This is a genomic window from Natronomonas pharaonis DSM 2160, from assembly GCF_000026045.1.
Classification (GTDB): Archaea; Halobacteriota; Halobacteria; order Halobacteriales; family Haloarculaceae; genus Natronomonas; species Natronomonas pharaonis.
This window is the reverse complement of the sequence record NC_007427.1, coordinates 56,637-114,043: the sequence shown is the minus strand read 5'-3', so window position 1 is coordinate 114,043 and position 57,407 is coordinate 56,637. Positions and strand designations below refer to the sequence as shown.

Annotated in this window: 53 protein-coding genes and 3 pseudogenes (1 of these 56 only partly in view); 23 read left to right on the top strand and 33 right to left on the bottom strand. The window is 57.1% G+C overall.

What is annotated here, in order from left to right; translation table 11 throughout:
• Window positions 1-65: 65 nt before the first annotated feature.
• Window positions 66-971: pseudogene (locus NP_RS13760) on the bottom strand (RecB family exonuclease); the annotation flags it as partial.
• 72 nt (window positions 972-1,043) lie between these two features.
• On the opposite strand from NP_RS13760, the gene NP_RS15045 reads away from it, so the two are divergent.
• Window positions 1,044-1,298, top strand: coding sequence for a hypothetical protein (locus NP_RS15045; RefSeq protein WP_011324498.1), 255 nt, complete (start codon window positions 1,044-1,046; stop codon window positions 1,296-1,298).
• 3 nt (window positions 1,299-1,301) lie between these two features.
• Entirely contained in the window at window positions 1,302-1,775 is a 474-nt protein-coding gene (locus NP_RS15040; protein WP_011324497.1) for a hypothetical protein, read from the top strand.
• Window positions 1,776-1,805: 30 nt separating this feature from the next.
• Here NP_RS15040 and NP_RS14675 read toward each other — a convergent pair whose 3' ends face one another.
• Window positions 1,806-2,045 (bottom strand): hypothetical protein, encoded by a 240-nt coding sequence (locus NP_RS14675; protein WP_232503992.1) that lies wholly within the window; start codon window positions 2,043-2,045, stop codon window positions 1,806-1,808.
• Here NP_RS14675 and NP_RS15185 point away from each other — a divergent pair.
• Window positions 2,012-2,272 (top strand): sensor histidine kinase, encoded by a 261-nt coding sequence (locus tag NP_RS15185; protein ID WP_148215499.1) that lies wholly within the window; start codon window positions 2,012-2,014, stop codon window positions 2,270-2,272. The two genes, NP_RS14675 and NP_RS15185, sit on opposite strands and share 34 nt — an antisense overlap.
• Before the next feature lie 56 nt (window positions 2,273-2,328).
• On the opposite strand, the gene NP_RS13745 is transcribed toward NP_RS15185, so the two are convergent.
• Together NP_RS13745 and NP_RS14275 are read right to left on the bottom strand one after the other, a co-directional pair.
• Window positions 2,329-3,228, bottom strand: coding sequence for an acyltransferase (locus tag NP_RS13745; protein ID WP_011324495.1), 900 nt, complete (start codon window positions 3,226-3,228; stop codon window positions 2,329-2,331).
• Between the two features lie 479 nt (window positions 3,229-3,707).
• A complete protein-coding gene (locus NP_RS14275) occupies window positions 3,708-4,121 on the bottom strand; it encodes a hypothetical protein (RefSeq protein WP_011324494.1) in 414 nt (137 codons plus the stop codon).
• A gap of 139 nt (window positions 4,122-4,260) precedes the next feature.
• Between NP_RS14275 and NP_RS13735 the strand changes: the two genes are divergently transcribed.
• Complete coding sequence (locus tag NP_RS13735) at window positions 4,261-4,812, top strand: hypothetical protein (RefSeq protein WP_011324493.1); 552 nt, start codon at window positions 4,261-4,263, stop codon at window positions 4,810-4,812.
• A gap of 627 nt (window positions 4,813-5,439) precedes the next feature.
• Here the strand turns inward: NP_RS13735 and NP_RS13730 are convergent.
• The 5 genes from NP_RS13730 to NP_RS13715 all read right to left on the bottom strand — a co-directional run bounded on the left by NP_RS13730 (window position 5,440) and on the right by NP_RS13715 (window position 8,536).
• Window positions 5,440-5,859, bottom strand: coding sequence for a TRAM domain-containing protein (locus NP_RS13730; RefSeq protein ID WP_011324491.1), 420 nt, complete (start codon window positions 5,857-5,859; stop codon window positions 5,440-5,442).
• A 208-nt stretch (window positions 5,860-6,067) separates the two neighbouring features.
• Window positions 6,068-6,229 (bottom strand): hypothetical protein, encoded by a 162-nt coding sequence (locus NP_RS14670; RefSeq protein ID WP_158303770.1) that lies wholly within the window; start codon window positions 6,227-6,229, stop codon window positions 6,068-6,070.
• Entirely contained in the window at window positions 6,226-7,488 is a 1,263-nt protein-coding gene (locus tag NP_RS13725) for an RNA-guided endonuclease InsQ/TnpB family protein (protein ID WP_011324490.1), read from the bottom strand. Before NP_RS13725 ends, NP_RS14670 begins: the two co-directional genes overlap by 4 nt.
• 32 nt (window positions 7,489-7,520) lie before the next feature.
• Window positions 7,521-7,853, bottom strand: coding sequence for a hypothetical protein (locus NP_RS15035; RefSeq protein WP_011324489.1), 333 nt, complete (start codon window positions 7,851-7,853; stop codon window positions 7,521-7,523).
• Between the two features lie 71 nt (window positions 7,854-7,924).
• The gene (locus tag NP_RS13715; RefSeq protein WP_011324488.1) at window positions 7,925-8,536 is read right to left on the bottom strand and encodes a helix-turn-helix domain-containing protein; all 612 of its coding nucleotides are present in this window, start codon (window positions 8,534-8,536) and stop codon (window positions 7,925-7,927) included.
• A gap of 109 nt (window positions 8,537-8,645) precedes the next feature.
• Here NP_RS13715 and NP_RS13710 point away from each other — a divergent pair, with 109 nt between their 5' ends.
• The 4 genes from NP_RS13710 to NP_RS13695 all read left to right on the top strand — a co-directional run bounded on the left by NP_RS13710 (window position 8,646) and on the right by NP_RS13695 (window position 14,224).
• Window positions 8,646-10,709: a hydantoinase/oxoprolinase family protein gene (locus NP_RS13710; RefSeq protein WP_011324487.1), complete on the top strand. Its 2,064-nt coding sequence runs from the start codon at window positions 8,646-8,648 to the stop codon at window positions 10,707-10,709.
• Complete coding sequence (locus NP_RS13705; RefSeq protein WP_011324486.1) at window positions 10,706-12,562, top strand: hydantoinase B/oxoprolinase family protein; 1,857 nt, start codon at window positions 10,706-10,708, stop codon at window positions 12,560-12,562. Before NP_RS13710 ends, NP_RS13705 begins: the two co-directional genes overlap by 4 nt.
• A 27-nt stretch (window positions 12,563-12,589) precedes the next feature.
• The gene (locus NP_RS13700) at window positions 12,590-13,216 is read left to right on the top strand and encodes an isochorismatase family protein (protein WP_011324485.1); all 627 of its coding nucleotides are present in this window, start codon (window positions 12,590-12,592) and stop codon (window positions 13,214-13,216) included.
• A 66-nt stretch (window positions 13,217-13,282) separates the two neighbouring features.
• On the top strand, window positions 13,283-14,224 hold the full coding sequence (locus NP_RS13695) for an isocitrate lyase/PEP mutase family protein (protein ID WP_011324484.1): 942 nt from the start codon (window positions 13,283-13,285) through the stop codon (window positions 14,222-14,224).
• Between the two features lie 129 nt (window positions 14,225-14,353).
• On the opposite strand, the gene NP_RS13690 is transcribed toward NP_RS13695, so the two are convergent.
• From NP_RS13690 to NP_RS13670, 5 genes are all read right to left on the bottom strand, one after another.
• A complete protein-coding gene (locus tag NP_RS13690) occupies window positions 14,354-16,204 on the bottom strand; it encodes a cryptochrome/deoxyribodipyrimidine photo-lyase family protein (protein ID WP_011324483.1) in 1,851 nt (616 codons plus the stop codon).
• A 541-nt stretch (window positions 16,205-16,745) separates the two neighbouring features.
• A complete protein-coding gene (locus NP_RS13685) occupies window positions 16,746-18,215 on the bottom strand; it encodes an orc1/cdc6 family replication initiation protein (RefSeq protein WP_011324482.1) in 1,470 nt (489 codons plus the stop codon).
• Between the two features lie 1,090 nt (window positions 18,216-19,305).
• On the bottom strand, window positions 19,306-20,952 hold the full coding sequence (locus tag NP_RS13680; protein ID WP_011324481.1) for a TCP-1/cpn60 chaperonin family protein: 1,647 nt from the start codon (window positions 20,950-20,952) through the stop codon (window positions 19,306-19,308).
• A 29-nt stretch (window positions 20,953-20,981) separates the two neighbouring features.
• Window positions 20,982-22,256, bottom strand: coding sequence for a formamidase (fmdA, locus tag NP_RS13675; protein ID WP_011324480.1), 1,275 nt, complete (start codon window positions 22,254-22,256; stop codon window positions 20,982-20,984).
• 257 nt (window positions 22,257-22,513) lie between these two features.
• Complete coding sequence (locus NP_RS13670; RefSeq protein ID WP_011324479.1) at window positions 22,514-24,742, bottom strand: hybrid sensor histidine kinase/response regulator; 2,229 nt, start codon at window positions 24,740-24,742, stop codon at window positions 22,514-22,516.
• 685 nt (window positions 24,743-25,427) lie between these two features.
• Here NP_RS13670 and NP_RS13665 point away from each other — a divergent pair.
• Window positions 25,428-25,925, top strand: a complete 498-nt coding sequence (locus NP_RS13665) for an Lrp/AsnC family transcriptional regulator (protein ID WP_011324478.1) — start codon at window positions 25,428-25,430, stop codon at window positions 25,923-25,925.
• A 95-nt stretch (window positions 25,926-26,020) separates the two neighbouring features.
• Here the strand turns inward: NP_RS13665 and NP_RS15030 are convergent, their stop codons facing one another.
• The 5 genes from NP_RS15030 to NP_RS13640 are packed head-to-tail and all read right to left on the bottom strand — an operon-like array spanning window position 26,021 to window position 30,747.
• Entirely contained in the window at window positions 26,021-26,767 is a 747-nt protein-coding gene (locus tag NP_RS15030) for an ABC transporter ATP-binding protein (protein WP_011324477.1), read from the bottom strand.
• Window positions 26,764-27,501 (bottom strand): ABC transporter ATP-binding protein, encoded by a 738-nt coding sequence (locus NP_RS15025; protein WP_011324476.1) that lies wholly within the window; start codon window positions 27,499-27,501, stop codon window positions 26,764-26,766. The genes NP_RS15030 and NP_RS15025 overlap by 4 nt, the downstream gene beginning before the upstream one ends.
• On the bottom strand, window positions 27,498-28,559 hold the full coding sequence (locus NP_RS13650; RefSeq protein ID WP_011324475.1) for a branched-chain amino acid ABC transporter permease: 1,062 nt from the start codon (window positions 28,557-28,559) through the stop codon (window positions 27,498-27,500). Before NP_RS13650 ends, NP_RS15025 begins: the two co-directional genes overlap by 4 nt.
• A complete protein-coding gene (locus NP_RS13645) occupies window positions 28,556-29,440 on the bottom strand; it encodes a branched-chain amino acid ABC transporter permease (protein ID WP_011324474.1) in 885 nt (294 codons plus the stop codon). The genes NP_RS13650 and NP_RS13645 overlap by 4 nt, the downstream gene beginning before the upstream one ends.
• A gap of 5 nt (window positions 29,441-29,445) precedes the next feature.
• Window positions 29,446-30,747 (bottom strand): amino acid ABC transporter substrate-binding protein, encoded by a 1,302-nt coding sequence (locus NP_RS13640; RefSeq protein ID WP_158303768.1) that lies wholly within the window; start codon window positions 30,745-30,747, stop codon window positions 29,446-29,448.
• A 286-nt stretch (window positions 30,748-31,033) separates the two neighbouring features.
• On the opposite strand from NP_RS13640, the gene NP_RS13635 reads away from it, so the two are divergent.
• From NP_RS13635 to NP_RS13625, 3 genes are all read left to right on the top strand, one after another.
• On the top strand, window positions 31,034-32,368 hold the full coding sequence (locus NP_RS13635; protein WP_049939918.1) for an aspartate aminotransferase family protein: 1,335 nt from the start codon (window positions 31,034-31,036) through the stop codon (window positions 32,366-32,368).
• A 299-nt stretch (window positions 32,369-32,667) separates the two neighbouring features.
• Entirely contained in the window at window positions 32,668-34,332 is a 1,665-nt protein-coding gene (locus tag NP_RS13630; RefSeq protein ID WP_011324471.1) for an aldehyde ferredoxin oxidoreductase family protein, read from the top strand.
• A 276-nt stretch (window positions 34,333-34,608) separates the two neighbouring features.
• Window positions 34,609-34,911, top strand: a complete 303-nt coding sequence (locus tag NP_RS13625) for a Glu/Leu/Phe/Val dehydrogenase dimerization domain-containing protein (protein ID WP_394296340.1) — start codon at window positions 34,609-34,611, stop codon at window positions 34,909-34,911.
• Window positions 34,912-35,282: 371 nt separating this feature from the next.
• On the opposite strand, the gene NP_RS13620 is transcribed toward NP_RS13625, so the two are convergent.
• Both NP_RS13620 and NP_RS13615 read right to left on the bottom strand, forming a co-directional pair.
• Window positions 35,283-36,497 (bottom strand): CaiB/BaiF CoA transferase family protein, encoded by a 1,215-nt coding sequence (locus NP_RS13620; RefSeq protein WP_011324469.1) that lies wholly within the window; start codon window positions 36,495-36,497, stop codon window positions 35,283-35,285.
• A gap of 3 nt (window positions 36,498-36,500) precedes the next feature.
• Complete coding sequence (locus NP_RS13615; RefSeq protein ID WP_011324468.1) at window positions 36,501-37,664, bottom strand: acyl-CoA dehydrogenase family protein; 1,164 nt, start codon at window positions 37,662-37,664, stop codon at window positions 36,501-36,503.
• A 220-nt stretch (window positions 37,665-37,884) separates the two neighbouring features.
• Here NP_RS13615 and NP_RS13610 point away from each other — a divergent pair, with 220 nt between their 5' ends.
• Entirely contained in the window at window positions 37,885-39,285 is a 1,401-nt protein-coding gene (locus NP_RS13610) for an RNA-guided endonuclease TnpB family protein (protein ID WP_011324467.1), read from the top strand.
• A 55-nt stretch (window positions 39,286-39,340) separates the two neighbouring features.
• On the opposite strand, the gene NP_RS13605 is transcribed toward NP_RS13610, so the two are convergent.
• The gene (locus NP_RS13605; protein WP_011324466.1) at window positions 39,341-40,111 is read right to left on the bottom strand and encodes an IclR family transcriptional regulator; all 771 of its coding nucleotides are present in this window, start codon (window positions 40,109-40,111) and stop codon (window positions 39,341-39,343) included.
• A gap of 914 nt (window positions 40,112-41,025) precedes the next feature.
• Between NP_RS13605 and NP_RS13600 the strand changes: the two genes are divergently transcribed.
• Window positions 41,026-41,904, top strand: coding sequence for a ParA family protein (locus NP_RS13600; protein ID WP_011324465.1), 879 nt, complete (start codon window positions 41,026-41,028; stop codon window positions 41,902-41,904).
• Window positions 41,904-42,353, top strand: a complete 450-nt coding sequence (locus NP_RS13595; protein ID WP_011324464.1) for a hypothetical protein — start codon at window positions 41,904-41,906, stop codon at window positions 42,351-42,353. The genes NP_RS13600 and NP_RS13595 overlap by 1 nt, the downstream gene beginning before the upstream one ends.
• 347 nt (window positions 42,354-42,700) lie before the next feature.
• Here NP_RS13595 and NP_RS13590 read toward each other — a convergent pair whose 3' ends face one another.
• The 3 genes from NP_RS13590 to nrdR all read right to left on the bottom strand — a co-directional run bounded on the left by NP_RS13590 (window position 42,701) and on the right by nrdR (window position 46,061).
• A complete protein-coding gene (locus tag NP_RS13590) occupies window positions 42,701-44,395 on the bottom strand; it encodes a ribonucleoside-diphosphate reductase subunit alpha (RefSeq protein ID WP_011324463.1) in 1,695 nt (564 codons plus the stop codon).
• Window positions 44,396-44,397: 2 nt separating this feature from the next.
• Entirely contained in the window at window positions 44,398-45,408 is a 1,011-nt protein-coding gene (locus NP_RS13585) for a ribonucleotide-diphosphate reductase subunit beta (RefSeq protein WP_011324462.1), read from the bottom strand.
• Window positions 45,409-45,572: 164 nt separating this feature from the next.
• On the bottom strand, window positions 45,573-46,061 hold the full coding sequence (gene nrdR, locus NP_RS13580; RefSeq protein WP_011324460.1) for a transcriptional regulator NrdR: 489 nt from the start codon (window positions 46,059-46,061) through the stop codon (window positions 45,573-45,575).
• Window positions 46,062-46,552: 491 nt separating this feature from the next.
• Here nrdR and NP_RS13575 point away from each other — a divergent pair, with 491 nt between their 5' ends.
• Genes NP_RS13575 through NP_RS13565 form a run of 3 tightly spaced genes read left to right on the top strand, consistent with a single transcriptional unit; the run spans window position 46,553 to window position 48,831 of the window.
• Window positions 46,553-47,134 carry a DUF7342 family protein gene (locus NP_RS13575; protein WP_011324459.1) on the top strand — a complete coding sequence of 194 codons (582 nt, stop codon included), beginning with the start codon at window positions 46,553-46,555 and terminating at the stop codon, window positions 47,132-47,134.
• 3 nt (window positions 47,135-47,137) lie between these two features.
• Complete coding sequence (locus tag NP_RS13570; RefSeq protein ID WP_011324458.1) at window positions 47,138-47,596, top strand: hypothetical protein; 459 nt, start codon at window positions 47,138-47,140, stop codon at window positions 47,594-47,596.
• Entirely contained in the window at window positions 47,593-48,831 is a 1,239-nt protein-coding gene (locus NP_RS13565; protein ID WP_011324457.1) for a tyrosine-type recombinase/integrase, read from the top strand. Before NP_RS13570 ends, NP_RS13565 begins: the two co-directional genes overlap by 4 nt.
• A gap of 847 nt (window positions 48,832-49,678) precedes the next feature.
• On the opposite strand, the gene NP_RS13560 is transcribed toward NP_RS13565, so the two are convergent.
• The 5 genes from NP_RS13560 to NP_RS14665 all read right to left on the bottom strand — a co-directional run bounded on the left by NP_RS13560 (window position 49,679) and on the right by NP_RS14665 (window position 52,635).
• On the bottom strand, window positions 49,679-50,293 hold the full coding sequence (locus tag NP_RS13560) for a hypothetical protein (protein ID WP_011324456.1): 615 nt from the start codon (window positions 50,291-50,293) through the stop codon (window positions 49,679-49,681).
• Window positions 50,283-50,609, bottom strand: coding sequence for a hypothetical protein (locus NP_RS13555; protein WP_011324455.1), 327 nt, complete (start codon window positions 50,607-50,609; stop codon window positions 50,283-50,285). Before NP_RS13555 ends, NP_RS13560 begins: the two co-directional genes overlap by 11 nt.
• A gap of 126 nt (window positions 50,610-50,735) precedes the next feature.
• Window positions 50,736-52,169, bottom strand: coding sequence for an RNA-guided endonuclease InsQ/TnpB family protein (locus tag NP_RS13550; RefSeq protein WP_232503996.1), 1,434 nt, complete (start codon window positions 52,167-52,169; stop codon window positions 50,736-50,738).
• Window positions 52,166-52,468 carry a hypothetical protein gene (locus tag NP_RS15020; RefSeq protein ID WP_011324453.1) on the bottom strand — a complete coding sequence of 101 codons (303 nt, stop codon included), beginning with the start codon at window positions 52,466-52,468 and terminating at the stop codon, window positions 52,166-52,168. The genes NP_RS13550 and NP_RS15020 overlap by 4 nt, the downstream gene beginning before the upstream one ends.
• A complete protein-coding gene (locus NP_RS14665) occupies window positions 52,465-52,635 on the bottom strand; it encodes a hypothetical protein (protein WP_011324452.1) in 171 nt (56 codons plus the stop codon). The genes NP_RS15020 and NP_RS14665 overlap by 4 nt, the downstream gene beginning before the upstream one ends.
• Window positions 52,636-52,823: 188 nt before the next feature.
• Here NP_RS14665 and NP_RS13545 point away from each other — a divergent pair.
• The 3 genes and pseudogenes from NP_RS13545 to NP_RS13535 form a co-directional block, all read left to right on the top strand.
• Window positions 52,824-53,177 (top strand): annotated as a pseudogene (locus NP_RS13545) (aldo/keto reductase); the annotation flags it as partial.
• An 82-nt stretch (window positions 53,178-53,259) separates the two neighbouring features.
• Window positions 53,260-54,510 carry an RNA-guided endonuclease InsQ/TnpB family protein gene (locus NP_RS13540; RefSeq protein WP_011324450.1) on the top strand — a complete coding sequence of 417 codons (1,251 nt, stop codon included), beginning with the start codon at window positions 53,260-53,262 and terminating at the stop codon, window positions 54,508-54,510.
• Window positions 54,506-54,997: pseudogene (locus NP_RS13535) on the top strand (aldo/keto reductase); the annotation flags it as partial. The gene NP_RS13540 and the pseudogene NP_RS13535, both read left to right, overlap by 5 nt.
• Before the next feature lie 68 nt (window positions 54,998-55,065).
• On the opposite strand, the gene NP_RS13530 reads toward NP_RS13535, so the two are convergent.
• Both NP_RS13530 and NP_RS14660 read right to left on the bottom strand, forming a co-directional pair.
• Complete coding sequence (locus NP_RS13530) at window positions 55,066-55,368, bottom strand: hypothetical protein (RefSeq protein ID WP_011324449.1); 303 nt, start codon at window positions 55,366-55,368, stop codon at window positions 55,066-55,068.
• 81 nt (window positions 55,369-55,449) lie between these two features.
• Window positions 55,450-55,620, bottom strand: coding sequence for a hypothetical protein (locus NP_RS14660; protein WP_011324448.1), 171 nt, complete (start codon window positions 55,618-55,620; stop codon window positions 55,450-55,452).
• Window positions 55,621-56,060: 440 nt separating this feature from the next.
• Here NP_RS14660 and NP_RS13525 point away from each other — a divergent pair, with 440 nt between their 5' ends.
• Both NP_RS13525 and NP_RS13520 read left to right on the top strand, forming a co-directional pair.
• On the top strand, window positions 56,061-56,357 hold the full coding sequence (locus tag NP_RS13525; protein WP_049939912.1) for a ribbon-helix-helix domain-containing protein: 297 nt from the start codon (window positions 56,061-56,063) through the stop codon (window positions 56,355-56,357).
• Window positions 56,344-56,634 carry a type II toxin-antitoxin system RelE family toxin gene (locus NP_RS13520; RefSeq protein ID WP_011324446.1) on the top strand — a complete coding sequence of 97 codons (291 nt, stop codon included), beginning with the start codon at window positions 56,344-56,346 and terminating at the stop codon, window positions 56,632-56,634. Before NP_RS13525 ends, NP_RS13520 begins: the two co-directional genes overlap by 14 nt.
• 119 nt (window positions 56,635-56,753) lie before the next feature.
• On the opposite strand, the gene NP_RS14050 is transcribed toward NP_RS13520, so the two are convergent.
• A protein-coding gene (locus NP_RS14050; RefSeq protein WP_011324445.1) for an urea ABC transporter substrate-binding protein crosses the window boundary here: on the bottom strand, window positions 56,754-57,407 show its end. Its footprint extends 1,836 nt past the window's final position; 654 of the gene's 2,490 nt are visible here — the last part of the coding sequence; the start codon falls outside the window, past its right edge — the gene reads right to left on this strand; the stop codon is at window positions 56,754-56,756.

Genomic DNA, 57,407 nt, shown 5'->3' with positions numbered 1-57,407 from the left:
TAAGCGAAACAGGGCAGAGGAGACGGGAATACCGGCCGTCAATTCAACCGCGCGGTTCCGACTGGTCACTCCTCGAATCCTGAACCGACAGTGAACGAATCCGGCGCGCAGGCCAGTTGGTTGTGTTGACACCACTGACAGTGCTCACCAGCAGTGTACCGACCGAACGAGAACTCGGCAATACGGGTCATTGACGCCGTCACGTCATCCCTGACCGCCGCTAGATCACCGTCGCTGAACGTCCGCGCTTCGACCTTCGGCCCGATTTCGCCGACGTACGCATACCCAGCACGCGTCACTGGCTCGTCGTACAGGTCACGACACGCTAACAAGTAGATCGGGAGTTGCTTATTGTCCTCCAAATCGCGGTGACGTTCGGTTGCCTTGTAGTCGATGACAAGGAGCTCATCGTCCGGCGTCCGGTAGACGGCGTCGATGTAGCCGACGAGTTCGTGCCCGTCAATGTCGAGTTCGAACTCCCGTTCCGCGTCGATAATCTCGTAACTGGGGAGGTCTAACTCGAAGTACCGGTCAATGCACTGTCTTGCCGCCGGGAGCGCGTCCTCAGCGCGGCGTTGGCTGGCAAGTCGCTCGCAGATTCCGTACCACTCCTCACGGCGTTCCACGCCTTGATTCACGGCTTGCTCGGCGGTGTCGTGGAACAACAATCCGATTGTACGTTGCGACACGCCATCCCCGGTGTTGCTTGTGGTCTCCTGGTAATCCGGGAAGGCGTTGACAACGTACTCCAAGTAGTGATTCCGCGGGCATTCTTCGTAGGCTGCCAGCGACGTGTAGCTGTGAGAGAGCGAGGGCGACGGTATCGACGGGCCAGTCAGCGACGTAACTTGGAGGACCTCCCGCTCGGCTCTCGGTGAGAGATCTCCGTCGAGGGTGGCCGTTGCAAGGTTTAGCACGCGGTCGCGAGCAATTTTAACGGCGAGCTCTTCCCCATCGTGCCTGACGGTACCGCACCCCGGTACCCACAACGAACAGTCGTACAGCTTCACGAATTCGCTGACGATATTCGATCCATCACAGGTATGTCAGGCCCCACCGACAACGTTGACGAGAAAATCGAACTGTATCTCGACCACTACGAGGCCATCGCTGACGTAACGGCCACGTTCGAAAACCAATGGGAGACGTTCTCTCATAACTGGCCCTCTCGTCTTTCTGACCGCCTCGTAACCGCCGACAAAGGATCGATCCGCTCAGAAAGCGACTACCACGTATTATTCGAGTGTTCTAACGACGCTGTCGGGGACTGGTGGTTCCGCTCAACGAGTTCCGATTAGGGAATGATCTTCAAACACGGCTGGTGGCGACACACCGATGACCTCTCAGACGTGCTCCACGAGCGACCCGACAATCGGAACGATGCCAGAATCGGTTTCCACCACCGCCTCGAAAACGACCGTGAGCAAGCACTCCGAGACAACACGCTTACACTGTATTTCCGAAATATGGGGGCCAACGATCAATCCTTCATCGATGCTGTTTCTGACCACTTCGATGCGCAAGCCGATGCTATCGAAGCCACACTGCCGGATACTGCCAGTCTCACCGGCAACAAACGCAATATGATCTCAGCAGAGTACGATATCGCTCCCGACGAGTATAATGACTTTTTCGCGGCCTATATCGCGGCCCTCGAAAAAGGATTCACTGACCTCGTCGTTGAGAACCCCAAACTAATCGCTATCCTCGACGACATCTACACTGACGCCGTCGCAGAGATCTACGACACCCAGATCACAATGAGCACTCAATAAAACTGAGTTCGAAGCTTGTGGCGTGCAGGCTTACAACACCGGTCCTGGTGACTCCGGATACTGAATGATTTTCACGTCTTCGTCGCGGCTAGCTGGTGTTTCGCGGGCTAACTCGTCGACGAACAGCAGCCCCTTGACATCGACTGACTCCAGGAGGTCTTCTGCGGATTCAACGTACTCGTCAGTCGCCGACTGTTTGACAAACGCCATGTACTCCAGTAGTTCTCGGAGCCCGGTTGCGACATAGTCGGGGTTCTGCGTGTACTTCACTTCACCAAGGAACACTTGCTCAAGTTCCGTCCCACCAGCCTCTGTCTCTCGGTATCGCTCTAGGACAATATCAGGACGGCCACCCCACGGGCTTTGGGCTGGCAATCGTCAAGCAGATCGCTGATGCCCACGGCTGGGAAATCGATGTTGTTGCGGGAGAAACCGGTGGCGCTCGCTTCGAGTTTCGGCTCCCCTCCGTCGACAGAACAACGTCGACTGACCCATAGAGTGCTATTTTGTGTTCAAAGTCCGCACAGTCGATACACGGAGCCGATCGGCGAGGCTAGCTCTCACTGGGCGGTGAGAGATTCCGGTTGAATTCGTCAAACTCATCTACCGAGTCAGGCACGTCGCTCGGGAGCTGTCGGCGCTCGCGGTTGTCGACCAGCGGGCCGGGGTCGTCAGCGATGGCCTCCCAGCCAGGCTTTATTTTGACGCTCTTGGCTGGTGAGCCGGCGGCGATGTGGTGGGGCGGCACATCCCCAAGCGTCGTTGCGCCCGACCCGACCATCGCATTCTCGCCGATACGGCAGCCCGCACTGATCATCGACCCGTATCCCAGCCGCACGTCATCGTCAAGAATCGTCTCGTAGTTCGTCACGTCGGACTGGTCGACAGTATCGTGAGCGTGCGTGTGAATGTGGCTCCGGTCTGCAACCGACACGCGGTCGCCGATCTGCAGACGCCCCCGGTCGTCAAGCAGGACATCATTGTGCACGACGACGTTGTCGCCCATCTCGATGTTGTGCCCGCATTGGATTTTGATGCCGGAAAACAGACGAAGGCCATCACCGGCCTCCGCGAAGAGGTGGTCTGCAAGCGTCTGTCGGAAGGGAAGCGCAAAGGCAAGGTTGTTCGACAGCGGCGACAGGTCGAACCCCTCCCACAGATATCGGAGGCATTTCGACTCTTGAAGTGCCGACAACTCCTGTTCGGCCCAGTGTTCGGTCTCGATGAGCACGTTTCGGGGGTCGTAGCTCCGGACCCGAAGGCGAGTCATCGGCGGTAGCGACTCGCCGGCGCGGTACTGCTCGTATACGTCACTATCCCCGAATAGGTCGGCGAGAATTTCTGCGACTGCATCCGCGGTGTCGTCTTCGGAGAGTCGCATGTCGACATAGTCGATGGTTTCGTCTATGGCCGCCTGCGTCTCCACCGGAACCTCAACATGTCGTTTGGTCATGGCTGTGCCCCCGTCGTGTTGACTACCGTCGTCGAACTCGCAAAAATGGCGGAATTATGTTTGACACCCGATTCCATATATCGGAATAGAACCCACATGTAATAACTATTTGGACTGTTAAGTACCATTATCGATATTTCTGTGCCGTATTCTATTTACAGTCGTCCAGAATTTTTGGATAGGTGAAGTGACTTGGCAGGGAAAGGGCGGCAGTGGGGAAGGAAAGGTAACAGCGGGGCCGTGCAGGGGGTGGGGATGGCCGGCACCGCTAGTGCCCTGTGCCGCCACCGGTGCTTCGGTCAGGGTGGCAAAAAATACAGCGGAGGCTTCAAATCGTTTTTTATCAGTTATTGTAAGTGCATTCTCTTATCTAGGTATCAAGCAAGATTAGAATAACTAACTCAGAAATAGACTTGGGTCTGTGCTGATTTTAGTGCATGGGGTGTGAGTCTTGCATGGCGGGTCGGTCAGTTTTGGTATCAGCAATCAATTGTTATCCCGTCACGAGGGTCGCCTTCTGGTTCGTCCCCTTCGGTTCGATACACTATGTCATCGGAAACAAGATAATAGGCAGTCACGAGATAATCGATATGCTCATCGGGTGCATCGTCGGCCTGTCGGGTGACGCCGAATTCTGTCCTCAGTTCTACAAACTCCCCATCTCCTCGGGATTCGCTATCGACAACGGCAGGCTGGAGGGTGTCGTCTATCGTCTCGTCAGCTCTGGTAACCACTTCATCCTGAATATACTGTTCTTCACACGTTTTTATACGTTCCTCTACAGCATTCTCGCCACCATTTTCATTGTCAGGAACGTCGGTACCACCAAGACAGCCAGCGAAGAGGATTGAGAGGGCAGAACCAGTCGTAGTGGAGAACTTTCGACGCTGCACGCCACATCCTTCTGAATGATTTGATAAAAACCTTTCAGTTGAACAAGCATCTCTTTATCGCACTCACTCCCGTGCCCAGTGGCAGCCTCGATTGAACCGCACCATAACATATACAATGTATCCGGACGGGGAAGATAGTATGGAGTCCCCGAACAGCGATTCCCTCCAAGGTGCCGTTGAAGAATACGGTCCGCGAACAGATCATCGAGATATTGCAGCTGGATACGCGGCCGCAGTAGGCGCTATCTCAGCTTCGGTGCTGTATATCGCGTCGGTGTGGGTTATCGACTCAAGCCTGTTTACGCTTGAGTGGAATCCGTATTTTACTGCACTCGAATTCTACTGGGTTGTCTACTCGTCACTAGCCGGGCTAGTCGTCACTATTCCGGCTGCGTTTCTTGTGGGAGTAGCCGGGGAGAGGCTGTCCCCGAGCAAAACCAAGTCCAGCGGTATGCTGAAAGGCGCTGTCGGGACGGTAGCCACGTATGCCGTGGCGTTTGTTCTCCTCAGCGCCCTTCTTTTCGTGACCGGAGCTGGTTCAACCGGAACTGGGACGGCATTGTTTACCGCAGTTGAGTTGGCAGGCCTGATTGTCGGTGTTGGCTTCGCGCTCACCTGGTGGCTCACAATCCCAATCGGCTGTGCTGTTGGCTGTGTATACACTACTCGGCAGTCTGCGACAAGCAGCTAATCACTTCGGAGGCAACTGCAAAGCAAGATGAGTGAAGACACTACGACAGACAACGACGGCAAGCGGCTGGGGACTCGCTTCCGGCCCGACACCATCGGGCACGTGTTTGGGACGATGGCTGCTGTCGGTGGAGGGGTGTTTCTGCTCTCGTTCTTTTCGGTATTCGGATATGCAATGTTGGCTAATCCCCCAGACGGAGCCCCGCTACCGCTTCCCATTACCATCGCCGGAATTGGGCCTTGGATGTGTGTAACGGCCGGGCTGTGGGGATACGTCGTTTGGGGGAGTTGGACGCTGCGAAACCACCGACAAGAACCCCGACGCTCTGAGCGTGAAGTCATAAGCAACAGCGATAACCGCAATCTACAGAGATAGCAAGCAGAGTGCCTCGGGGTCGTACGGAAGACTTCGTCTTCCGTGATGACGAGACGCCTTCGGCGTCTCGAACCACTTGCCCCCGAGGTACTTCACACCAAAAACGGCGACAACGGATATTCTTCGCTGCCGGGCTTGGATTGTTTACCCTGCTGACCCCCGTGGCCATCGTCGCCGGATTCCCCGGTCGATGAACGACGGTGGGTTTATTTTCGGTGTCATCCGCAAAAGCCACCGGAGACCCGCGGCCTGCTACTCGTGGCCGACGACATCCGCGAAGGCGACGTTCTCCCGAACCTGCTGGATTTCGACAGTCGGCTCATCGCCGGGGGCCGCGTCGGGGACGATGATAACGTAGCCGCGCTCGACCTTCGCGATGCCGTCGCCCTGGTCGCCGACCGTTTCGACGGTAACCTCTCTGATCTCGCCTTCATCCACAGGCGGCCCCGTCGGCTCGTCGGCGTCAGCAGTCGGTGCGGGTGCCGGCCGCGACGGCTGTTGGGACGACGTGTCCGTCTCTGTTGACTCAAGAATCGCAATGCGATACGTCTCGCCAGGTTCCACTGCGCCATGTTCGATTTCCTGCAGCGGAACTTCGATAGTGTACGTTCCGTCTTGCTTTTCGATTGACGCACTGTACAGCGTGCGGAGGGGGTCGGGTATTTCTGTCATGGGCTTGTAACTGCCACTCCCCGGACGTATGTAAGTTTGCGCAAACAGGAAGTGGATCCTCGGACTGGGGCTTCTGGGGAAGCGCCGACTACGGGCGTTAGCTAGCGTGCTGAATTAACCAACAATTCTGGTTGACACCGGTTTGTTGGTTAACACCCGTCCCGACACCGCGTAGGAGATGAACGGGCAGTCCGGAGCGGGCAAGACACTACTGTTCGTCTGAGGAAACCGGACCTTTGTATTTGGATTTAATCCGATCGCCATCCCGCCACTGCCAGTAGTAGTAGCGGTTGTCGTTGATTTCCTTGATTTTGACTTCTTCCACACGGCTGAAGCCGTGGGATTCCCGCGTTGGGATATTAGGGTTCACGGGACAACCTGTTCTTGTGGGGCGACTCGCCCCGTGGATTTGTCGAACAGGCGTACCGAAGGCTGAGCCAAACAGCCGTTACTCCTATCCTGTGTCGGATTCGGAGTCACCGTCGCTCGCATATTCTCTGCCGCGTTCAGGTCGCTGTTGGCGACCAACTCGCAGTTTGCACACACATACAACCCACGCTCGACTCGATTCGAGTCAGCTTCCGTCCCACACTCACAGCAGGTTTTCGACGTTTTCAGCCCTGCTTCGTCGACACGCTCTACGTCGATGCCCCGCTCTTGGGCTTTGTACTCGAGGTGGCTGAGAAGCGTCTCGAACGCCCAGTCGTGTAGTCGCTTGTTGCCGTGTCGTCCCCAGTCTTCATCCTCACGGATGTTCTTCGGATGGCCAACTGCTATCGTCCCAACATTTCGTCCAGCACACTGCTCAACGATGTCTTTCGATACCGCGTGCAGGAAATGCGCTTGCCGCCGGGATTTCTTCTGTCGCGCCCACTCTGCGTGGTCGCTCGGACCGTTCTCGCCTGCCGTCTCGTATTCTTGCTGTCGGAAGTAGTGGGCGTCTTCTTTCAGCGCGTTCCCCGGATACAGCAGTGTCTCATCACCAACAGAGATTGCCGCCGTGTTACAGATACCAAGGTCAACACCTGCTGTTTTTTCACCGGGCGTCTCAGGCGTCTCAACCCGCATTTTACAGACGAAGTGTAGTTCCCACTGCTCGTCGGTCCAGACAGCACGCACCGTCTGGACGCTTTCAACAGCGTTGAGTGTCTGCTCGTCCGTCTGGAGCGTGTATTCACAGAGGATGTAGTCAGCGGCGTAGCGCGACTCTTTCATGTTCGTGCCTTTGGAGAGACGGACACGATTATACTGGGTGTCGAGTTTGAAGCCCTGGTTTTTCCACGTCACCGTTGAGCGCGGGTGGTCGTCGCCGTGTTTGCGGTAGCCGGGTGGATTCGCGTCTGGGTCGTCCTGTTCGTACCACGAGACGAACGCCTCCCCGAGTTCCTGAAGAACTCGTTGACTAGATTGGCTGTGTAGGTCTGCGTAGCGTTCGTGGGATTTGAGGTACGAACAGAGTTCGTCGGCGTCTGGAATGTGTCCGATAGCGTCCCAGACACGCGAAATCGTCCATCGCCCGACGTTCCACAGTTTCGACGCGGCAAAGCCATGCGAATCGAGGTCGTCACAGACTTGCGAGTGGTTACTGATGCTCGCTTTGAGTGTCCGAGTGACACCCTGATTCGACATATGTAAGCGTAGTTTTTTATCTTATATAAAGGTCAGCACTTTGACGTGGAATATCCAGCCGTGGCTACGAGTGTGGAACGGTTCCCAGTTGTCGGCTTCATCCCACGGCTAAAGCCGATGGGCTTTCGCCTCGCTACCGCTGTAATCGTCGCCTTCGCTGGGACATCGTCGGGGAAGTCTTCGGGGCGGCTTTCAGCACTGGCTTCGTCGGAGCCCTCCTTAAGACGCGCTTTGCGGTCTTTGTGTTCGGCTAGCTCTTCGGCATAGTGGGCTACGTCCCGAAGCTGTCCCGGTGATGACTCGTTGAGTGTATCGACCAGTTCGGTCGGGAGGGCCGCCGGGGGTGTCGGTGGCTCGTAGGACATCGGCGTTGCCTCGTATTAACCAACAGAAACCGAAAATCCATAGATTTGTTGGTTAAGCACCCCAGCCGGCGCTAACCCACTTCGGAAGAAAGCAGCGTTTGCTCTGCTTTCCGAAGGTGCTCGTGAAGTGTCGCGCGGCTAATGTCGAGTTCGGCAGCCAGCTCTTCGCTTGTTATCTCTCTGGGCCACTCGTAGTAGCCGCGGGTGAGGGCTTCGCTAACTACCTCCTGCTGCCGTGCTGTCAGCGGTGAGTCGGTCGTCTTGAACTCCTCGAGCCGGCCGAGCGTTACCGTCCCGAACTCACGGAGGTCAGCGATGATGTCTTTCAGATCCGACCGCTGGAAAACGAGAATGTTGTACTCGCGTTGGCGGCCGTTGACGATATTCGACCGCTGGAGCGTTCCGTGGTTCTGGTAGATCGCTGAGTAGGCTCCACAGGACGGCTTAGTCACGAGAAGGTTCTCCTCGTTGAGCCGTTTGACGTGCTTGACGTGGTCGGCCGCTTCGAGTTCAGTCTGAAAAGCGTCGGCATGCGAACCTGCCTGGAGAACGAACGTAACAACCCCGTTCTGTAACTCCTCGATTTCGATAGGGACCGGGCGCTCGACATCCGCGGTTAGCTCACGGAGGATACACTCCCGGTGTTGCGTAAAGTGGACTGTAGCGGTGAACATCCCGTCCATTCATGGTAATTGACACCGAGCGACAAGAACGTTTCTATAAAAATGGCCAACGGCTGTTGGGGGAATTCTTACTCCCCAGCGCATCGTCACCGGTGGTACACGGTATATCATGACACACAACCTCGGCGTAGACGTCGGCGGAACCTTCACCGACGTTATCGTATTCGACGAATCGACTCACGAGTTGACAATTGATAAGGTGCTGTCAACCCCGTCAAACCCGTCTGAAGGCGTTATTCACGGTGTCGAAGAGGCGACCGAGAAGGCAGGAACAACGGTCGCCGAGCTCGACTTGCTGTTCCACGGCACGACGGTGGTGACGAATATGCTCCTCGAAGAGACGGGGTCGCGTGTCGGACTTATCACGTCGGCGGGCCACGAGGATATCCTTCATCTCGCCAGAGCATGGACGCCGGGGCCGCTGTACGGCTGGATGGATATGGAAAAGCCGGACCCGCTCGCAGACCTCGTCGACACGCGAGGAATCGGCGGCAGTATCAGTTCGCCGGATGGCGAGGAGGCGAAGCCGCTCGACGAGACAGAAGTCCGGTCGGCAGTTCGCGAGCTTGAGGCCGCCGGCGTCGAGTCGCTGACAGTCGCGCTGCTGAACTCATATTTGAATCCGGCTCACGAGGAACGCGTTCGAGAGATTGTCAACGAGGAAGCGCCGGAGCTTCCGGTGTCAATTTCGTCCGAAATCGTTCCTGAATACGGCGAATACGAGCGTACGCTGACGACTGTCATCAACGACTATGCCCGCCCGAAGGTCATTGAGTATCTCGATGACCTCGACGCGTCGCTGGCGGAGGCAGGGTCGGAAGCAACGATGAACGTCGTTCGCTCCGATGGAGGGCTGATGAGCTCACAGGCCGCAAAGGAACGGCCAGTTGAACTTGCCCTCTCCGGGCCGAGCGGCGGTGTCGTCGGTGCGGCGACGATCGCCTCGAAAAAAGGCGTTCCGGACGTTCTCACACTGGACATGGGCGGGACGTCGACGGACGTCTCGCTGGTCGAGAGCGGTACGCCGGAGACGACCCGGCAGACGAAGGTCGGATACCGCGAGTTCAAATCCCGGTCTGTCGACGTGAACACCGTCGGCGCCGGCGGTGGTTCGATTGCCAGAGTGCAGCTGAACGGGTCGCTGCAGGTCGGCCCCGAAAGCGCCGGGGCAGATCCCGGGCCGGCATGTTACGGGCAGGGCGGCGATGAGCCGACGGTTACGGATGCGAACGTCGTATTGGGTCGTATCCCCCCGTCGGTACAGCTGGGCGGACGGATGGACCTCGACAGGGATGCTGCCCGCGATGCCGTCGCGACGATTGCCGAGGAGCGCGGAACGTCGGTCGAAGAAGCCGCACAGGCGATTCTCGACATCGTCAACGAGAACATGTACGGCGCGCTCCGTGTCGTCTCCGTCGAGCGCGGGTACGATCCCCGCGAGTTCGGGCTTGTCGCCTTCGGCGGAGCCGGTCCGATGCACGCCAACGCGCTTGCCGACGTGATGGATGCCTATCCGTTGGTCATTCCCCCCGGCCCCGGCGTGATGTCGGCGTTTGGCTTTCTCACCTCGGATGTCCAAAACGAGTTCTCCGAAACGTACCTCAAAACCGACACCGAGACATCGGGGGCAGACGTCTACGAGGAGTTCCAGACGCTCCGTGACGACGCCGTGTCCTGGCTCGCCGACGAAGGGGTCGCTGAAGACGACCACCGGTTCGACTACTTCGCAGAGTGTCGCTACTATCGACAGGACATCCAGATGTCGATTCCCGTCGATGTCGAACGGCTCCAGGATGAAGCCGGGCTGGCAGCAATCAAAGACGACTTCGAGACACGACACGACCGGCAGTTCGGCTTCACGCTGGACGCACCGCTCGAAATCGCGAACCTCCGTGTCATCGGCAAGGGAACAGTACAGGGCGTTACTATCGACGAACAGGAGCCGACCGCCACAGACCCCAGTACGGCGGCCATCGCGACCAACGATGTCTATTTCGACGGCGCGAGCTACGAGACGGTCGTCTACGACCGGGGGAAACTCGCCCCCGGCCACGAAATCGACGGCCCGGCAGTTATCATCGACGACGACTCGACAGTCGTCGTCCAGCCGAACCACGTTGCGAGCATTGACCGCTACAGCAACATCGAGATTACCAGAGGTGATGCCAAATGAGCGCCGAAACCCCCGACTTCGTCGGTGAGCACGATATCGACCAGACAACGCTTGACATCATCGAGAGCACGCTCTCGAACACCCGCGACGAGATGGACCGTGTCGTCGAAACGACGGCCATCAGCCCCGTCATCCGCGAGCAGTCCGACCAGTTCCCACTCATCGCCGATGCGCAAGGTCGCATGATTATGGGACAGTTCGGCTCCGCAATCGATACGATACTCGACAACGCCCCGTTCGACCGTGACGAACTCGAAGACGGCGATGTCATCGCGACGAACGACCCCTACATGTGTGCCGGGGCGGTTTCTCACACGCCGGACATGCTGCTGCTGCGGCCGATCTTCTACGAAGGGGACCTCGTCGGGTTTTCCAGCCAGTGGGGCAACCTCATGGACGTCGGGGGAAAGACGCCCGGTAGCATGCCTGTTCAAGCCCAAACGATTTTCGAAGAGGGGATGCGACTACCGCCGGTCAAGCTCTACAAGGCTGGCGAGATCGACAGCGAGCTCCTCCAGACGTTTGCCCACAACACCCGGCTTCCGGAGCACGCCGAAGCAGACATCAAAGCACTGGCGGCCGGAACGAAAGCCGCCGAAACGCGTGTTCACGAACTCTGTGACCGGTTCGGCAAGGAGACGTACATGGAGGGCTGTGATGCGATTCTCGACCGAACCCGTGAGGGGATGATTAACCTCATCCACGAGTTCATCCCTGAAGGCGAGCGGTACACCTTCGAAGACTACGTCGACGACGACGGGATGGGCAACGGGCCGATAAAGCTCCGGCTCGAAATCTACCGCGAGGGGGATACGGTCTATCTCGACTGGACCGGCACCGACGAGCAGGTTCCGGGGACGGTGAACTTCCTGTTGAACGAGAAGATGTTCAAGATGTTCACCGGGGTGTTCCTGATTATGGCCTTTGACCCGCTGTTGACGTTCAACGACGGCTACTACGACCTCTTTGATGTGACGCTTCCGGAGGGGTCGGTCGTCCAGCCGGAGTTCCCAGCCGCACTCGGGAATAGACTGCCGTTGATGGCTCGGCAGTTTGACGTCCTGCAGGCGACGTTCTCGAAGCTCATCGACGGTTTCTCGGTGGCGGGGAGCTACGGGACCTCACCGAATCTCGTCTACGCCGGTACCGATTCCGAGGGCAACGAGTTCCAGATGCTCGAAATCCTGTACGGCGGGATTCCGGCCCGTCCCGGCGGCGACGGGCTTGATGGGCACTCGTGGTGGCCCCTGTTCCGTACCGTGCCCGCGGAGTACCAGGAAGCCTACTATCCCCTGACCATCGATGAGTATAGCACTCGATCCGATACCGGCGGCGCGGGCGAGTTCCGTGGTGGCCACGGCATCACGAAGGTCTACACGTTCGAAGAGCCGGGCGCTATCACCTTCCAAGACGACCGAGCGCACACGTACCCGTGGGGCGTCGACGGCGGCAAGCACGCCCAAACGAGCAAAAAGCGGCTCATTCGGACCGACGGAACTGAAGAAGCGCTCCCGTCGAAAGTCGAGAACGTCCCCGTCGAGGCTGGCGATAAACTCGTGTTCAGCACCGCTGGCGGCGGCGGCCTCGGGGACCCGCTCGAGCGCGATCCAGAGACGGTAGCCGTAGAAGTCCAACGCGGCCTCGTCTCCCCGGATGCCGCCGAGTCGGAGTACGGCGTCGTCGTTACCGATGACGGAACCGTCGATGAAGCAGCGACCGAAGCGCGTCGTGCTGAACGTCGCGAATCGCGCGACGACCCCGGCGCCTTCGATTACGGACCGCTTCCGGACGACGAGGTGCTCGAAGAGCAGATCGCCACCGAGCGACGCGAGTTCAACGACCGGCACCAATAAAAGAGAGCCTACGGGACCAACTACATCATGGATTGGCCAGACGAGTTCGAGATGTCCGACGACCAGTCGGGGTTCGGCTCCAGCGTCGGCCTCGGCGAGCGGCCGGCACTGGTCGTTATCGACCTGATTAACGCGTTTACTGACCCAGAAACGGAACTCGGGTCAGACGTGGGGGGCGTGCTCGAACAGACCGAGCGGTTGCTGGCTGCGTTCCGAGAAAACGACCTGCCACGGTACTTCACGACAGTCGCCTTCGAGGAGTCCTATGGCGATGCTGGACGGTTCATCGAGAAGGTACCTGCCCTCCGGGAACTTCAGCTCGGCACGGAGGCAGTCGAGGTCGACGACAGCGTTGCGCCAGCCGGCGACGAACGAGTCATCCTCAAAAAGTACGCCAGCGCGTTCTTCGGCACTGACCTCGAAACTGAGCTGACGACCAACCGCGTCGATACGCTCGTGCTCGCCGGCGTCACCACCAGCGGCTGTGTCCGCGCGACAGCCGTCGACAGTCTCCAGCACGGCTACCGAACCATCGTGCCGGCCGACGCTGTCGGCGACCGTGCCGAAGGACCGCACAGAGCGAACCTCTTTGACATCGACCAGAAGTACGGTGATGTCGTCGAAACCGACGATGTGCTTGCTGAATTAGAATGATACTCTCAATACGCCAGTCGCGTTGTACCGATACTGCCTTCGCACAGGACCGCCGAGGGGCGAGCAATGACTGAGTACGGACGACAGCTCCGCAAGCAGCTCGACGGGGACGACCAGTTGGTCTGTCCGGGTGTTCACGACCCGCTCACAGCGGCCGTCGCGGATACGGTCGGTTTCGATGCGATCTACATGACTGGATACGGGACATCGCTGTCGGCGACCGGCTACCCGGATGCTGGATTCATTACGATGCCGGAGATGATATCCAACGCCGCAAACATCCAAGAGCGGATTTCCGTCCCGCTGGTCGCAGATGCGGACAACGGGTACGGGAACGCGACGAACGTCGTACGGACCGTTCGCGAGTATATCAAAGCCGGTGTCGGGGCGATACACATCGAAGACCAGACCTTCCCAAAGCGGTGCGGGCACACGGAAGGGAGACAGGTTATCCCACGTGAGGAAGCCGTTGGGAAGATACAAGCCGCTGCCGAAGTCCGCACGGAGCGCGCCGAAGAGTTCGTACTTATCGCTCGCACTGACGCCCGGGGGACCGGTGACGGCTCGCTCGAAGAAGCCATCATCAGAGCGAATGCGTTCCTCGATGCTGGGGCAGACGTTGCTTTTGTCGAAGGACCGACCGACGAGTCAGAGCTGCAGCGTATCGGTGCTGAAGTTGAGGGGCCGCTCCTCTACAACTTCGTTGGGGACCTCGGTACCTCACCGTACGTCGACCTCGGGACGCTCGAGGAGCTCGGGTTCGAGATGGTCATCTTCCCGATTGCAGCGACGCTTGCGACGATAGCGAGTGTCCATCAGAACCTGCAGGCGTTTGCTGAGGACCCGGTCGATGCGATGCGACAAATCGACACCCAGTTCAACGAGCAGGATATCGGGAGCCTCCACGAGTTCTCTGGGTTCCCGGAAGTCATTGAGTGGGAGCAACGCTATCTCCCCGACGAGGACCGCGAAAAGTACGAGGGGTCGCTCGGGGACTCCATACAGTGAGCAGCGGGCTTCCGATTACTGTTCCGTCTTAACCAACACTCGGCCGGGTTTCGCCGTTTGTTGGTTAATACACAGCTAGCCCGGCTCCAGAGGCGCTGGGAAGGTCCAGTAATCTATCAGCTCTCGCGGCTAAGACTCGTCCGTCCCGTCCCCACCCATCTCGTCTTCGGCTGCATCTGCTGCCTCATCCAGACTGGCAGCGTCGGAAAGTGAAAGCTGCATGTCGGCAGCGCTGTCTTCGGCGCTGTCTCCGTACTCGGCCGCGATGGATTTCGCAGCGTCGTATCCACCAGAAAACGATGCTCGTTTTGCGATTTCCGGGCGCGCAAGCTGGCGAGCAGCGGCTGGGTGGTGCCGTTCGTACCGTGACCAGAACGCCTCACGGCGAGCGTCAAAATCGACGACTGGACGCGGATAGTCGTCGCCGATGGTGACACCACAGTCGGTCTGTACTGCCAGCGGTGTTCGCTCGGGCCGGTCAAGAAACGTGTTTGGGAGCGGGGCCAGTTCGGGGAGCCACCTGCAGATCCAGTCGCCGTCGGGGTCGTGATCGCGGACCTGCTTGCGTGGGTTGTATACTCGCTGGACGGGTTTGCCGATCGTTCCCGCTTGGCTTTGCCACTGCGTGTAGTTGATTCCGACGTCGCTGTCGATAAGGTGATGGTGGTACCAGTCAGCGCCGATCCACCACGGCTGCTGGAGGATATGCACGAAAAAGGACGCACACATCGCTCGCATCCGAAAGTTGAGCCAGCCGGTCTGTCGCAGACACCGCATCGCCGCATCAACCATGGGGAAGCCCGTCTCACCGCCTTTCCATGCCTGAACCAACTCCGGGTCGTGGTGGTCGCGGTTGAAGTCCTCGAAAACTGGGTTGACTGCTGTGTCGGTCCATCCCGGCCAATCGACCAGCTTCTGGTTGTAGTGGAGATTCCAGACCAATCGGTCGGTGAACATCTGCCGGCCCCGACACTCCGGAGCCTGCTCGCTTACCGACTGATACACCTGCCGGACGGAAAGCAGGCCGAAATTGAGATACGGCGACAGGCCGCTGGACGCTTCTCTGGCATCCTGTGGCGCAGAGATGTTCCCCGGATAGGAGTGTATCCGTTCGACGAACGAACGCAGCCGTTCGGCTGCCCGGCGGTGCGTACCGGTCGGAACCAAGGTTTTCGAGGGCGAAATGTCGAATGCAGCATCGATTGCGGCCGGCGTGATACCCGTTTCGAGTACGAATTGCGTTGTGTCGGCGGTACTCCACGCCGGAGTATGCGGGGCCTCGTTGAGCCACGTTTCGACGTGTGTCTGCCAGTTGGTCCGAGACCATTCCTGTCCACGGACAAGGCCGTCACCTGAGATGAACTCGATGCTATTCCCACAGACATCCCGAACACGGTCGTCCCGGCGCTTGCCATACCGACTGGTTGGAGTCGCCATCGTCAGGATCGTCCATCCTTTGTTCGCAAACCGCTGAAGCACTGTTGGCGGAGAACCGTATCCGATAGTTAGGCCGGGGGAGGATGCGCCGGAAAGTGAGTCTTCGGCCGTGCGGTCGTCCTCTCGAGTCTCGTTCAGTGACAGCGGCGTTGTCGCAGCCAGCCGCTCTCGGGGGGCCTCGGCTGTTCGTGTGACCGTCGGTGCCGGCGCTGCGGCATAGAGCCGGTCAAGGCTCGCGACCGCCTCATGAAAGAACCGAATCCGAGCGTCGCACGCAAGCCCACCGTCACCGTAGAATGCTGGATCGAAAACCAACAGCGGGCAGACGACATCACCTCCGGAAACCGCCCGCGTGAGCGCCAGCTGGTCGGCAGTCCGGAGGTGCTTTCGATGCCAGACGACGTAGCCGGTTGCGTTGTCTGTTCCGTGGACCTCGCTTGGTGTTGGTACCACCGCCGCTTGCGGGGACGTAGCGCTGACAGCGGAATCAAGACTGTCGGTATCCGCTGGGTTGTCAGCGTCGGCGGCCCGTCTGTCGCGCATCTGCCTGTCGAACGGTTGGGGCCGGCGCTGCTTGAGTGCTGGCTCCGGGCGTTGCCATTAGCTGACCTAGTTAGCTGAGTCAGCCAACTAAGTTGGCTGACTAAGTTAAGTGAGTCACGGTTGAAACACATCGATAGAGGGGTGTATCGAGAAACGCTGCTTGAGTGCGGATGGCGATGTGGCACGGTCTCCAGCCGCTAATACACATCGATAGAGGGGTGCAATCGAAACAGTGTCAGTCGATTATCGCCACGGCTGTGGCACGATATTACATATCCAGTACACATCGATAGAGGGGTGCGTGAACGGACGAAGAGCTCGACAGGCTGCGATACGATACCACATGATTGATACACATCGATAGAGGGGTGTCTCCGCCGGCGCCCCAACAGATGGACAGAAGGCCGGACCACCGCGTGGACGGAGTCAGCTGTCGCGGGCAACTGCCTTGGGAGCAAGCCACGTAGCATCCGCCTCGGTTCTGGTATGAACCCACCAAGACCAGAAAAATCAGAACCCAAAAAGACAGAACTGTAACGGGCTACGTCTGCTTTCGGATTTGAGCCTGCACAACCGACTGCACTTCCTCGGAGGTAACCATCTCGATTCGGGAATCCTCACGGAGCGTCTCGAGAATCGTCTCCGGACGCTCGCCAAATTGGAACTCAAGGAACATTCCGGAGCTGGGGCCGTGGCTCCGCCGTTCGAAGTCGACAAGCGAGTACGTCGTTAGCTCCTTCATTTTGTTGACGTACGTTTCTTGGTGGTACTGGTCGGCATTGATCGAGTCTGTGAGGAACTGATAGACGCGGTAGCCGGTGGTACTGCGGGCCGTCCCACCATCGGTTTGGGCGGCTACCGCTGCCGTTGCGTACAGACAGAGCTTCTTTTGTGTGCTGATACCGCGGACAACTTCGAGGACGCGGTTCTTTTCGACTTTTTCCTGTGCCTGTCGGACGTGCTCTTCGCGGACCCGGGTGCTGCCCTCACGCTCGGCGAGTTCGCCAGCGACGCGCATCAGGTCAATGGCTTTTCGAGCATCGCCGTGGGTCTGGGCGGCGAATGCAGCGGCGAGTGGAATAACGTCATCGTCGACGACGCCATCGTGAAAGGCATCCTGTCGATGGCGGAGGATCGTCTGAAGCTGGTTTGCATCGTAGTCGTCGAAGTGGACGTCTTCGGGCGTGAACGAACTCAACGCGCGGCTGCCAACCGACTCCATCATCTTGGTGTCATTAGAGATCGCCACGACCGAGAGGTACGCCCGCAGGTCGTTGGTGGCCTCGGCCCGCGACAGCTGATACAGCAGTCGCGAAAACGCCGGCTCCTGTTTATCGCGTCGACCGACGAGCATGTCGAGTTCGTCCAGAACGAACACGACGGAATCGAAGTTCTCGTTGACAATGCGGAACAGCTCGTCCCATTTTTCTTTGGTTGCGACGCCGTGTTTCGGGACTTGGACAGCAACGCCGGCCTGTTCGGCGGCCTGCGTTGCCAACTCGTAGACGGCAACGCCGAGGGTGTCGAGGTCTTGGCAGTTGACTTCAATAGTCCCGAAGTCGATGTCACGCGTCTCACAGATACGGTTGATGTTGTTGCAGACGGCCTTCGTGATGAGTGATTTCCCAGTTCCGGACGGGCCATACAGGAAGAGGTTTGGCGGACGATTATCGCCGAGTGTCACCCGCAACATCTTCGTCACTTCTTGCAGTTGGTCATCGCGGCCGACGATCCGGTCCTCGTCGACGACGTAGTTCGGGTCAAGGAGCGACCGGTCGCGAATTAATCCATCCTGTTCGTCGAATTCGAGCAACATATCTTCAATCGATTGTGAGGAGGACTCGTCAGAACGGGAACCAGCGTCGGGCGAGCCGTCGGCAGCCTCCGTCGAGTGGTCGACATCCGCGGGCACGTTCGAGGAAGTCGCACTCGAAGAAAGGTCCGCTTGGGTGGTCTCGTCCTCCGGAGTTCTCGACTCGGGCCGAGAAGCGTCGGAGTCGTCAGTGCCCATACGACGACTCACACAGGCGGCTTACAAAAAGCTTCGCACCCCTCTATCGAAGTGTAATCGCCGTTTGTAAAGCGTATAAGGCCATAGATGCGCTGGTTCAACTGGAAATAGCCGCCAAAAGAACAACGCGTCCGACGAAGTGTTTTGGGAGAAGCAACACGAAGCGTGGATTGATGCGGCTCCTCGAATACCGCCGACGCGAAGTACACCGTCGCCTGGAGCGGGCGGAGCTTGCTTAGCCAACAAGGACGCACTCGTGTCCTACGTTGGCTGCTTGGGCGACCGAGCCAGCCGGCCCATCGAAACACGAAGGAACGCCATCGTCGGTGCTATCGTATGCTGTCGAGAGACCACTACAAGACAGACACCCCTCTATCGATGTGTTCGAAGAGTTGGTAGGGTGGGGGTTGAATCGACCGTCTTGCTGCACTCGATATCAAGAAGACCTTTGTTAGCGTCTAAAACCGCTGTTTTCTAGATGCTTGTTCTAGACGGGCCATATTTTAACTAGGTTGTAGTGTTGTTTCTTCTTCTTTCTTCTTCTAGTTTCTAGAAGAACACTCACACACCCCTCTATCGATGTGTTCGATGTGTATGGCTCTGAGATATTCGTCTCCCCCCATGGAATACCAGTTTCTCCGTGAATACGCTCTTGTGTCGTCCTGTATCGTGCGTTTCGTGGCTATCGTAATCTCTCCGCTGGCACAGCTCTACTTCCTCTCGACAGATAGAACACATCGATAGAGGGGTGTCTGTCCCCGACGTCCACAGAGAGGAACCATGCCAACAGCAGCGAGCTAAGTGAAACTAGTCGCCTTGAGACTCGACGTCGAGTTGGTTTTTGTTCTGTGGACTGCCCCGAAGTCAATCCCCGGGACCCTTGAATCCATTAATTCCGGTCCCGCGGAGCAGCCAGACCCCTCTATCGATGTGTAAATCCGCTCACCGACCATTCCGCCATTAACCAACAAAACGGCATAGTGTTGGTTAAAACACGCGCTGCCAGTACTGCGTCGAAGGCTCGCTTCCACGGTGGAGCGGTAGCCCCCGGCGGGGACACGTAGTCTCAGCCCGGCGAGGACGCGTAGTCTCAGTGACTAATCGCCCACGGATACCCTCCAGCATCGACTCCTGGCTGACTGGTACAACTGTGTTCGGCGCGTCCCCCGTGATTACAAGAACCACTTTGCCCGTCAGCACCAGCAGTGTCTGCACTGAGAACCTCATCAACTCGGAGCAGCATTGATGCAGCCTCAAGGGCGATTGTGAGGCTTCGGTCGATGACCGAGCGTGGTTCCACGACGCCAGCCGCAACCATCTCACGTGGTGTCCCCGACGGACCAACACCGACTGCTTTGTCGCCGCCAGCGTGTCGCCTCTTTAGCTCTGCCAGCGTTGCCATCGGGTCTCGCCCTGCGTTCTTTGCGAGCGCTTGCGGAAGTGTTTCGAGTGCATCGGCGTAGGCCTCGATCACTAGCTGTTCTCGGTCGCTAATACTTTTGGCTTTGCTCCGCAGCGCTCGCGAAAGCGATACCATGCTAGCACCACCTCCCGGTACCACGCGTCCTTCGTTCACTGCGAGGGTAACTGCATCACTGCAGGTCTCGATGATGCGTTCGCTCTCCGCTGCCACGTGTGGGGTCCCGCCACGAAGCAGTAGAAACCGGTGGACTGCTGCTGGACTGTCAGTCACCCATACTGTTTCTGTCGTTCCGACTGTTCGGTGTCGGACCGTTCCAGCGTGACCGGCCATCGTCGGCGCGAATTGGCCGACTGACTGCACAGCCTTAGCCCCCGTCATCGCAGTAATGGCATCAAACTGGTCCTGACGCGTTCGCTCGACCGGTAGTACCCCTCGCTGAATGAGTGCGTTTCGAATCTGCTCGTCGATCGACTTTTGACAAAAGAGGACATCAACCCCAGAATCACACATTGTCCCAACGATTTCTGAGCGGATTGCGGCTTCGTGCTCGCGAAACCTACTGGCCTGCTCACTGTCGGCCAGCGTTACCACCTCGACAGCTGCGGGCTTGTCGATCGATATCGCTGTGTTGACCATCGCTACACGGGCGTTTCTCACTGTTTGGTCTCTACCCCACCCCCCTGCCGTTGCTGGCGATTGCTCCATATCGATACACATCCCATCAATGAGTGTTGAGTCTCTGAGCTCCCCGCCAGCGTAGCCCCCGATACCCAGCCGTGACCGGTCGAACTCTATAGCCTCCAGCGCTCCGACCGTCAACTCGGCGAACCGCCTCGTGTTCGCATCGTCCCATCGGCCAGTGACCGCCGTCCGTGCGACGTTTTTGAGCATTTCTCGGTCATCTTCGTCGACATACACGCCGTACGACTGGAGTTGCTCACGAGCGCTGTATGTCGCCGTATTGAATCCATCAATTATCGTCGTCGGATGTACACCGGCTGCAAGCAGCGACTCCGCGGCCGAGAGCAATGCGCCGGTGAGAAGCACCGTTCTCGTGGTGCCGTCGGTAGTAGCTACCTGCTGACTGCTCGCCGCCCGCGCTACTGTCGTTGCGACGGGGTCCTCAATTTCCATCCGATCTAGGATACGCGCCCCATCGTTGGTCACCAGTACGGTCCCATTCCGGCCGACCAGCATTTTGTCCATGCCGTTCGGACCGAATGTCGTCCGAACTGCGTCTGCGAGAACTGTTCCGGTATTGATGAGCTGTTGCTGTTCGCCGCTAGTCCGTTCTGTGTGTCTCGTGGCTGCCATATTGAATAGGTGCGAGGATTGCTGATTCGCTAGCCAAGCGGGTCGTCAGTCACGACGAGATCGCCTCGGTCGGCGCTGTTTTGCTCGATGCCGTCGGGTGAGATGTCGAAGTCGAAGGCCCCTTTGGGAAGCGCGAGCGTCGAACACGCGTTCGGTATGTCGACAACGCCGCTCTGTCGTCCTTCGACCGGAACTGTCCCGAGGATGTGTAATGCTTGCTGGCCGGTGTAGCCGAACTGTTTGAGGTAATCGATCGCTTGCAGACACGCTCGGCGGTACGCCGTATGGGAGTCAATATATCGCTGTTCGCCGTCTTCTGTCACCGAGTAACCACAGAACGTGATGTAATCCTCAAAGTGCGGCCCTCGATGCCCTGGCTCGAAGATCGGATGCTCGACGCCGAACTTCTCCATCCCACCTTTGACGAGGTCAAACTTCACGTCAACGTACGCTGCCATCTCAATCGCGCCACAGAATGAGATTTCGCCGTCGCCCTGTGAAGCATGGAAATCCCCGATACCGAACTTGCCACCCTCGACGTACACCGGGAAGTACACTGTTGACCCGATGGAGAGGTCCTTGATATCGTGATTTCCGCCGTGTTCTCGCGGCGGGACAGTCCGTGCCGCTTCTTGGGCGGCCTCCTCGGCTTGCTCCGGATCCATCTCCCCCATTAGTGCCCCCTCAGATGTCGGCGGATTCGCGACGCCCGGCTCCGGTTCCCCTGTCGGATGGTTTGGAATTGACTCTGGATCTTCTTTGTGTTTCTCGATCAGTTTTTGCTCTCGTTCATTCCACGTCTCAAGCAGCTCTTTGCTCGGTGCACACCCCGCCAACCCGGGATGGATCTTCCCCTCATATTCGACGCCGGGGATGTGCCGCGAAGAGACCGTATGTCCCTCAATATCCCAGATTGACTTAGCTGCATGGGGGAAGTGATCGGTGAGGAATCCACCCCCGTTCTTTTGTGAGAAGGTACCGGTGAATCCGAACTCCGATCGACCGTTCAACGGCCCCATATCAAGAAACTCCACTTTCAGCATGTCCCCGGGCTCTGCGCCATTCACGTATACTGGGCCAGCAAGGTAGTGAACTTGGCTCAAGTCTACGTCCCGCACTTCATTCGGATCGTCGTTGTCTGTGATTTGTCCGCCTGTCCAGTCAAGCGTCTCCAGCCGCATTGATTCGCCTGGCTCGGCTTCGATGACCGCTGGAATATCTGGATGCCACCGATTAAATGGGTTCGCTCCTGGCTGTTCGTCAGGTGCCTTATCGACGTCCACCTCAAATTTCACTTCAGGCATGATCCATTCGTGCGAAGAGGTAACATTCATATAGGCATTTTCCTGAGTGGATGTTATTTCTAAATACTGTTCTAGTGTATTCAGCATGAGTCAATATATATTGTCAGATGTTGTGGAAATGTATGGGTAAGCAAATGAATGATTGGATAGGGACGCATCGGGAGCATTCGATCTGGCTGAGAATCGGGTCGCGGCTGTGGTGTTCATCAAAAGTAGACAACGCCACCCACAGCTGTAACAGCACGAAAACCACAGATTCAGCCGTTGCCTTCTGTTGTGTTATCAATGCTCATGTTGGCGAGTTCAATCCGAGCACCGCCGCCGTCGCTTTCGGTTACGTTGAGGGACCATTCGTGGGCTTCGGCGATTTCGCGGACAATGGCAAGCCCAAAACCGGTACCACTGTCGGCGGTTGAATATCCGTGTTCGAATACATCCTCGCGCTTGTCGTCAGGAATACCAGGCCCATCGTCGGCGATGTAGAATCCATTGCGGTCATCCAGCTCGCCGACGGTTACCGTCACGTCTCGACCGCCGTGCTCGACGGCGTTCCGGAAGAGATTCTCGATGAGCTGTTTGAGCCGCGAGCGGTCGGCCAGCACCACCGTCGGGGTGTCAGCTTCCAGCTCTGCGTCGGCCGTATCGACCGAACACCAGCAGGCGGAGACCAGCGCCGAGAGATCAACTGGCCCAGGTTCAGTTATTGTGTCGCCCTGCCGTGCGAGCGTTAACAAGTCGTCGACGAGAGCATGCATCCGATCGAACGCGTCGCCGGCGTCGCTGAGGTGGTCGTTGCCACAATCACAGGCCATCTGGGCGAGCTCGACCCGTCCTTCGGCGACGTTCATCGGGTTTCGAAGGTCGTGGCTGACGACACTAGCAAACTCGTCCAGCTGTTCGTTTTTCCGTTCGAGACGCTGCTGTCGTTCCTTCCGCTCGGTGATGTCGATGAGATACCCGAGACGGTGGGAGACATCATCGCCCGCCCAGACAAGTGTCGTGTGGTCGAGTACCCATCTTACCTCGCCCTCAGCGGTAATAATACGATATGGGTCATGCTTGACTTGGTCGTCGCCGTTGGCCATGGCTGTCTTGGTTTTCGAAACGACGCGTTCGACGTCTTCGTAGTGGACGAGCGGGCGGAACGGTTGCGATTCTAGGTCCGCGACACTATACCCGAACACGTCTTCGACGTTCTTCGAGACGTACGATATTGTTGAACTGCCGTCATTTTCCCACCTGAACACGACAGTTGGACCTTGCGTGAAAATATCACGCTTCTCACGTAGCGCTTGCTCCGTTCGTTTTTTGTCGTCGATATCGAGATGGATACCCACCGCCCGGACCGGCGTACCGTCGGCATCGCGTTCGACGACCTGGCCGATGTCGCGTATCCACTTCCAGTCGCCACCAGCGGTTTGCATCCGCAGTTCCGTATCGTAATACTCCGTCCCGCCCTCGATATGGTCTCTGAGGGCGGCCTGAACTGTTTCGACGTCATCCGGATGGACGCGGCGCCGCCACTCGTCAAGCGCCGAGCTAATCTCTGCCGGCTCATGGCCGAGCATTGTCGCCCAGTTATCGTTGTACTCGACGTCGTCGGTATTCATGTCCCAGTCCCACACGCCGAGGTTCGCACCCTCAGTCGCCAGTTCAAACCGCTCTTTGAGCGTTCGGAGCTCTTCTTCACGTTCCTTGCGCTCGACGAGGTTGCGGGCGACCCCAACGACGCCGCCGTCTTTTTCGACCGCGTCGGCTAGCGGTGTGACAGTGCACTCGTGAGGGACCTGTTCGCCGCCGGCGGTTTGGATAGTTGCTTCGATGGTGCAGCTTTCCTCTGGCGGCAGTTCTAGGCGGGGCTCCGGTACTGACTGCCCATCGTTGGCGTTGCCGGCCAAAAAGTCGTGTATTCGCATATCGGCGATTTCGTCGTTATCGTAGCCGGTTAACGACGAGAGCTGGTCGTTCCAGTACCGAAGCGTTCCGTCGGCGTTGGCGATATAAAAGATGTCGTTAATGCTGTCGAGTGCCTGCCGAGTGAGGACTCGCTCTCGCTCAAGCGTTTTCTCGGCTCGGTGTTTCGTGACGGCGTTCGTAATGCGATTCATCAGCACATCTCGCCGCTTGGTTGAGCTGCGCTTTTTGACGTAATCGGTGACGCCCGCCGATATCGCTTCACTCGCGATTGACTCGTTGCCGTAGTCCGTCAACAATAAAAACGGCAGCTTCGGCCACTCCTCGCGAACGGCTGCAAGCAACTCTAACCCGTCCATCCCTGGTATTTGATAGTCGCTGACGACACAATCGTAATCAGTGTCTTCGTCATGCAGTCGGCGGAGTCCCTCCGTCCCCGTCGCAGCGAGTTCAACACTGAAATCACCTTCCTGTTCTAGAAACGCTGCCATCGTCTCACTGGAAGCAACAGCATCGTCGACGAGGAGGACGTGAATCGGTGCTGCAGCTGAGGCGGCGGCTGTGTCTGCCATCGACCGGCGGGTTAGATTGTCGGCGCGAACCCGTGAGTTCGGTGGCATCATTGCTATCGCTTGGTACGAGGCGTGATTGGCGGCGGCTCTGGCCGCTCACCATTCTGTCGTCTGAGCAACGTTTGCGGTCTCTCACGCATAACTGGTATCATGACATGCATGTACATGACACAGTGGCTAATAACTACGGGCAGAAATAATATACTTGAAAATTACAATTCCTTTTATTTATATATACTGAATATTTAGTTCTAAGTGGGCACATTTCCCGTAATTGCAGGAATACTTGCTCATAGCCGGCGACGACTGCGATGACCCGAACCGATTTGGTCCTTCGGCCGATGGATATGTGGCAACGGGCCGAAAGAAAGCCAACGGCAGCGAGACCGATCCGAATCCTCCATGTTGATGATTAGCCGGACTTCGCAGAGACAGCTACCGCATTCCTTGAACAGGAACATAGACTGCTTCGACATTGAAACCGCGACGAGCGCTAGTGTGGGGCTCACAGAGCGTTGAAAATGTCCCGCGAGTTTCTCCCACGAAATAGAATTAACAACTTTTTGTCACAGAAATGCCCTGTCACAGAACGTCGCTGTCTCCATCCATTCAAGCTAACGCAAAAAAGCGGTTGTTGTTCGTACAATAGCTAGAATACAAATAGCTAGATAACTATACACCATCAATGACCGGAGAACTTGACGAGCGGGATTTTAGAATCCTCTGTGCAATCGCAGAACACGAAACATTCAGCTCTGAGGACCTCCACGAAGAGACCGGGATCCCGAAATCAACAGTCCACTATCGAATCCAGAATATGAAGGATGAGGGGGTTATAAAAAACGAACTCTTCGAGTTCGACCGAGAAAAGATCGGGATCGAAATCACGCTTATTTCAGAGGTATGGGCCGAATTCGGCGAGGGATACCACGATACCGTTGGGGAGAAGCTCTCAGAAATTGAAGGTGTGAACCAGGTTTACTTCACCATGGGTGATACTGACTTCGTCGCGATTGCCCGACTTACATCCAGAGATATGGTTGAGCAGCTCGTAGAGGATTACGAGTCGATCGATGAAATACAGCGAACGAGCTCCAAGTTTGCAATTTCAACAATAAAAGAAGACATCAGTATCAGCGCGCTCGGTGACTATTCTGTCGAAACACTCCTTGACAGCGACTGAAACGAACAGCCGCTCGTGGGTACTGCATCGGCAGCCGAACCACGCTACGCACTCCGGAGGCCTCGTAGAAACACAAGAGGCTGCTGTCCCCGGCCTCACTCGATACCGAGATACAGTTCCATCAGGTCCTCTTCTGCTCCGAGCTCGGACGGAGTTCCCTCGAACTGCAGTTCGCCTTCAGCAAGGATATAAATGTAATCGGCCAGCCGCAGCGCAGCGACGACGTTCTGTTCGATTAGTATCACTCTCGCGCCTCGGTCGACCAGCGTTTCAATGAGGTCGAAGGCGTCATCGACCAGCGCGGGTGCTAGTCCGGCACTTGGTTCGTCCATCAGGTAGGTGTCCGCACCGGTCATCATCGCTCTTCCGAGACTTACCATCATCTGCTGTCCACCTGACAGGTTCTTCGCTTTTGTATCCAGCTTCGCTTCGAGCGCCGGGAACGCGTCCAGCACGTCCTCCTTTCTTTCCTTCGTTTTCTGCTTATCGCTGACGCTGAAGGCTCCAAGCTTCAGGTTTTCTTCTACGGTCATCGTTCCGAACACGCCGCCGCCCTGTGGTAACGTGGCGACACCGTGTCCGACGATTTTGTCGGGGCCCAATTCGGTCAGGTCAGTGTCACCGTATTGGACGGAGCCCGACCACAGCGGGACGACGCCGTTCAGCGATTTCAGGAGTGTCGATTTGCCACTTCCGTTCGGGCCGAATATGCAGGTAACGCCCGGGTGGCTCTGAATCGAGACGCCGTGCAGCACTTCGTGGCCGTCGTATCCGGTGACGATGTCTTCCGCAACCAGCGTCGCGGTCTCGTCGCCGGTGTCGAGTTCTGCTTTCGAGCTCATGCTAGCACCTCTTCGAGATCCACTTCACGACCGAGATACGCTTCGCGGACTCTATCGTTACCGGTCACGTCATCGAACGACCCCTCAGCGATTATTTTCCCTTGGTCGAGGACAGTAACGGTGTCGGCGATGGTGCGCATAACGTCCATATCGTGTTCCACCATTACAAACGTCGTCCCTTGGTCGTTGAGCTCCTGGATGTGCTCGAGGATTCGCTTCTCCAAAGCGGGGTTGACGCCCGCAGACGGCTCGTCGAGCAGGATACAGTCCGGGTCAAGCATGAGCACACGGCCAAGCTCCAGTAGCTTCTGTTGACCACCACTCATTCCTTCGGCGTCATTATCCGCGATATGGTCGATCTCCAGAAACTCGAGGATTTCTTGGGCCCGCTCCCGTTTGTTGTCAACGGAGTCCGGTGCGTCAACGGCGAGCAGGTTTTCGGTCACGGTCATGTTACGGAAAGGCGACACGATCTGGAACGTTCGGGCCATCCCTTCGCGTGCGATTCGATGGGGTTCCCAGCCGGTGATGTCAACCCCGTTAAATCGGACCGCTCCCTCATCAGGCGTATAAAAACCCGTCAGGTTGTTGAAGAACGTGGTTTTACCGCTTCCGTTCGGGCCGATGACGCCACGTATTTCTCCTCGGTCGACGGAGATCGAGATGGAGTCGTTTGCAACTAGTGCTCCGAACCGCTTTGTCAGGTTTTCTGTTTCGATTATGGGTTCGCTCATTGGAACTTGAATTTCTCCATGAGGGATTTTGCGTTCGATCGGATGTCGCTAACGTCGGTGTCTCCCGTTAGAAGCCCAACGATACCGTTGGGGGCAAACAGGATGACGATCATAATGAGGAGCCCCATGAGCGAAATGTAGAGCGTGTCGCTCCCGAAGAAGAGGGCACTGAGGCGGTCGAGAAGGAAGATGAGCGTTCCTCCAACGACCGGTCCCAGCACCGTTCCGATTCCGCCAACGAGTGCCATGATCACCATCTGTGCGGTAATCATCGAGTCAAGGACTTCCTGCGGGTGAACGAAGGTGATGTAGAACGCGTATGCGCCCCCAAGCAGCGCTGCTGTAGCACACGAGAGAACGTACACCTGCCGCTTGATGCGGGTGGAGTCTATCCCAAGCGACTCGGCAGCGTCTTCGTTGTCCCGGACAGCCTTGACTTTATATCCGAATTCGTGCCGCTCGAACAGGACATAGGTCAAGAGCATAATCCCAACGCAGAGTCCGAACATTACGTAGTAGATGTAGATTATCCGGGGGATGTCCGGGAGCGGGATTCCGAAGGCATCCATAGTGGACGGCAGCGTCAATCCGCTGGTGCCACCGGTAATATCAAGCAGCAGCGCCAGCTGACGCATGGCCTCTGCGAACGCCCATGTTGCGATTGCGAAGTACGCTCCCTTCAGCCTGAGGGTGGGAACGCCGATGAAGTAAGCGAACACCGCACCCACTACCCCGGCCAAGACCAAAGCGGGAAGGAAAGGAAGCGCATACACAGACATCGCAATGCCTGTGGCGAAGGCTCCAATCCCGAAATATGCGCCGTGGCCGAAGTCCAGATATCCGGCGTAGCCGCCGATCATGTTCCACGACTGGGCGAGCCCAATCCACATCAGTACGCCGACTAGGATTCGCAGCTCGAAGTTTCCAACGCCGATCCACGGCACTACGAACAGGAAGGCGACAATCGGAATCCAGACGATCCGTCGGTCGTATGTCTCTCCATCCGCTTTGTATATGACTGACTCAATCTTTGCACGAAGCGAGTCGCTTGAACTCATGATACTGGCTCACCTCGGCCAAGGATCCCCTGCGGGGATACGAGCAAGACTACGTAGACGATGCCGAACAGTACGAAGAACACCCACGCACCGCTGACGTAGGTTGAGAACATGGTTTGTGCAAGGCCAAGTAGCAGCCCGCTGACGATTATTCCCGGGAGGTATCCCATACCGGCGAGAACGACCATAAAGAAGGCAAACGCCGTGTACTGCATGCCCATCCCTGGGTCGGCAGAAAACACGATACCGATGAACAGACCTGCTGTGGCTGTCAGCCCAGCGTACATTCCATACGCGACTGACTGGTAGCGAGCGATGTTGATACCCATCAATCGGGCGTCCGTTCGATCTTCCGCGATAGCGCGTATCGCTAGCCCTCCATCTGTGTTGTACAGATAGTAGAGGAACGCCGAAACGGCGACGACGCCGAATATACCCGTAATGAGGCGTGCGGTGGGAATCGTACCGATGCTGCTCAGCGTAATTCCACCAGTCGCTATCTCGGTCGGAACCTCTCGGGTATTGGGCCCAAACGTTGTGAGGACCCCGCCTCGGGCAAAGAAAGCGATCCCGAACGTAAACACGAGCGCCATCAGTACTGGCATCGGAACATCACTGGTTGTCACGTGATGCAGGAACGGCTGGACGAAGAACCCGACTATATAAAATAGGACGAAGATAACCGGGGCTAAGAACAGCGCGTCTACGCCGACAGTTACCGCTAGTATCGAGCCGGCGAATGCCCCGACCATTACGTATTCTCCGACAGCGAAGTCGATCACCTCAAGGACTCCAAATACAAGGGCGAACCCAATGCCGACAGAGATGTAGATTCCCCCGAGTAGGAGTCCGTTTATAATCGTCTGAATCAGCAGATCCATAGAGTCTATCTCGCCCCCCACTCAGGGACCGGGTACTCAGGCTCAGACTCCATTTGGGTGTCCGGAGCGACGATATCGAACCCGTCAGTCGACCGCTGTATCGTCAGTATGTCCGCTGCGGTGTTGCTGTGGTAGAGGTCGCCCTCCGTCTCGAAGTCCACTTCTCCGTAGAACGTCTGGACTTCGATGTTCTCTAAGATATCAATCAGCTCGTCTTTTTCGTCATCCAGCAGCGGCGGGGCGGCCCCCAACTCCTGGAGCGCTTCTTGATAGACGATGCCCGCCGCCGTCGACCCGGCTTGGGTGTAGTCCGGGGTCACGTCGAAGGCCGCCTCGGATGCATCGGCGTAATCCTGCGGCCCGTCGAAGAGAATATCGCCGGGCAGGTCCAGCCGCGGCAGCCAGACCGTCGCCCCAAGCGTGTGTGCCGCATCATCTCCAAGCCCCTCGGCGAAGCTCTCGGTGTCGACGCCGTAGTGGCTGAAGAACGCGTCAGGATTGTAATCTAGGTCTTTCGCTGCCGTCAGGAAGTCAACGTGTGCTTCTATGTGGGCTGCGTGGAAGTGGAGGTCCGGGTCCTCGTTCTTCGCAACGCTGACTGGGCTTGTCCAGTCGGCGTCCCGCGGGAACAGCTCGTAATAAAGCACCTCGATTCCGTTTGCCTCTGCCGTTTCACGAAGCGCTTCTGCGACGTCGCTGGTGAATGGGTCGTTAACGCCAGTGATACACACTGTCTCAGGTGCCGGATCGAAATTGAAGATCGATTCGGCTGCATCACCGGCGATGACGTTCCCTGCAGGGATCGTTCCGAAGGTGTACCGGTACTGCTCTTTCCAGATATCGGGTGACTCGGCGCTGCCGGTGATGTGGGGGAGTCCCTCTCGTTCGGCGATCGGCGCCACAGCGAGCGTAACGTTGCTTGAGTAGGGTCCGAAGAGGGCATCGACCCCGCTGTCAATCATCTGTTCTGCCGCGTCAGCGCCCGTCGATGGCTCACTTTGTGCGTCTGCGTATTCGACTTCAACTTCGTAACTCGTTCCGTCGATTTCGATACCGCCGTTTTCGTTGACGGCCTGCTCCCAGAGGTCGTATCCACGTTCAGTAATCGTCCCGCCAAATCGAAGGTCGCCGGAAAGCGAGGTCACAGCCCCGAATCTGAATACGTCTCTATCCTCAGGCGTATCATCGAAGCCATCGAGGCATCCGGCGAGGCCGGCGAGGCCAGCAGCTCCCATGGCCCCTGACGCCTTCAGGAATGTTCGTCTATCTGTCGATTCAGCCGTTGACGGTTGGTTCCGGTTTACCATACCTCTACCGGTAACGCCCATCTACTTATATCTTTTCCAGATTATTGAACTCCATACGAATATTCGGGGCATAGAGTGAACTAGAATCCAATATCTGGGCCATTCGTCCAACTCTTAACAATGTTCCTTGATAATCCAGCTGTCTAAACGAACTGTCTTCGGAGAACACTATAGTTCGAATATGTAAGCAACCTATTCACAAGACTCGGATTCAGTCCATATTAGAACAATAATACAGGATGAAATTTTGGAAAGGGGTTAAGTAACCGTACATCATCTACAGTCAATGAGGGAAACCATGTCTCAGGAACACTCCCCACAAACAACCAATTCCGAGATCGAAGACCAGTACGAGCAGTATTTGATGCCGATCTGGAAAGACCTCGATGTCCCGATTCGACGGGCTGAAGGCTGTACTGTCGAGGATTTCGACGGCAACGAGTATTTGGATGTCTTTTCGGGCATCGCCGTCACGAACGCCGGCCACCGCAACGATGCCGTCGTCGAGGCCGCCAAAGACCAACTTGATGAGTTCATCCATGGCTGTTCGTATCTCCATCCACACCAGCCCGCCGCGGAACTGGCCAAACGACTTGCCGAAATCACTCCCGGCGACCTCGAAAAGTCCTTTTTTGCCAACTCCGGCACAGAGGCCGTCGAAGGCGCAATCAAACTCGCTCGCAAATACACCGGCTCGAAGGAAGTCATCGCCCTCGAGATGTCCTTCCACGGCCGAACCCTCGGCTCCCTAGCGCTTACTGGCAACAAGGGCTACAAAAACGAGATGGCCCCCACCATCAACGATGTCGCCCACGTCGCCCCGCCGTACGCCTATCGCTGCCAACTCTGTGACGGCGGCCCCTGCTCGAACGACTGTGGCGACCGCCTCGAACAGGTCATCCAAACCCATACCGCTGGCGACCTCGCGGCCGTCGTCGTCGAACCCGTCATGGGCGAAGGCGGCATCATCGTTCCGCCGGAGGGCTGGCTCGAACGCGTCCAAGAGATTACCCACGACCACGGCGGCCTGCTCATCGTCGACGAAGTCCAAGCTGGCTACGGCCGAACCGGCGAAATGTGGGCCAGCGACCACTTCGATGTCGTCCCCGACATCATGCCGCAGGCAAAAGGCATCGCCAACGGCCTCCCGCTCGGGGCATTCACCGCCCGGCCCGAAATCGCCGATGCCTTCGAGTCCGGCGACCACCTCTCGACGTTCGGCGGCAACCCCGTTGCCTGTGCGGCCGCTCTCGAAACCATCGAGCAACTCGAAGCCGGACTCATCGACAACGCACGCACGCAGGGCGAGTGGCTCACAAGCCGGCTCGAAGAACTCGAAGCCGACCACGAAGTCATTGGTGACACCCGTGGGCTCGGACTGATGCAAGGCATCGAGCTCATTGATGCCGGTGGAGAAACCGGGCCGATGGATGTCGCGCCCGAGCCGGACGCCAAGCTAGCCAAGAAGGTTTCCCATCACCTCCGCGAGGAGGGTATCGTCATCGGCGTCGGCGGGTTCCACGGCAACGTGCTGCGCTTCCAGCCGCCGCTGTCCATCTCCCGCGACCAACTTGAACGGACTGTCGACGCTATCGATGACGCCCTGTCCGCCAAGGAGTAGCTTCGGTTTCAGCCCGATTTTTGCGGCCGGTCTCGCTGTCGGCCTCTCGTGGCTCTCTCGACTGAACGACCGGATAGTTCGGAACGCTGCCTGCTGGACTGCTTTTTACATACTAATAGTGATGCTTCGAACCTGAGTGGTGGCTGCAAAGCGCTGCCGGTCGCTCGTCCACAGCAAAAGGTGCCCTCCACCGTCGGAAAAGAACGTCCTCAGATAATTATCTCAGTTATGCATTCCAAAATTATCGATATATCTGGATTACAGGCAAAACTTAATAGCGTACGAACGGATGGGAGAGTATGCTACACGGTCGCGGACCCCTGCTCAGGGTCGATGTAAGCGAACAAGCGGTGCTGGAAGAACCAATCGAATCGGTCCACAAGGAGTATATTGGGGGCCGAGGCGTCGGCACGAGACTAGCTCACGAGCGAATCCCCTTCGACGTTGACCCGCTTGGCCCGGAAAACCACCTCATATTCACGACCGGGCCCATGCAGGCCTCAAATATGAGCTTCACCGGTCGGATGAACGCGACCAGCGTCTCTCCGTTGACCGATGGTTTGCTGTCGAGCAATGCCGGCGGTTTCCTTTCGCGAAACTTCACCGCGACGGGATACGGCGCGGTCGACTTCGTCGGCGCCAGCGATGAACTGATTGTCGTCCACGTCCGGGACGACGACGTGCGGTTTGAGTCCGTTCCTGAGCTTGAAGGCGCGACGGTCCCGGAAACGACCGCTTACCTGGAGACGGAACACGGCATCAGTCCCGACCAGACCGCTGTCATCGGGCCGGCTGGGGAAAACGAGGTCCGGTTTGCCTCCGTCATGACCACCGAAGAACGGGCGTTTGGCCGCGGTGGGTTGGGCGCGGTCTTCGGAAGCAAAAATATCAAAGCTGTCACCTTCGATGGGAACTCTTCTCCGGATATAGAGATTCCTGCGACGCAGATGGAGATCCATCAAGAGGCTGCCACCGACGACCACATCATGAAGCGACAGGGGACGGTGGCGGTGATGGACCTTGCGAACGAAGTCGAGGGCCTCCCTGCGTACTACTTCTCCGAGCAGCAGTTCGACGGTGTCGAGGGTATCAATGGAGCGGCAGTCGAGGAGAAAAAATACGAGAAGGGAACCTGCTCGGCTTGCGCGTTCGCGTGTAAACTCCCAACGAAAGATGACGACGCCGGCGTCGAAACAGAAGGCCCCGAGTTCGAGGTCGCGATGGCGTTTGGGTCAAACTCCGGCGTCGACGATATCGTCGAAGTTATGAAATCGAACCAGCTCTGTGACGAATACGGACTCGATGCTATTTCGGCGGGCAATACGATTGCCGCATATCTCGCATCCGAAGATGAGTTCGGTAATACTGAGCTAATCCACGAGCTGGTGGAGAAGATAGCCCACCGGCAAGACGAAGGGGACCTACTGGCTGAAGGAATCGACCGGATTCACGACGAGTTGGGTGTCGAAAATTGGACTGTCAAGGGGCTTGACTTCGCTGCCCACGAGGGCCGAGTGCTTCACGGACAGGGACTCTCGTATGCCGTCGCTAATCGAGGAGCGGACCACATGTACGCGACCTTTTATTCCGTTGAGTATCCGCTCGTCCCGGATGAGGACGCACTGGATCCGAATGGAACCCTTGGCAAGGCAGACCGGCTGGTCCACAGAGAAAACCTCATGGCGCTCAACGACTCGGGCGTGATCTGCAAGTTCTCTAGGGATTACATGAACCCGGAGCGGTACGAGGCGCTCTTTGATGCTGATTTCGAAGAGCTGCTTGACGTAGGTGCCCGGACTGTCACCCTGGAACGTCATTTCAACAACCAGCGCGGCTTTGACCGCAAAGCGGATAACGCCCTCCCGTACGACCTCCCCGACCTTGAGCAGGCGCTGGACGAGTACTACGAGACGCGAGGATGGGTCGACGGGGTTGTTCCGGAAGAGAACGTTCCCGAAGTGTGAACCACCTCAGGGTCACACCCGAACCATCGGTACGACGTTCCAAAAGAGCTCCCGCGAATTTTTCAAGTTCAACACCCGAGGCGTTCGGGGACTACTCTGGAGAACAGGGCTGGGGAGTGACCGGGAACCGGTGCTGTTTCGTTACCGACAAGCTCCGCTAAGGAATACAGTGCGACATTAGGGGTGTGAAATGCACCAAATACAAAAGTAGAGTTAAAAATAGAACCAAAAACAATATATTCTTTTGGAGTGGGGTAGGGGCTAGAGTGGTGGATGGTGGTTCAGGAATCAGCAGACACGGGGGAGAAAGCGGAGACTGCAGTTCAAACGGCTCGCGAGCAACTGGAACACGCATCGGACTACGCTGATGTGGAGGAGGCGGTCGTCACCCGGCTGAAGTATCCGACAACGGTTCTTACCACACCGATACCAGTCAAGCGAGACGACGGAAGCGTTGATGCCTTCATGGGCTATCGAGCACAGCACGACGACGTTCGAGGGCCGTACAAAGGGGGAATCCGATATCACCCGGACGTCACCGAGTCAGAGTGCGTTGGGTTGGCGATGTGGATGACTTAGAAGTGTGCTGTTATATACCACTTATATTAGTAAACCTTATTAGATAGAGACAAAAATATGAGATTGCAGCCCGGTAGACACGATACATCGCTGACTGACGGCTGCTGTGTCCCCGGCACTGCGCTCAGACATCGGTCTCGTGGGTAGGCCGGCTGCGACCACCTGCCACCGTTCGAGGTTGACATCCCACCCAACGGTTGCAGCAAGCTTCGGGCTGACGCGACCCAAAGCAACCCACTCCCTCTTGGCATCCCTCGGTCCTTCTTTGGCATACACAGTAGCAGAGAGCTACCACGCGGTGATATGTCGAATGGAGAAACGTCCGGCAATCGCAATCAGGTGACGCTGCCCGCACGAACACCCTTGAGCGGTCAGTCGATATCGTCCGGAATCCCCGCTTCGGGCAAGCCGTACTCTTCGAAGACCTCCTCGGTGTGTTCTCCGAGTAGCGGTGGGTGCTTTTCGATGCTGGTCGGCGTCTCGGAGAAATGCATCGGACTTCCGGGCATTTCGACATCTCCGATCGTCGGATGCGAGACGGTTTTGTGCATCCCACGAGCCTGCACCTGTGGATGTTCGAACACGTCCTCCATATCCCGGACCTTGCTCGCTGGCACGCCTGCCTCGTCCATTCGGGCTAGGACTTCTTCGGTCGAGTACTGTCGTAGCTCCTCTTCCAAGAGCGGATCAAGCTCATCCCGATGCTCGACTCGGGCAGCGTTGGTCGCAAACCGTTCATCGTCGATTAGCTCCTCGCGGTCGATCGCGATGCAGAACCGCGGCCAGATGTGCTCCGATCCGGACGCGATAACGACATACCCATCAGCAGTCTCGAACGCCTGATACGGTGCAATCGTCGGATGCTTACTTCCCATCCGTTCTGGCGGGTCGCCCGTGGCGAAATAATACGACGCCATATAGGTCATCCAGGCGACCTGCCCGTCGAGCAGACTCACGTCGATTTTCTGCCCCGTTCCGTCGCCCAGCTCCCGGTGAAGGAGCGCCGCGAGGATGGCTTGGGTAGCATACATCCCGGCGCCGATATCAGCGATCGCGACACCGACCCGTACCGGCGGGCCGTTTTCTTCGCCAGTGATGCTCATGAGGCCGCCCTCTGCCTGCATCATGATATCGTATGCCGGGCGGTCTTTGTCAGGGCCCCATTCGCCGTAGCCCGAAAGCGAACAGAAGATGAGTTCGGGGTTTTCCTCAGCGAGGGTCTCGTATCCAAGCCCCCATTCTTCCATTTTGCCAACGCGGAAGTTCTCTACGAGCACGTCAGCTTCCGCAGCTAGCTCCCGGAAGGCGGCCTGTCCTTCGTCACTCTGTAAGTTCAGCGCGACGGACCGCTTGTTCCGGTTGATGCTCGTGTAGTAGGCGCTTTCTTCCGAGTCGCCATATGTCGGCGGGTGCCAGGCACGGGTCTGATCGCCGCCATCCGGTCGCTCAATTTTGATAACGTCGGCTCCGAGGTCGCCGAGTTGCATCGTGCAGAACGGCCCGACGAGTACGCGGGAGGCGTCAAGGACCGTTAGGCCGTCGAGCGGGCCAGTATCGCCATTTGGGTTGCGCGCTTCGCCAGCCATCGTTTACTGATACGCCTGGAGCCCGGTGAGGTCCTCACCGAGGATCAGCGTGTGGATGTCGTGGGTTCCTTCGTAGGTGTAGACGGTTTCGAGGTTGGCCATGTGGCGCATCGGCGAGTAGTCGGCGGTGATACCGTTGCCGCCCAGCATCTCGCGCGCGATACGGGATTGGTTTCGAGCCATCCGGACGTTGTTACGCTTCGACATCGAGACGTGCTGGGGTCGCATGTCGCCGCGCTCTTTGAGTTCCGCCAGCCGGTGTGCAAGCAGTTGTGCCAGCGATATCTGGGTTGCCATCTCGGCGAGCTTGTCCTGCTGCAGCTGGAACTGGCCGATAGGGGTGCCGAACTGCTCGCGGTCGGTTGCATACTCTCGGGCCGTCTCGAAGCAGTCGCGGGCGGCGCCGATCGCACCCCACGCGATGCCGTACCGAGCCTGCGTGAGACACGACAGCGGGCCTTTCATTCCCTCGACCTCGGGTAGCACGTTCGTCTCGGGGACTCGCACGTTCTGGAGGCCGATCTCTCCCGTAATTGAGGCCCGCAACGACAGCTTCTCGTCGATTTTGTTTGTCGTGACGCCATCGCGGTCGGTCTCGACGAGGAACCCTCGGACTGGTGTGTCATCTGCCGATGTATCTCGCGCCCAGACGACGGCCACGTCGGCGATTGGCGAATTGGTAATCCAGGTTTTTGAGCCGTTCAGCACGTACTCGTCGCCGTCTTTCTCGGCTTGCGTCTCCATTGCGGTGGGGTTCGAGCCGTGTTCCGGTTCGGTGAGACCGAAGCAGCCGACCGCTTCCCCCTGTCCGAGCGCGGGGAGCCATTCTTCTTTTTGTGCTTCAGAGCCGTATGCGTGAATGGGGTACATCACGAGTGCGCCCTGAACGGAGGCCATCGAGCGAAGGCCGGAATCGCAGGCTTCGAGTTCCTGCATCAGTAGGCCGTAGGCCGTCTCGCTCACGTTCGGTGACCCATAGCCTTCGAGGTTGGGGGCGTAGAATCCGAGCTCGCCCATCTTGGGGATGAGGTCCGTCGGGAACGTGCCGTCGATCCAGTGTTGACCGATGTCCGGCGCAACGTTGTCTTCGACGAAATCCCGGGCTGTTTCCTGTATGAGCCGCTCTTCTTCATCGAGATCGCTCTCGAGACCGAGGTAGTCAAGCATCGTTCTCGCTTCGAGTGTCTGATAGATAAATGTGATGGGTCGTTTTATCTGATGGTTATTTTCCGCACCTCGTCCAATAACGCGCCGATTTACGGAATATTCGAGGCGAAAGCCTCGCCCTTCAGGGCGGGGATGAAGCCGACATGACATACCACTTTCCACGTTACTTTAGCTTTTTGTAATCTCAACGTTTATGATATTTGACTGCATATAACTGCGTGTGAGCGACCGGCCACAGCGAACGAATACCTATACTGCCAACGCAACCAGCGACAGGTATCGGCAGTGTTTGTTCGACTGGCTGGCCGCCCAGCCCCCGCTCTGGAATCAAATCACCTACCGCCGCCGACAAGCGTACTTCAGCGATGACGGTGACGTGTGGGACGCCGACTACACCGACCTCTACGACGAGTATGCTCCCATCATCGGGAAGGCGACGTGCCAGCAGATTGCTCGCAAGAATAGCGAAGCATGGCGCAGTCACTTCCGGTTGCTTGAGCAGTACCACGACAACTCCAACACAACAGTGACAGAGAAACCCTCACCGCCAGGCTACTGGGGCAACCGGAAAGAGGGCTACGAGTTGCACGGCCTCGTTCGCAACGACCTCTACACGCTCGATTGGGACGAAGACCGAAGTACACTCGAATTTGGCGTCGGTGATGTACTCAAAGACCGCTACGATTTCGAGCACAACGAGCGTGTCACGCTCGAAATCAAAGGCAACCCACAGTGGAATGGTGACGACAGCCGATTGGAACTCATCTACGACGACCACGCTGACCAGCTTCGTGTCCAGCATCCTGTCCGCATTCAACCAGACAAGATTCGTGAACAGCGAGAGGATGCCTTCACTCATACACTCAACACCGAGAACACGACGCAGGCAGCCGCTATCGACGTCGGTGCAAACAACACGTTGGCTGTTGTCACCGAACGTGGCGACACCGCTGTGTATCACGCCCGCCCAGAGTTTGCCCGGTTCCAGAGGTATTCAGAGCGAATCGCTACACTCCAGTCGGGGCTTCCAGCCGACAAATACACGAGTAGCCTAATTCAACGACTGTACGATACTCGATCACGGAGCCGTGACCACAGCCGGGATGCTGCGGTGAAACACGTTGCTGAGTGGCTGCTCGAACGCAACGTTGACACGGTGTACGTTGGGGATTTGACTGATGTGCTAGACACTCATTGGAGTACAGACGTGAACGAGAAGACGCACAATTTCTGGTCACATCGACAACTTCTCAACAGGATAGAGTTGACACTCGGTGATGTAGGTATCTGTGTTGCGGAAGTGACTGAAGCCGACTCAAGCAGCGAGTGTCCCGAGTGTGGGAGTAGTGATATCACTCGGAGAGGCGATTCGTTCCGGTGTCACGACTGCGAGCTAGACGCTCACAGTGACGTGGCAGGGGCGTGGAACATCTTGCAGTCTGAAGCAGGGCCGATGGCCCGGCCCGCTGCCCTGTCTGCTGAACGCGACAGGGACGCACCCCAAGAGGGAGCGTACTGGCAGTGGAACGAACACGACTGGATACCCGCTGATTTTGGGGAACAGTCGCGTTCAGTTGACCAACCCAGCTTCAGCAAACCCGCAAGTTCACAGCCGGGGTAATCAACTGGTTGGATTACCCACGGAGGAATCCTCGCGCTTCAGCGCGGGGAGGAGGTCAATGATACGTGAGTTTGAGCTCTATCTCGTTTACCGCACCCTGCAGCAAGTCGGCGATTTCCTGCCGAAAGTATTCGCCGGTCAGGCGCATCGCCGGTCCAGCGACTGAGACTGCCCCGTAAACTCGGTCATCGACGACGATAGGGGCACCAACAGCCCGAATCTGCGAATGCGACTCACGGTCATTGAACGACACTCCGTTTTGACGGATTTCTTCGAGCTCGTCGTATAGCTCTTCTCGGGTGGTAATCGCCCGTTCGGTCGATACGGAAAGTCCACGCGCATCGAGTATCTCGTCGACTCTTTCTTCGGGAAGTTGCGACAGAATCGCTTTCCCGGCTGAGAGCGTATGAAGCGGTTTTCGCTTCCCAACCCACGAGTTTGTCGGGACTCCACGCTCGCCGGTTCGCCGGTCGATATACACTGCCTGACCGTGTTCTTCGACGACGAGGTTGACCGCCTCGTCGGTTTCGTCTACGAGCTGTTCCAATGCTGGCTCGGAAACATCCAGTAGCTCTTGGTAGTACTCTTTGGCCTTTGTCCCTCTGTCGAGGAATTTCAGCGACAGGTAGTATCCATCAGCACGCTTCACAATGTACCCACTGTCGAGCAACGTCGAGATGTGCTCGTAGGCGGTGCTGTTTGCGATATCAACCTCCGCTGCCAGTTCGGTCAATGAGATCGGCTGGTTTTGGTAGATGGTTTCGATGATACCGAAAGATGTCCCGGCCGATTTAATCCCCCCGTCGTTGTCAGGCTCGGATACCATTTGTATTCTAGTTGAGGCCCAAGCAGCACATATTCTTTTTGTCGGAATACGGCTCTTTCAGGGCTCGATTCGCCAGTAGTGCTGGGTGTATCATTGCTGTTTCCACCTCCGTCTATCTCGACCGGAGCATACCCCAACTGCGTGAAACTGTTTCGGCATCATCGAAACTAACGGTTGGCCAAATAATGAGCTGGAGACTCCCCTCCGACAACACAAAACTGAACCAATGGATAATACCCTAACAAAATTAATTTCGTTACTAATATGCTCCGGACACCGAGGGAACACCCCACGGGCCACAAATGCCGTTGCATATGCATCGATGCCTATCGCCCAGCTATTTCGCTGATGCCGAAACTGCCCTCGACCGAGCGGCACGGCTCGTGTGGCGCTATGGCCACGGATATAACCCAGAAAAAATAATTAATACCTTGTCATTTCACTGTAATTGCCAACTACTCCGTTGGTAGTACCTGCGGTGTCTGGTGGAAATCCACGAGATACGCATGGGTTTGCCGAGCTCGTTTGTTATGGCTTGTGGGCCTTGAGACGAATTCCCGACGATCAGCTAATAATATACTCGTCTTTTTGTCTTTTACTCCGATACCCCGTAGAAATACCTCATAACTCGAAATATAACTGTCATAGAACCGTACTCAGTACGAAAGCATCGTCCTAAATAAATAACTAAGCTCGCAAATGTGGGGGCTGCGCTTCGTTCATCCGCTTCGTTGTGCTACGCATCCAATTTACTGCGTTGACTTTCCTGTCTGACCTATTTAGCCAGACATGTTGATTGACTAACCTAGCCAACTTAGCTAGCTGACTTGGCCGACTGACTTAGTTGGCTTGCCTGTCCAGCAGAGCCACTTGTCTGACAAAGCTATTTAACTCAGTGGGCAGACATACTCGGTATGCTCGCCTACACAACGTACTCAGAGGCAGGCGGTGTCGCAAAGACGACGACTGCCGCCAACCTCGCGGTCGCTCATGCCCGTGCTGGCCTTGATGTCCTCGTTGTACCGCTCGATCCGCAGGACGGAAACCTGAGCCACCTGCTCGGCGTTGATGATGACCGCGCTGACCCGTCGGTCGACAACATTGTTCGGCACATGGTCAACCGACCGAAGGGTCCCTTTGAAGAGTTAATCGTGACCGCCGAGAGCGGTGTTGACATCATTCCGGAACACAACATGCTCTCGGATCTGGCCGATAATCTCCGCCGGGAAAAAGAGCAAGCCGAAGCGATGGGTGAGTCCTTCGGCGTCAATACGCGGCTGTTGTCAGTCCTCCGCGACGCCGGCGTGCACGAAACATACGACGTTCTGATTTGTGACCCCCCGGCGACTGAGGGCCGCCATCTCTACAATGCAATTACGGCGACGCACTCGCTTGTTATTCCTGTCGAACCGAGCGCCAAAGGCGAAGCCTCGGTCAAAGGCTTAGAGTCACTTGTCGCTGGTATTGAAGACACACTGGATATCGACGTCGGTGTGCTCGCAGCAGTCCCAGTAAAGTGGAGCAACACGAACGAAGCCCAGCGTGTCCTCGACGAGCTGGAGTATTCGACCCCTGAGGTCTTCCGCTCCCGTGAATCGTTGATGAACGGCTGCTGGCGACAGCAGTGCTCGGCGTTCACCTACGTCAGCGAGCATCGCGACCGGACCCGCGATCATGAACTCGATACGCTCGAAAGATACGACCGGCTGGCCCGGCATCTCGAACAGCAAGCCGGCGTTGAGCCCCCGGCACCGCCGGAACCTGGCGCGCTTGAACCTGAGGTGACCGCATAATGGGGGGGATGAAGGAGGGCGCTGGCTCCGACCCGTTTGCCGACGACGCCGATGTCGATGCCGACGCCGAGACCGACACCAGCACCGACGCTGGTGCCGACCCTACGCCTGAAGCCGGGGCGGGCACCGATACGGACCCACTTTCGTCGACGGAAACTGACCCGTCGGCAGCCACGACTGGTGGGGCTGCGACAAGCGGACAAAGTCGCGGCCAACCGTATATCCACGTTCGTGACAAGGTCAAGGAAGGCCGCGAGGACCATCCCGTCCCGCTTCGAGCGCACAATCGCGACCGGATCGCCGACCTCCAGCAAGCTGTCGAAGCCGAACTCGGCGAGGATGTCTACAAGTCAGACCTGCTTGAGGCCGCAATCGAACACGCAATCGAGAACCCGCAGGATATCGCTGAGATGCTGGAGACAGAACGGTACGGATACAATTGGTGGTAGGTCGTCTGCGTTTCAACTTTCGATGAAATCGAGTGCTTCATCCCGCTCATCCGAATCGAAGGCCCGAATCAGATCGTAGGTGTCGTTGTCCTTTGAGAGGCGGTTGATATGCATTTTGTTGGAAATTTCTGGAGTGGCTGTGGCACACGCAACGCCTGTCGTTAGGACACACCTTGTCGGTCTCGTCTGTCCACACACCGGATTCTCCAATCAAATCTAGTTGATAAGATCCACGCCGAAGCCGTCAGGGACCGAAGTGCACATGCGCCGGGGTAGGGTGGCGCAATTTCTCCGACCACTCTATAATACTGATCGGTGGGGGTCAAATCTCACAGGCCTTATGTTCGTCAACTCTCACAAGCCTTACATTCGAGAATATCTCGGCTGAATTTCTGTGCAGCATTCACGCTGTTCTGGTAGTAGAGACTCTTTACTCCTTTCCTCCAAGCCTCTATGTAGAGCTGGTTGATCTCTTTGACGCTCACTTCACTCGGATCGATCGAGATATTCAGGCTCTGTGCTTGGTCGATGTACTTCTGTCGCTGCGCTGCTTGGTTGATGATCGCCATCTGTGGGATCTCGGCGAAGGTTTTGAAGATCTCCTTCTCCTCGTCCGTCAGACAGTCGAGATGCTGCACGCTCCCGTCTTGCTGTGCGATGCTGTCCCAGACCTCGCGCTCGTCTCTGCCTCGCTGCTTCAGGATCGCCTCGAGGAACCGATTTTTCTGCGTCGACTTCAGTTTCGCGCCGTCGCGGACGAAGTAGTTCGACTTCAGCGGTTCGATGCTCGGACTGACTTGGCCTAGGATGACACTGCTGGACTTCGTCGGGGCCACGCTCATCGTTGTCGTGTTCCGGCGACCGTAGCCCTCGAGCACCTCCGGTTCGCCGAACTCGTCAGCAAGCCGGCGACTCTCCTCGTAGCTCCGTTCTCTGATGGTGCGGAATATCTCCTCGTTTTTCTTCATCGCCTCCATGCTGTCGAACGGAATCATCTCACTCTGCAGGTAGCTGTGCCAGCCGAGGACGCCAATCCCGATCGCTCTGTGCCGCTTCGCGAACCGAACCGGGCGCTCCATGAACTGCGTCCCCTCCGCCTCTTCAATAAACTCCTCCATGACGGCATCAAGGAACCGCGTCAGTGTTTCCACTGCGTCGGTGTCCTTCCACTCGCCATAGTGGAGCGCGTTCATCGACGAGAGACAGCAGACGAAACTCTCATCTGGCGTGGCTGGCAGTGCAATCTCGGTACACAGGTTGGAGGCATTGATTTCGTAGCCTTTGTCCTTGTAGACCTGTGGCTTCCCTTCGTTCATGTTGTCCCGGAAGATGATGTACGGGACACCGATGTTGATCCGGGCCTCAATGATTTCTGCCCACGTCTCTCGCTTCTCCTCGTCGCCGTCGACCATCGCCTGGAACCAGTCGTCACCGATGATAACGCCGTAGTAGATGTCCTGTACGGGGTCTCCCTCGGTCTTGATGTTGAGCCACTCCTCCAGATCATCGTGCTCGACGTCGATGTAGCCCGCGAATTGGCCTCGCCGCGTCTCGCCTTGGCTGACGACATTGATGATCGTATCGAACAGTTCGGTGAAGCTGTAACTCCCGTTGCTCTTGCCGTTGTTCGTGATTGGGCTGCCTCGGGGCCGGATCTCGCCGAAGTACCCGCTGGTGCCGCCGCCCAGCTTGGTCATTTCGCCCACTTCGGCCTGCGTGTAGAGGATACTCTCCATGCTGTCCTCCATGTAGCTCCCGAAGCAGCTGATCGGGAGACCTCGGTCCAGACCGAAGTTCGACCACACGGGACTCGCGAGGCTGTAGAACCCCCGACTCATATAGTCGTAGAACCTGTCCGCGAAGCCGTCGTCGTCTAGGATCTCTTCGGCCCGCTCTGCGATCTCCCTGACGCGCTCCTCGGCCGTGACGCCCTCGAGCAGGTACCCCTCGTCGAGAAACGCCCTGCTATCCTCGTTCAGCCAGTAGAACGGTTCTTCGTGCTGCCGTTTCACATCGTCGAGCACTGGTTCTGCTTGTGCCATCGTTAGAACATGTCCTCCGCGGTTACGCTCTGGGCGTGCTTGTTGTACGTGGTCGACCGCTTGCTGAAGAAGTCGTTATCTTTTGTCATCATGATGTCTTCATCGAACCACCGTGTCTCCTCGAGCAGGCCATCGTCCGGCTCGAATATCGGCTCGACACCGACGTTCTCGAGGCTCTGGTTAAACCGGTCCCGCAGGAACGCGTCGACGTGCGTCCGGGGAAGGAACTCCAGTTCGCCCTCACCGAAGATCCAGTCCAGTATCTTCATCTCTGCCTCGAACGCCCGTTGACAGGCTGCTTGGACCTCTTCTTCGAAGTCCTCGTCGAAGAGGTCCGGATTCTCCTCGCGAATCGTCTCCACGAGTTCGACACCGAACAGTCCGTGGATCTGCTCTTCTTTGCTGGTCGCTTCGACGGCATTTGCGATGCCCTTGAACTTCTTTTTGTACTTATCGAAGCTCATCATAATGAGGAACTGCGAGAACAGCGAGACGTGCTCGACAAACGTGGAGAACAGCAGAATACTCATTACGTACTCCTGTTTGTCGTCACTTTCACTCTTTTCTAGGTACTTGTCGAGGTACTCGATTCGATCCTCGATTGCCGGCACATCGGTCACCTCCTCGAAGTCCTCTGTTATCCCCAAGATGTCGAGGAGGTGGCTGTACGCATCCATATGTCTGACCTCACTCTCCGCGAAGGTCATGCCAACGTTCCCGACTTCCGTTTTGGGCATTTCGTCGTAGATATCTGCCCAAAACGTTTTCACCTGGACCTCGATCTGTGCGATAGCCAACATCGTCCGTTTGATGACGGTCTTCTCGGCAGGAGTAGTGTTGGTCCTGAAATCTTGAACGTCGCCTGAAAAGTTGAATTCCGTGTGAACCCAGTAGCTGTTCCGTATCGCATCCTTGTAGTCAAGGAAATCGGCGTACTCATACGGTTTTAGCTGCGTTCGTTCCGAGAAGATGTCGGTCTCTGTATCTCTACCTGTGGTTTTGCTTTCAGTCATTGGCACGTTCTCCGGAAGAATCGTCTTCTGTTCGTTGGTTTCTGTGTCCGTCGTTCATCGGTTCAGTGCGTTCGAATGCATCCGTGTCGCTTCCTGTATGTCTGTACGCGGGCCATACTCCTCAAGGATTGACCGGGCATCAGTTTGATCTGCGCCTGTTCGTATCATTGTGAGCTGTTCGAGGCTTCGAAGTCATCAAGCTCCGCACCCAAGACTGCATCAAGTTCTTTCAGAAATTCTTGCGGCTCAGAGAATGCTTTGTAAACGGAGACAAATCGAATGTAGGCTACCTTATCGAGCGTGCGGAGGTTCTCAGAGACGAGCTCGCCGATGAGACTCGACGAGACGATGCGTGCCTCCCGATCTTGCAGTTCGCTCTCGATATCGTCGACGAGAGCAGTCACTGTCGTCTCAGCCACACCCCGCTTCTCAACGGCTCGCTCGATTCCTGTGCGGAGCTTCTGTTGGTCGAACGATTCGATGGTTCCGTCACGTTTTTTCACTTGGAGGGACTTCCACTCCGGACGTTCGTAGGTCGTAAAGCGGAACGAACAGCGTTGACACTCGCGGCGTCGCCGGACGGAAGCTCCGTCGGAACTGGCCCCTGTATCAATGACGCGCGTTCGCCCGTTCCCGCAGTCCGGGCAGTTCATTGTTGTCACTACTCAATCCTCCAGGACCTTAACACCACATGTGTGGGTATCTCGATTTTGACCGCAATATGTGGTGGTAGAGAGTACAACATAAAGCTTTCCAAATAAAATTGGTGTAGTACAAATGAACTTGATTTGGTGCGTTGATGATTGAGATCATACGCATTGAGTAACTCAGCTTCAACTGCTGGCCGATCTATTCTATATAGTTTCATGTGGTTTATTGATTATACGGGAGGCAGGAAAGGCACTCACGGGCCTTCAAACAGTGAAATCGGCGGATTGTGATCTGAGACACGTTGAACGTGATTACTCCAATAATCACGACCACTTTGAAGTACCCCGCCGCCGTCTACGAAGCACGAAAGCTGCAACCGCCTCACGACGACGCTTCCCCCGGGTAGAGCCGCCAAGAGCGGGCTCCGAGTTTGCTCTGGTACCCTCAGCTGAGATCAGGGCGATGGTAAAGAAGTCAATTCGATATAGGACTAATGACCTCAACCTATATTAAGACAAAGCCCGAACGATGTTGTATGACCGAAGATGAATCGGACTCCGAGGGCCTGATGGAACGCCAGACCACGGGTGAAGACCGAGTCCGGATGGTCGCCAGGCAGCTGTCGGAGCCGCAGACGGCAAACTGGATCGCCTCCGAAGCGGGCTGGTCACACGAACCAACTAAGCGTGTCCTCGAGCGACTCGTCGACGACGGCATCCTCCACTGTGACGAAAGCGGTACGCACACGACGTATTACCCTGATTATCGCCGCCAAGCGATGCAGGAGGCGATGCGCCTCCGAGATAGCGGACACACTGTCGAGGAGCTTACGGACCGGCTCGCCGATATGAAGACGCAGATTCGCGACTGGGAGGATGAATTCGGCGTTGAATCACCGAATCAGCTCCGTGGGACGCTCGCTGACGAGTCCCTTGACGGTGGCGAGGAAGACCGTCGCCGTGATATTGCCCGCGAGTGGGAGCACCTTCAACGGCGTATCCAGATCGTTGGCTTCGCCATCCGCGAGTGGGACTTTCTCGCGCCGACGACAGAGCCTGCTGAGGCCAGCAGCTAACGGATGTCGGTCCCGCATCTAGGTGGTGATCCGAACGCGAACCTTTACGCCCAGCTAAAGCGAGACGTCCTTGACCGCGTGCCACAGATCACGGCCGTCGAGTACGTTCCAGACGATATCGAGGCAAAACAGCTGCGGGCGACTTTCGATCCAGCCCGTCTGGATCCCCCGACGGGCCCTGATTCACCGGAACTGACCGTCAAGTGGTATCGACAGGAGCCACACGATTGGTTCCGTATCAATTACACCGACCCGAACACGGGCTTTCACGCCGGCTGGCATCAGGACGAAGACCATCCCGATCTGGGACGGACGCATTTCCAGTACTCAGTCGCCGAGACAGAAGACCGCTGGGGGATCACGTTCGAACACGAGACTCCCTCCCTGATTCTCTGGGAAATTGTCGAAGAGCTCCTCGAGGACGTCCGTCCGACGTACCAGTACGCGAACGAGGAACCATGACACCCCGAGAACGCGCCGATCAGTCACTCGAGAGTTCCCTCGAGCGCTACCTGCAGGACAAGGGGAAAGGCCGTGGGGGAGATGGCGGAAACTACCGGCGGAACGTCGAACGCGAGCTCGAACGGTTCGTTGAGTGGGCTGCCGGCGAACACGGTCGCGACGACTGGACTGGCATCACCCCTGACGGCGTCGGCCGAGAGCCGACCTTCGACGATATCGATGAACGAACGTTTCGGGAGTACGCTCGGCATCTTGCCGGCGACCGTGGCCTCAAACAGAACACCGTCAAGACCTACTACCGGTATATTTCTGCGTGGTGTGGCTGGTGCGTTAACGAGGGATACCTTGAGGCGCACTACGCCCAGCGAGCGAGCGCGATGGCCCCACTCCCCGATGACGATGGGCGCAAGCCCGGCGACCAGCAGGCGTGGACTTCCGACCAGCGCCATACCCTTACCCGCCACGTCGACGAGCAGGCCCGCGAGGCTATCGAAACGTACACAACACTCCCAGAGGAGACTGCCCCTATCGACAAGCAGCGAGCCCGCTACGCGGCACTGAAGGCGGCTCGGGACCGGGCTTTGGTGTTCGTCCTCGCCTACACAGCTGTCCGTGTTGGGGAACTTCTTCGAGACCCGGACGACCCACGCCGGCGCGGGGTTCGCTGGGAAGATATCGACCTCAAAGACGGCCGTATGGACGTCTATCGGAAGAAACAGCAGTGGGACGCCGCCAGCCTCCCCGACCCAACAATCTCGCCGCTACAGAGCTATCGGAAACTATTGGCCCCACCGACAGAACGGTGGCCGGTGTTTCCGACGTTTGACCAGCGGACACTGGCGGAACTCGTCAAAGAAACACTGGCTGAGAGAGGGAATCGGCCGGACGATATCGAGGCCCAGCGGGATGGTTATGCCCGTGATCTCCTGCTGGCGCTCGATGCGGATATGCGACCGCCGTCGATGACCACAGATGGCGGGCGGTCGGTTCTTCAGCGGCTCTCAGACGACGCTGAGATCGATATCGACCATCCGAAGCATGACTACCTCGCCCCCCACGGTGGACGGCGGGGGATGGGCGAGGTTCTCGTTCGGGCGTTCGGATACACGGTCGCTGCCCGATATCTCGATAACTCCGAAGAGATGGTCCGCAAGCGATACTCGCACATCGAAGCTGGTGAACTGGGCGACGTTGCTGCCGAAGCCCTCGACGAAATCGATGGCAGCCGCCAATAAACTATATGATGGTATACCAATATTGACACCCTGACGATCAGCAATTTCACGAGACAGAGAGAAAAACGTCCAATACAGCATTTTTTAACACTAAATATTAAACAAAAATATATCTGATAGAATCTCGCCACTACCAGTCGGTAGTTCAGAGAAGGAAACCCAGAAAACAGCGACTACACGGCAGTGTCGCCACTCACGAGGGGGCAACCCCGGAACCGAAAACGTCAGCCAGGGGGATGTGAACTACCCCACCCTGCTCGCGCTGACGCGCTCGCTGAGGGTGGGGTTTCCTGGTTCCGCGACGCGCTTTTTCACGGACGGTCGGCGTGCGCCGACAGTCCGCGCAGGGAGCGCAGTCTCCGCAGGCGTGGATTTGGAGCGTCCCACTCCTACTCGGTGGTGACGGCGGAATCTGTCTCGACCGTCCTTCTTGTCGGACTCTAAGCCGAGACGATGAGTAGTTGCCATCACGGTTCCAGCCTTCGGCTGGCACCGTTATAAATTCATGGAACAGAGTGCAAGCAATTCTGTGACGGCGTGGACGAATCGCAGAGCGATTCGTTCGCACACCAGAAACAGAGATTTCTGGGGACGCTGTATCCCCTCCCTACTGCGTCCTCAGAACGCAAAGCGTTCTGATGTGCGAACGAGAGCTCCGCTCTCGTTAACGCTGCTTGTCCGCTACGCGGACTGCGCTGCTCGTTGAGCAAGGGGGGCTTAGCGCCTCAATTCAGCGTAATACGTCAGTACACAAACATCCAATTATGGCTCTGTTGAATACTATTCTTTAGATATATTCTCGATTGAAACAGCCGTTCGATGGGAACTGCGAGTGGCTCGAACCAGGTTATTCCGGTGGAAGGGCTTCATCATATTCGTCGTCAAGGATTTCGGAACAATCAACGGGAATACTGCTCCACGCGTTCTTCACAACCTCGTACCCGGTCCACCCTTCCGTCCGAATCATCTCCACGGTTGCCTCACAGAATTCAGGCTTTGAAATGAGGTCGTTGTCAAGCAGGATGTAGAGGAGATACGGTGGTCCCACAACGTCAATGTCGTACCCATTGTCGTCGATGAGACGCCGAATTGACCGTCTCGCAGCAGAATCAAGAATCGTTACGATCTGATACGACGAACCGTGCTCAGAAAGTTCCTGCTTGAGCGATTGCTCGCCTGCATCTGGCCCATGTGGGCGGGGAACAACAGTTACGCACGACCACGGCGACGAATCCTCGTCTAGATGTTCAAGAACACGTCGGCCCCCTCGTTTCAAGTAGTGCTTACGGCTGCCCTCAGGCGGGTATTTATTCGAGTTGACGTGGTTTTGAAGTTCGTGCTTACAGACGTTCGTCGTTGTAAGATGGATCGCGTCTTTTAGTCGCTCCCACTGAGTGGTGTTCGCAACCGCGATCAAGGAACTCGTATCAGCCAGTATCGGATAGCGAGCCTCACTCGCCATCGCTTCCCGTCAAGAATTCGGACGTGTCTCGTTCCATAGCCGCCTCGAACGACTCTTTCTCTTCTTCCATCCTATCGAGTTTCTCACCGAGAAGGACACGTGCCACGTCCTCACCGATCTCACCACGACTGTATCGTTCGTACACCGCAATCTTGTCATGTTCATCCAATGACTGCCGAAGCATTTCGACCAAGCCAACGCGGGCGAGTTCGCTCACGTTGACCCCACCGATGTGAATCTCATCAAGCAGCTCCGCAGCCTCTTTTTCTGCCCCCGCACGGAACTGAATCGTCTTGTCGTAGCTTGATCCGCTCATACATTGACGTTCAACGTGGAGAGGCATATATGTTATGACGCGTATTTACTTGTCATTACAAGCGATCAAGAACGTAGCACTACCAGACAGGTCACCGTTCTGATTTTCAGTAGTATTCAGTAGTGTTCATCCACAATCAGTAGTACTGACGAGGACAGTTTGTGTCACACTACGTCTGGGCCACCGCAGGCCCGTCTTACCACCGTGATTTGGTTGCAGTCCACTCATGTCTTTCTCACCCGATTTCGCAGTGAGTGACCGGGCACGGAACTGAGAGAGGTGGGTCTGACGACCGCTCGCCTGATCCTGTTCATCGGTCGCGGACTGAACGCCAGCAGAACGGGCACACCCCGCGCGGCGTGATGAAAAACTGGCGTGTTTCCCCGCCGAGATATACTCAGCAGGGGTCGCCGTCTCCATCTTGCTGTCGGAGAGGTGCTTTCGCCCGACGTTCACTGCCCCAACCACGTCACGGTCGCCCTCGTAGCCACAATTCGGGCAGTGGAAATGTCCACCGTGACGACACTCCGTGTGGTCGTTCGGTGCGTTCACCGTCTCTCCACGCTCACCACACCGGGGGCAGAACCGACTCGTTCCCCACGGATTCACCGTCGTCACGTCGATTCCGAGCAACCCGGCCTTGTACTCGACGTGGTCGAGTAGTTCTCCTCGTGCCCACGACGAGATCGACCACGCGACTTCTCCACTTGTGTCGCCTGCGTCAAGTTGGCCGAGTGACTCGAACACGATGGTTTCACAACCATCCTTGGCAGCGAGCCACACCAACTGGTTGGCTACGTCGTGTTGAATTTGCTCACGAAGACGGCGTTCTTTTCGCCGCGTCTGGCGGTACTCACTAAGCAAGTGGTCAAACCGTTCCGTGTGTGCTTTGCCCTGTCTGCGGAGTTCTGCAAGCCGGTCGTTGATGCCTTCGGCGTCGGCTTTCACCCGAAACAGTTTATCTTTCGCTGGATGGTCGAGAAACTGTGGCGGCGTCACCTGTTCGTGTGCCACGTCGCCACTGTCAAGAACGACTGCCGTGGCCTGCTTTTTAACGCCGAGATCGGCCGCTAACACGCGGTCGGCAACCGTCTCAGTGTCCTGTTCGGGCACAGCAACAGGCACGTCAAGCGTGTAGCCGTGGCCGGAAGCGTGGAGTGTCGGTGCTTTCACGACTCCTGCGTCGAGCATCTGCTGAAACCGGGAATGCGTTGAGAAGCGAAGTACGTGTTTTGTCCAGTCGTGGTAGCTTTCCGGCGAGAGCGAGTCCGGCGCATTCAACACGAAGCGGAGTTCACCGTCTTCGACTGTCAGTTCGTGGATGTGGTAGTCGCCCTTGTCCGGTGCAAACGGCAGTGTGCCGTTGGGTTGGGGCGTCTTGACTAGCTCTGTGTACGCCTCGGGGAAGCGGCCATGTGTGTCGTAGTAGCTGTTGAGTTGGTCGACGACCGACTCCAATATGCGCCATTCGATGTATGGTGAGTCCTCGTCGAACAACCGTTGGCGGAGTCTGTGCCAGCCAATGCGTCGAATCTTGCGCTCGGCAACCGTGTCAGTCACGAACTGGAAGGCGTGATATTCGTCGCTGTGGGCGTCGAGAACGTGCGTAACGCGATGGTAGACGCACCGTTTGAATCGACTGTAGACGTATTCTTCGGCGTCTTCGAAGGCGTCGTGGTCGTCGCGCGGATGTAGGTGTAGGACTGGCCCGAGTGGTCGCTGATGGCGTCAAGATGCTCGTCACGCCAGTATTCCTCAGCGAGCAACCGCTGTGCGTGTTTCTGGACGAGCGCCGTTAGTCGGTCACAGGCGTCGTGGTACTCGTCTGGCAGGTGGAACTGTTCGGTAAGTTGTGTCATTCTGGATTGTCATTGGCGTACTGCTGTTGTTTCCACTCTCGGAAAGGCGTGCCAGCTTTGAGCAGTCCTTCCCACGTCCACCCCATTTCATCTTTGTACTCTTTGAGAAACTCGAAATCCTCCTGTTCGAGTTCAATATTGACATTGGTTGAATCCCCTTCGCCCATACAATTAGGTATTAGTTAGTTATTTATAAGCATTCTGGAAGTGAGTTGTGCTACTGTATATAACTAGACATTACTATTTGTTACTGAATTCTGTAACAGTTACGCAACCCTAGAGCTAATTCACCGCTGCACGTAGACGAAGTGTGACGCTCACAAACGAGAGCGATACGTTCGACCTCGGCGGCGATATGACTGTGAACCGACTGGGCTTTGGCGCAATGCGCCTCTGTGGCGAAGATATCATCGGGCCCCCTGCGGACGAGCAGTCCGCCAAAGCGGTCGCCCAGCGAGCCGTCGAACTCGGCGTCGACTTTATCGATACTGCCGACTCCTACGGCCCGGGCGTTAGCGAGCGCCTACTTGGCGAAGCGATTGATACGGACGCTGTGACGATTGCCACCAAGGCCGGGCTGCTCCGGAACAGCAACGGCGAGTGGCTCAACCACGCCGCCCCCGAGTATATCCGCAATCAGGCGCTTGTCAGCCGTGACCGTCTCGGCGTGGACTCGATCGACCTTTACAGGCTGTCGAGGCGAATGCCACGGGGCTTGACCCCGTGGATGAAGCCGACAACTTGTGGACCAAACCATTAAGTCGAAATATGCCAATAATCACGGTACGGCGATGTGGTACGACTACCGCTTCTGTGCCTATCCTGACCGAACAGGTGTGGCTGCGGAAGCGGAACGCCACATCGACATCCACCGCCAAGCCTACAACCACACCCGCTACGAATACAACGCCCTCGACACTGACGAGGACAACATCGGTTCGGCGTATCAACACCAGAAGCGCCTCACCGAGTGGAAAGACGAATGGTCCGTGTTCTCGGAAGTCCACTCGAAGGCGTTGCAGAAAACCGTCGAACGCTTCTACGATAACCTATCGAACCTTTCCGAGAAGAAACAGAACGGGCACAAGGTCGGGTGGCTCAAGTGGAAACCGCCGCGAGAATACCAGAGTGTGACGTACTCGCAGTCCGGCTTCGAACTCAAAAACACGAGTGGTCGGACTGCCACGCTCTGGCTTTCGAAAATCGGTGACATCCCCATCCGCTACCACCGCCCTATCCCCGACAACGCCACTATCAAAGAAGTCACGCTGAAGAAAGAAACGACTGGCGAGTGGTACGTCACGTTTGGCCTCGAAGTCGAAGACACCACGCTCCCCGAGAAACCCGACGTGGATGACTTGGATGCCGAGGATTGTGTCGGCATCGACCTCGGCATCACCAACTACATCTATACGAGCGATGGCGACAGCGTGGACTGGCTTAACCTCTCCGACGAGTACGAACGCCTGCGTCGGGAACAGCGCAATCTCTCCCGAAAAGAACATAGGAGCAACAACTGGAAGAAACAACGCCGGGAGGTCGCCAAAGTCAAACGTCGAATCAAGCGGAAAGTCGAAGATTTCCAGCACAAACTCACGACATGGCTGGTCAAGACGTATGACGCCGTGTTCGTGGAGGATTTGAACGTCTCAGGGATGCTTCAACAGCGGGGGAACGCCCGGAATAAGCAGGACGCTGCGTGGCGTGGGTTCATCAATATGCTGGAGTATAAGGGCGACCTGTACGGCACGCACGTTGTCCAAGTGAACCCTGCGGGGACAACCAAAGAGTGCGCCGAGTGTGGCGTCGAGACGGAGAAGCCGTTGTGGGTGCGGGAACACTCATGTCCGACGTGTGGGTTCGAGGCGGACAGGGACGCGAATGCGTCGTACAACGTTCTTTCTCGCGGTCTTCGGGAGTTAGGTCTGGGACAGGCCGAAGTCACGCCCGTGGAGACTGCGACCGCTGTGGAAACCGATGGAGGCCGGTCTTCGTCGGTTCCTGCAAGTCGCGTCATCGAAACGGGAAGCCTCGGGGCTTGACCCCGAGGCGGTTCACCAACTACACAGCCCTGACCCGGACACGCCGTTCGAAGACAGTGTCACGGCGTTCGCAGAGCTCAAAGACGAGGGGCTTGTCGACCACATCGGCCTCTCGAACGTCACCGTCGACCAACTCGAGCAGGCCAGAGACCATGTCGAGATTGCAACAGTGCAAAACCAGTACAACGTCTTGAGTCGCGACCACGAAGACGTCCTCCAAGCCTGCGAGGACCACGGGATCGGCTTTATGCCTTATTTTCCGATTGCCGCTGGGTCGCTCTCCGGACACGACGCTATCGAATCGATCGCCGACGCACACGACGCCACAATCTACCAGATTGCGCTCGCATGGCTGCTTGAGCACTCGGACATGGTGTTGCCCATCCCGGGGACCGGGAGCGTTGCACACCTCGAAGAGAACGTCGCCGCCGCCTCGATTTCACTCTCGGAGGATGAGTACAGCCGATTGGACGCACTCGACGGGTGAAGACAAGTAGTAGCAAATCAAGCCTGGAACAGCACCGACGGCTGCAGTCGGTGCCCCAGATGTTCAGGTCACTGGCCGTCCTTGACGACCTCTTCGAGCGAGTCTCGGAGCGTCGCAATATTGGTTTCGAGCGTTCCAAGACGCTCGTATAGCATTTCGACTGAGTCAATGTGCGGCGTCTCTTCGCCTTCGCTACGGATCCGTTCTACCAGTTCCTCGAGGTCGGCCCGAAGCTCTGCCTGTTCGCTCTCAATGGTTTTGACCCGGCTATCGATATTCTCGAAGCCCAGCTTATCGATCTGTTCTTCGACGGTGTCGAGACGCTCCGCAACGGATTCTCCATCAGTTTCCTCGCCAGTGTCCTCGGACATATCAATGGCTACACCTTGCAGCGGCGTCGAAATATCAGTTGCGACCGACGAACAGCTGGACGCCCTCGCTGTGCTTTGAGCTTACCCCATTCGCTCCAGAATCTCCTCCTCGATCGCTTGGATTTTCATATCCAATTCGGGCGCGATTTCTCCCCACTCTCGTTCTTGTCGCCGAAATGCTACCGTTGATTTGTATTCTGCAAGCAGTTCTTCGTCCGTTAGCTCGCCGACGTTCCGTTCTGTCTCGGTCATGCTTTTGTGTAGCCTCTGGAACTCACACTCCCGCTAAGTGGCCGCTCTTTGCCCTGTCACGTATTTTGTGCGAACAGTTGGCATAATCGTTTCCCAGAATCGCAGCCGCTGGGTATCAGCGATACCGGCGCTGTGCGCTAGTCGGAGACGCCTGGCTCAGCTGCGCCGGATGTGTCAGCATACGTCGCGTGGGAATCGTCAGAAGAAACGGTTCAAATGCAGACAGTGTGGATTCCAAGACCACGCGGATCGAAAAGCGGCGGTGTGTATTATCGGGCGGCATCGGGGCTGGTGGAGGTCCCGACTTTCACGGACCTCACGGTTCGGGTTTGGGTGTTGACCGACACGGGACGTCGGCGCGAGGCGAGAGTCAAGTGCGGGAGGAAGTGAACTCCGACCCACCGACAATGCTTATGGTAATACGGAGGTAATACAGATGTATGTCCGACGCTGACGCAGGGGCCAATGACGACCCTAACATGACCACCATCACGCTCAAGATTCCGGAGGCGTTCCTTGACGACCTTGATGCGACTTGGCGGGCCGAAGACTTCCCGTCCCGGAGCGAGTTTATCCGGTGGGCGCTCCGTGATGCCGTGAAACACCCCACGTTCTCGCGGAAGGGTTGGAAGGACATCGCCGCGAGCGAACACCAGCTGGCGACCGCTGAGGGGCGAACCTACAGCAGCGACGAGATCCGAGCGCGTCTGAACAAGGACATGGATGCCGGCGAGTGATGACGAATGGGACTGGAGGCTCACTGATCCCGCAGAACGTGAGTACGAGAAGCTCCAGCCGCACGAGCAGGAGCGCATCGTCTCGAAGCTTGACGAGATTGTCACCGACCAGTGGCGTGATCCGAGCGACTACCTGGAGCCACTCACCGGTGCGCCGCATTCGAAGCTCCGTATCGGTGCGTTTCGTCTCGGTTGTAAGGCAGTCCAGGATGACCAGATTCTGTGGGTCTACACCATCGAGAAGCGTCCAGGGGCCTACACCCCCGACGACGACTAATCGGCCTGCCGAGAGCTAAGTGGCCGCTCTTTGCCCTGTCACGTATTTTGTGCGAACGGTTGGCATAATCGTTTCCCAGAATCGCAGCCGCTGGGTATCGGCGATACCGGCGCTGTGCGCTAGTCGGAGACGCCTGGCTCAGCTGCGCCGGATGTGTCAACGGCGTCGTCGTCGAGATCGGCCCCGACCTCAAAACGGCTTATCGCCTCTGACAGCTCTGCCGCCCGCTCTGAGAGTTCTGTCGCCGAAGCAGAAACCTCTGCTAGCGATGCCGACTGTTCTTCTGCTGCTGCGGCCACCGACTCTGCTTCCGTTGTCGTCTCTTCGCTTATCGACGCCACCTCGTCTATCATCGAGACTGTCTCCTCAGTCGATGTCGCTTGGTCTTCAGTCGTGTTGGAGATTTCTTGGATACCATCGTTGGTCTCGTCGGCGTACGCTGCGATTTCTTCCAGCGCTTCGACTGCTTCGGTTACTTGCTCGGAGGCTCCCGCGATGCGCTCGCTCGTTGCCTCGACCGCTGTCGTCGAGCGGTCCGTTCGCTCTTGAATCGCCTCGACGCGACTTTCGGCCGACTCGGCGGCCTGCTTTACTTCCTCAGAGAGCTCCTTGACTTCGTTTGCGACCACGGCGAACCCATCACCGTTGCTCTCACCGTCGCCGCCGGTGCGGGCAGCCTCAATGTTGGCGTTGAGTGCTAAGATATTCGTCTGCTCGGCGATTTCCGAAATTTGGTCGATCAGAGCGTCGATTTCTGTCACCTCTGCTTCAAG

Coding starts and splice junctions, on each gene's coding strand:
- NP_RS15045 (WP_011324498.1), top strand. CDS start 1,044: ATGTCAGGCCCCACCGACAACGTTGACGAGAAAATCGAACTGTATCTC.
- NP_RS15040 (WP_011324497.1), top strand. CDS start 1,302: ATGATCTTCAAACACGGCTGGTGGCGACACACCGATGACCTCTCAGAC.
- NP_RS13745 (WP_011324495.1), bottom strand. CDS start 3,228: ATGACCAAACGACATGTTGAGGTTCCGGTGGAGACGCAGGCGGCCATA.
- NP_RS13735 (WP_011324493.1), top strand. CDS start 4,261: ATGGAGTCCCCGAACAGCGATTCCCTCCAAGGTGCCGTTGAAGAATAC.
- NP_RS13730 (WP_011324491.1), bottom strand. CDS start 5,859: ATGACAGAAATACCCGACCCCCTCCGCACGCTGTACAGTGCGTCAATC.
- NP_RS13725 (WP_011324490.1), bottom strand. CDS start 7,488: ATGTCGAATCAGGGTGTCACTCGGACACTCAAAGCGAGCATCAGTAAC.
- NP_RS15035 (WP_011324489.1), bottom strand. CDS start 7,853: ATGTCCTACGAGCCACCGACACCCCCGGCGGCCCTCCCGACCGAACTG.
- NP_RS13715 (WP_011324488.1), bottom strand. CDS start 8,536: ATGGACGGGATGTTCACCGCTACAGTCCACTTTACGCAACACCGGGAG.
- NP_RS13710 (WP_011324487.1), top strand. CDS start 8,646: ATGACACACAACCTCGGCGTAGACGTCGGCGGAACCTTCACCGACGTT.
- NP_RS13705 (WP_011324486.1), top strand. CDS start 10,706: ATGAGCGCCGAAACCCCCGACTTCGTCGGTGAGCACGATATCGACCAG.
- NP_RS13700 (WP_011324485.1), top strand. CDS start 12,590: ATGGATTGGCCAGACGAGTTCGAGATGTCCGACGACCAGTCGGGGTTC.
- NP_RS13695 (WP_011324484.1), top strand. CDS start 13,283: ATGACTGAGTACGGACGACAGCTCCGCAAGCAGCTCGACGGGGACGAC.
- NP_RS13690 (WP_011324483.1), bottom strand. CDS start 16,204: ATGCGCGACAGACGGGCCGCCGACGCTGACAACCCAGCGGATACCGAC.
- NP_RS13685 (WP_011324482.1), bottom strand. CDS start 18,215: ATGGGCACTGACGACTCCGACGCTTCTCGGCCCGAGTCGAGAACTCCG.
- NP_RS13680 (WP_011324481.1), bottom strand. CDS start 20,952: ATGGCAGCCACGAGACACACAGAACGGACTAGCGGCGAACAGCAACAG.
- fmdA (WP_011324480.1), bottom strand. CDS start 22,256: ATGCCTGAAGTGAAATTTGAGGTGGACGTCGATAAGGCACCTGACGAA.
- NP_RS13670 (WP_011324479.1), bottom strand. CDS start 24,742: ATGGCAGACACAGCCGCCGCCTCAGCTGCAGCACCGATTCACGTCCTC.
- NP_RS13665 (WP_011324478.1), top strand. CDS start 25,428: ATGACCGGAGAACTTGACGAGCGGGATTTTAGAATCCTCTGTGCAATC.
- NP_RS15030 (WP_011324477.1), bottom strand. CDS start 26,767: ATGAGCTCGAAAGCAGAACTCGACACCGGCGACGAGACCGCGACGCTG.
- NP_RS15025 (WP_011324476.1), bottom strand. CDS start 27,501: ATGAGCGAACCCATAATCGAAACAGAAAACCTGACAAAGCGGTTCGGA.
- NP_RS13650 (WP_011324475.1), bottom strand. CDS start 28,559: ATGAGTTCAAGCGACTCGCTTCGTGCAAAGATTGAGTCAGTCATATAC.
- NP_RS13645 (WP_011324474.1), bottom strand. CDS start 29,440: ATGGATCTGCTGATTCAGACGATTATAAACGGACTCCTACTCGGGGGA.
- NP_RS13640 (WP_158303768.1), bottom strand. CDS start 30,747: ATGGTAAACCGGAACCAACCGTCAACGGCTGAATCGACAGATAGACGA.
- NP_RS13635 (WP_049939918.1), top strand. CDS start 31,034: ATGAGGGAAACCATGTCTCAGGAACACTCCCCACAAACAACCAATTCC.
- NP_RS13630 (WP_011324471.1), top strand. CDS start 32,668: ATGCTACACGGTCGCGGACCCCTGCTCAGGGTCGATGTAAGCGAACAA.
- NP_RS13620 (WP_011324469.1), bottom strand. CDS start 36,497: ATGGCTGGCGAAGCGCGCAACCCAAATGGCGATACTGGCCCGCTCGAC.
- NP_RS13615 (WP_011324468.1), bottom strand. CDS start 37,664: ATGCTTGACTACCTCGGTCTCGAGAGCGATCTCGATGAAGAAGAGCGG.
- NP_RS13605 (WP_011324466.1), bottom strand. CDS start 40,111: ATGGTATCCGAGCCTGACAACGACGGGGGGATTAAATCGGCCGGGACA.
- NP_RS13600 (WP_011324465.1), top strand. CDS start 41,026: ATGCTCGCCTACACAACGTACTCAGAGGCAGGCGGTGTCGCAAAGACG.
- NP_RS13595 (WP_011324464.1), top strand. CDS start 41,904: ATGGGGGGGATGAAGGAGGGCGCTGGCTCCGACCCGTTTGCCGACGAC.
- NP_RS13590 (WP_011324463.1), bottom strand. CDS start 44,395: ATGGCACAAGCAGAACCAGTGCTCGACGATGTGAAACGGCAGCACGAA.
- NP_RS13585 (WP_011324462.1), bottom strand. CDS start 45,408: ATGACTGAAAGCAAAACCACAGGTAGAGATACAGAGACCGACATCTTC.
- nrdR (WP_011324460.1), bottom strand. CDS start 46,061: ATGAACTGCCCGGACTGCGGGAACGGGCGAACGCGCGTCATTGATACA.
- NP_RS13575 (WP_011324459.1), top strand. CDS start 46,553: ATGACCTCAACCTATATTAAGACAAAGCCCGAACGATGTTGTATGACC.
- NP_RS13570 (WP_011324458.1), top strand. CDS start 47,138: ATGTCGGTCCCGCATCTAGGTGGTGATCCGAACGCGAACCTTTACGCC.
- NP_RS13565 (WP_011324457.1), top strand. CDS start 47,593: ATGACACCCCGAGAACGCGCCGATCAGTCACTCGAGAGTTCCCTCGAG.
- NP_RS13560 (WP_011324456.1), bottom strand. CDS start 50,293: ATGGCGAGTGAGGCTCGCTATCCGATACTGGCTGATACGAGTTCCTTG.
- NP_RS13555 (WP_011324455.1), bottom strand. CDS start 50,609: ATGAGCGGATCAAGCTACGACAAGACGATTCAGTTCCGTGCGGGGGCA.
- NP_RS15020 (WP_011324453.1), bottom strand. CDS start 52,468: ATGACACAACTTACCGAACAGTTCCACCTGCCAGACGAGTACCACGAC.
- NP_RS14665 (WP_011324452.1), bottom strand. CDS start 52,635: ATGGGCGAAGGGGATTCAACCAATGTCAATATTGAACTCGAACAGGAG.
- NP_RS13540 (WP_011324450.1), top strand. CDS start 53,260: ATGTGGTACGACTACCGCTTCTGTGCCTATCCTGACCGAACAGGTGTG.
- NP_RS13530 (WP_011324449.1), bottom strand. CDS start 55,368: ATGTCCGAGGACACTGGCGAGGAAACTGATGGAGAATCCGTTGCGGAG.
- NP_RS14660 (WP_011324448.1), bottom strand. CDS start 55,620: ATGACCGAGACAGAACGGAACGTCGGCGAGCTAACGGACGAAGAACTG.
- NP_RS13525 (WP_049939912.1), top strand. CDS start 56,061: ATGTCCGACGCTGACGCAGGGGCCAATGACGACCCTAACATGACCACC.
- NP_RS13520 (WP_011324446.1), top strand. CDS start 56,344: ATGCCGGCGAGTGATGACGAATGGGACTGGAGGCTCACTGATCCCGCA.